Source organism: Pseudarthrobacter sp. CC4, assembly GCF_048957775.1.
Taxonomy (GTDB): Bacteria; Actinomycetota; Actinomycetes; order Actinomycetales; family Micrococcaceae; genus Arthrobacter.
In genome coordinates, this window is record NZ_JARCCZ010000014.1 from 56211 (window position 1) to 110852 (window position 54642).

A 54642-nucleotide genomic window follows, 5' to 3' on the forward strand; every position below is an offset into this window, starting at 1 on the left:
CTACGACGACGGTGTGCCCGGCGTTGTTGCCGCCGTTTGGCTTGACGACGTAGTCAACACGGCCGCCCAGGAGATCGGTGGCCTTGCCTTTTCCTTCGTCGCCCCACTGGGCTCCTACGATCACAATTGCTGGCATGGGATCCTCCCCCATTCGTTCGGGCTGCCCGGTTGGCCACTGAGTGGCGGTCCTGCGCAGCGCCGTTCATGAGAATGCCCCGAACGTACCGGCCTTCGCTGGTCCGCGGGGCGGTGCAGCGACGCAAGAGTTCCGGGGCTCTTACCACCCAAGTTTAGCCGATGAGGGACTTTGTCCACTCGTTGGCCGCCGCGGTCCTTCCTGCAGGGTCAAAGGCTCCTGCGTAAGGACCGCGGCGGACTGTCAGCGTGGGCTGCTACTCGTCGTCTGCTTCCTCTCCCGGGCGGGAGGCCTGAGTGGCGAGGCTGTCCCAGAAGGAGGTGTCGGCGTCGGCAATTGAACCGTCAGCAATGGCGGCGGCGGTGGCGGTCAGCGTGGTCACGGTCTGCTTGATCAGGTAGCCGTTGCTCCGGAGCCCCAGGGCGTAGCCGTCCAGGTAGTGGTCGGACATGCCGCGCATCTCGAACAGGAGCGTTGCGATCCCGTATTCCACTGCGATGCCGTTGCGGCTGATGGTTTCAGCGCTGCCGCCCACGTACTTGCCCAGGTGGCCCCAGCCGGTGGAATCAACGTTGTGGAACACCACGGCGCCCAGCTGCTTGGACTTTTCCACCACGGCCGGATCAGCGTTGGGGGTGGTGGGGTACAGGATGGACCCCGACACCAGTTCACCGTCCCGCTGGCTGCGGGTGCCCTGGTGGTGCAGGTCGATCATGTAGTCCACGTTGTACTTGCGCATCACGTTGTTGTGCAGCGCCTGGGTCTCAGGCTGGACCTTGGCCACGTGGTCCCGGTTGAGGTCAACCTCCTCCGCGTTGTAACGGGTCATGTTCCGGTCGCCCTTGGCCAGGTAGTCGTCCAGCGGGAAGTTCACATCGCCCATGGCGCCGTCCGCGTTCAGCATGGGCACGATGAGGATGTTCACTCCGTCCAGGACATCCTGCGATTTGCCGGTGCCAAGGTGCTTGACGAACTCCAGCGCACCTTCGGTGGTGAGCTGCTCGTTGCCGTGCTGCTGCGTCAGGTAGAGGATGGTGGGCTTGGCCGGGTCCGAAATGTACTTGACCAGGTGGATGTCCCGGCCTTTCACCGTTTGGCCGATGACTTCCAGCTCCATGGCGGACTGGCGGGCATCCTGGTCTTTGAGGAACGAGACCATCTGGTCGTAGGTGGCAAGCTTCGATGTGGTGATCTGGCCGTTGCCGTCATAGTTGGGGCCCTCTCCGACGGCGAGCGCGGGTGCGGGCGCAGCTAGTGCCGCCAGGGCCAGGGCTCCCGATACTGCCAGGGTCCTGAAAGTTGCCAGGGTATTTCTCACGGTGCGGTACCTCTTCCGGTGCAGGTGGAGTGCGACCAGCCCGCCATGTCCCCCATCACGGGCTGTGACAAAAGACAACCAACCTGGATGAATCCTGTCAATGGATGTGACTGGATCCTGCAGGCAGTTATTACGTTCCGAAAAGAACGGCGTCCGGAGCCATCCCGGGCGGCTTTGGCCAACTGCCAATGAGTATTGGCTCGAAGCGACCGGCGTTTCGTTTGCCTGGGCTTGCTAAACTGGTAAAGGCCGACCAGGAATCGGCCCACCCCAATTAACCGCCGTTGATGAGCTGTGCCACCGTGCGCCCATTTTCGCCGGCGGAAGCACCATCAATCCCCGCAGGAGATCAAGCACTTCATGACAGCCCTGGCACCCGAATCCTTCCATGAGCAACTCCTGAGCCGCCGCTACGAACCCAACGTTGCTGCCGTCAACGAACTGTGCGATTCCCTGCAGGATGCCAAGCCCGGCACCGTGGTGCCCTACGTCGATCCCATGCACGATGTGGACGAGTGCCGCATCATCAGCCTGTACTCGAACATCGGCGAGGCAGACAAGTCCGGTTTCATCACCCCCGGGGACGAGGACGCCGCCACCCGGATGCTGGGTATCCAGTGGAAGCTGGGCCTGCGTCCCGAGTTCGTGATGCCGTGGAACGTCCACCCGTGGCACATCCCGGGCGAGGCAAACGGCAAATTCACCCCGGACCAGATCTCGGCAGGCCTTAAGCCGCTGCTGAAGTTCCTGGCGGTGGTTCCCCGCGCGTCGGTCATCGTTGCCCACGGCACGGAAGCCAACCGCCTGGCCAACCTGCTCCTGAAAACCGAAGTCCCACTGCTCTGGCGCCGCGGCCTGAAGACGTACAAGGTGCGCTCCCTCAGCGGCCGCGCCTTCGCCGGTTCACCTGCCCGCCAGGAGGAGTACCTCGAGGACATGCGGGTCGCCTACGCGGACGCGATGGCGCGGACAGGGCTGCAAAAGGCAAGCTAATCCGGCTCCGGACCCTTAAGCCGAACGACGGCGGGCGGCCACTTTTCTCGAAAAGGTGACCGCCCGCCGTCGCGCTTTAATAAACGCGGGTTACTTGCCTTCGATGGCCGCCTTGGCCTCCGGGTCGGAATCGTTGAGGAACTTCTCGATCCGTTCCGGCTCCTCCGCTTCGCCAATCGCAGCCGAGGCGCGGCCGAGCGAGTACAGTGCCCGCAGGAAACCCCGGTTGGGTTCGTGCTCCCAGGGAATGGGACCGACGCCCCGCCAGCCGTTGCGGCGCAGCGAGTCCAGGCCGCGGTGGTAGCCCACGCGCGAGTAGGCGTAGGAATCGATGGTCCGTCCTTCTGCCCAGGCCTCTTCCGCCAGCACTGCCCACAACAGCGAGGATGTGGGGTGCTTGGCCACCAGGTCCAGGGCTTCCTGGCCCGCTTCGAGCTGCTGGTAGACCTCAGTCTCGGCAGGCAGGAGCGTGGGCTCGGGGCCCATCAGGTTCCTACGGAACTCATCGGACATTCCTAGAAGGTCTTTCCGGCGGAACCGAGCTGCTTGGTGGCTTCCACAACGCGGGCCGCCAGTCCTGCTTCGGCGGCTGCGCCCCAGACGCGGGGATCGTAGGTCTTCTTGTTGCCCACTTCGCCGTCAACCTTCAGGACGCCGTCGTAGTTCTTGAACATGTGGTGTGCCACGGGACGCGTGTAGGCGTACTGGGTGTCGGTGTCGATGTTCATCTTGATGGTGCCGTAGGAGACGGCGTCCGCGATTTCCTGGTCCGAGGAGCCGGAACCGCCGTGGAAGACGAGGTCGAACGGGTTGTCCTTGCCGATCTTGGCGCCCACCTGGGCCTGGATGTCCTTGAGGATCTCCGGGCGGAGCTTGACGCCGCCGGGCTTGTAGACGCCGTGGACGTTGCCGAAGGTCAGTGCGGTGATGTAGCGGCCGTTCTCGCCGGCGCCCAATGCCTCAACGGTGGCCAGGGCGTCCTCGACGGTGGTGTAGAGCTTTTCGTTGATCTCGTTCTCAACACCGTCCTCTTCGCCGCCCACGGTGCCGATCTCCACCTCGAGGATCATCTTGGCGGCAGCAGTGCGCTCCAGCAGTTCCCGTGCGATGCGCAGGTTCTCCTGCAGGGTCTCGGCGGAGCCGTCCCACATGTGCGAGTTGAACAGCGGGTTACGGCCGGCCTTGACCTCAGCCTCGGAAGCGGCCAGCAGGGGCAGGACAAAGCCGTCCAGCTTGTCCTTCGGGCAGTGGTCGGTGTGCAGCGCGATGTTCACGCCGTAGTTCTTCGCCACTTCGCGGGCGAACGCCGCGAAGCCCAGCGAACCGGCAACCATGTCCTTGGTGGACGCGCCGGACCAGTAAGCCGCACCGCCGGTGGAAACCTGGACGATGCCGTCGGACTCAGCTTCGGCGAAGCCGCGGAGGGCGGCGTTCAGCGTCTGCGAGGACGTCACGTTCACGGCCGGGAATGCGAAGCCGCCCGCCTTTGCGCGGTCGATCATCTCGGAGTAGATCTCTGGGGTTGCAATGGGCATGCTGACTCCTATGCTGAGGTTCGTCTTTGGGTTGGTAACCCTGGAGTACCGCTTACGGCTAGCACCATCCTAGTCATTTCCGTGCGGCCTGTGCTCCCGGTTACGCCCGCATCCCAAACCCGCAAGCCCGGCGCAAGCTACACGTGCTGGTTGAACACGTGCCGGCGCACCCAGGCGTGCATGGCGATGGCCGCGGCAGAGGCTGCGTTGATGGACCGGGTGGAGCCGAACTGCTCGATGGACAGGGTGGCCACGGCAGCCTCGTGGACCTCCGGCGTCAGCCCGGGTCCTTCCTGGCCGAACACCAGGACGCAGTCCCTGGGCAATTCATACGTCTCCAGCGGCACGGAGTCCGGGAAAATGTCGATCCCGATAATCGCCAGCCCCTCCCCCTGCGCCCAGGCCACGAAGTCCGCCACAGTGGGGTGGTGCCGGACGTGCTGGTAGCGGTCGGTGACCATGGCGCCCCGCCGGTTCCACCGGCGTCGTCCGATGATGTGCACTTCCTTGGCGAGGAACGCGTTGGCCGTCCGCACCACGGTGCCGATGTTGAGGTCGTGCTGCCAGTTCTCGATGGCGACGTGGAAGTTGTGGCGCCTGGAGTCCAACTCCGCCACAATCGCCTCGTGCTTCCAGTAGCGGTACTTGTCCAGGACGTTGCGGCGGTCGCCGTCGGCGAGGAGATCGGGGTCCCAGTGGTCGCCTTCGGGCAGTTCGCCTTCCCAGGGCCCGACGCCGACCTCCGCCTTTTCAGGGGCAGCCTCCTCAGGTTCGGGCTGCTGGGGGTCGGACGTCATGCCGGGCGTTTGGTTCACCCCTCAACACTAGACTGGACCTTTCGGGCTTTCATCACAGGCATCACACGCGGAGGTAGGCATGGCAGACGAGGACAAGGTCAAGGGATCACCGGCGGTATACCGCAGCGGCCAGGAGATTGAATGCTGGCTGACGGACATGGACGGCGTGCTGGTCCACGAGAACCAGCCGATCCCCGGCGCCGCTGAGCTTATCCAGCGCTGGGTGGACACCTCCAAGCGCTTCCTGGTGCTGACCAATAACTCCATCTTCACCCCGCGCGACCTTGCTGCGCGCCTGCGCTCCTCCGGCCTCGAAATCCCCGAGGAGAACATCTGGACCTCCGCCCTGGCCACCGCGCAGTTCCTCAAGGACCAGGTGCGGGGCTCGGAATCCGGAAACCGCGCCTACACCATCGGCGAGGCAGGACTGACGACGGCGCTGCACGAGGCAGGCTTTATCCTCACGGACCAGAACCCGGACTTCGTGGTGCTCGGCGAGACGCGCACGTACTCTTTTGAAGCCATCACCATGGCCATCCGCCTGATCCTCGCGGGCGCCCGGTTCATCGCCACCAACCCGGACGCAACCGGCCCTTCCAAAGACGGACCCATGCCTGCCACCGGAGCCATCGCGGCCCTGATCACCAAGGCCACCGGACGTGAGCCGTACATCGTGGGCAAGCCGAACCCCATGATGTTCCGTTCGGCGATGAACCAGATCGACGCCCACTCCGAGACCACCGCCATGATCGGGGACCGGATGGACACGGACATCATCGCGGGCATGGAGGCGGGGCTCCACACCGTCCTGGTCCTCAGCGGCATCACCCACAAGGACGACATCGCTGCCTACCCCTTCCGGCCGAACCAGATCCTGAACTCCGTGGCGGACCTGAAGAACCAGATCTAGAACACCGTCACCCGGGAGCCGCCGCGCGGCAGCGGGAAGTGCTCATCCAGCAGTTCTTCCAGGATGGGCCGGTAGACGCCGGGGTTCCAGCCCGGGCTCGCATGGGCCGGCCTGGCGCCCTCTGTCTGCAGGGAGCTTGACACCATGTTCGCCTTGAAAGCTACGGCCCAGGCCTCCACGGCCGTCTGGTACCGGACGGTGCGGTCGCTGGGGTTGCCGATGTAGGCCATCTTGGCGCCGCCCAGTTTGTCCGCGAACCGGCTGCCCTCGAAGTGGTAGATGTACGCCGACTCGGACTGGATGAGCACGCTGGACGGGGCGATCGGCGACAGCTGCTCCAGGGTCTGGTCAAGGATCTGGCGCCAGCTCCGTTCGTCCTTATGGATGACCCGCTCCCCCAGCTCGTAGCCGCCGCGGAGGGTGGACGGGAACCGGAAACCGCGCTCATAAAGGAACACGACGCCGTCGAACCAGCTCTGGTCCAGGACGTCATGCTTGCTGTAGGGGCTGGAATCGAGAACGATGAACTGCACCTCCACGCCATGGATCTCCCGCAGGCGCGCGGCCACCTGGGTGGCCACCATCCCGCCGAAGCTGTGGCCGTAGAAGAACAACTTGGTGAGCTTCTGCGCCCGGACATGTTCGATGACCGCAATCACGATCTCGTCAATGTCCAGGCCCTGGTTGGAATACCCGACGGCGGCAAGCCGTGCGCGCTTGTTCAGCGCGCCGCGGAGGGAGTTGAGGATCCACTGGGCTTCTTCCCAGCTCGTCTTATAGCCGGGAAAAAGGAACCAACTGGCATCGCGGTAGTAGAGATCGCCGAAGCCGTCATCAACGGGCAGGATCCTATTGGTCCGGCGCTGTGACTGCACCTGGCGGGTCAGCAGCATGTCCGCAGCGAGCAGTCCCGACGCACCGGCTCCCGACAGGAACCCGCGCCGGGAAAACTGTTTGAGGGCAGCACCTTCCGCCAGCAGCCGGGCCCCCGGAACCCCGGGCCGGTCCTGCGGACTTACCTCCCCCTCATACGGCACGCCTCTACCGTAGGCACACCTGAAGTTACCGCCGCAAGACGGCGCCCGTAACCATTGAGTGACGCCATGCAGCCAGCGGCGCTCAGCTGGCCGCCTGCCCCTCCGAGGCTGGAAGTGCTGCGCCGGAATCCTCCTGGCGTCGCCGCAGCTCTTCTCCAATGTCGTTGTAGCGGCCCAGCAGGTCCGAACCCGGGAACGCTTTCGGGCTGTCCAGCAGGGCAAAGATGGAGTCACTCGCGGTCAGCAGTTCCGCTTCCGAATACTCTTCCAAGGGCCGGCCGCACAACTCTTCCAGGCGGCCGACGGGCACCAGCGGAAACTCCTCGGCAAGGTCCTCGGCGTCCCCGCACCCGTCGGCCAGCCCTTCGATGAGTGCAAGCTCGGGTCCATCTGGATCGTTGCACCCGGCCCGATCCCCGCTGCCACGGGAGACATCCAGGGAAACGCCGTCGCCATAGATTCCAGGCAGCGTACCGGTGTCAATGGCATTCAGGTCGCTCCGCAGGCCGGCGAGGGCGGCGGACTCCACCAGCTCAGCCCCGGAAAGGTCAACGTGGATGTGGGAGCGGATGCCCATCCGCCTGATCCGTCGAATAATGTGGGCAAGTTCGGGCCGGGAGCCTTGATTCAGGCTTCCCCGGACACCGATCCGGACAATGTCGCCGGGGACATCGAGGTTAATAAAGGCATTTAGGGCGCGGTCCATAGGTACTCCAAAAGAGGTGTCTATGGCCGACGGCTCAACCTCGGTAAGCGTAACCTCCCCCGAAGCCCCGCACAACCCGTCAGTAACAAGGAAGGGAGCCTGCTATGCGCTCTGGTCCGCCTGGACTTTCCCCGGTTCCTGGAAGTGGGTCCGGGTGCCAGCACCGCCAATCGAATCAACCAAGGACCTGGCAATGTCCCTCAGCTTGGTGTTCGTGTTGCTGGACGCCTCTGTCAGGATGGCGACTGCAGCCTCCTGGCTGCACCTGTTCTGGGCCATCACAATGCCGATCGCGATGTCGATGATGGTGCGGGACTCCAGGGTGGCCCGGAGGTTTGCCGCGCTGTCGGTGTGAAGCGAGAAGCGTACGGCCAGCCGCAGCGCCTGGGAGATCTCCCGGGTGAATTCACGCGCCCTGGCAGTGGCACGCTCATCGAACTTGTGCGGGGCATCGGAGTACAGGTTCAGGGCCGCCTTCGCTTCCCCCTGCAGGTTGAAAGGCAGGGACAGCACGGACCGGAGGCCGTGGGAGGCCACGGCTGTTGCGTAGTCAGGGCCCCAGCGGTTCTCCTCGAACAGGTCCGGAACGTGGACTTCGCGCTCCTCCTGGGCGGCGGTGAGGCACGGTCCCTGCGAGAGCGAATACTGGATCTGGTCCACTTCCCGGGCCGAATCGCTGCTCCAGCCGATGGTGGCAGCCTTGCGGTCGCGGAGCAGCGTGATGCCGCAGAGCGCGTCGTCGCCGTCGCCGGCCATTTGGTGCGCGGAAAAGCGGGCGAGCTCGTTGAGGAAGTCCTCGAAGTCGGCACTCTCCAGGATCAGGTTCTGGACCTGGTCGGTGGTGCTCAAAGGCTGTTCAGGGGGGAGCATGGTGCACGTTCTCCGTACGGGATAGAGGGTTACCGCAAATGATAGAGCAGCCCCACGGCCCGGTCCACACCGCGGGCGGCCCAAGGCCGGCCCGCGAGGCGAACGTAACGGGAAAGGCTAGGAAAGCCCCAGCTCATCCTTGCCGAAGGCGAACAGGTAAGGCACACCGGTTTCCGCTTCGATCTTTTCCTTGGCGCCCGTATCACGGTCCACGATGACGGCCACAGCCACCACGTTGCCGCCAGCCTTCCGGACGCCCTCCACGGCCGTCAGGGCCGAGCCGCCGGTAGTGGATGTGTCCTCCAGGACCAGCACTTTCCGCCCTTCAACCGACGGGCCCTCCACCTGCCGGCCCATGCCATAGGACTTCTGCGCCTTGCGGACCACAAACGCGTCGACGGTCCGACCTGCGTCCGCTGCAGCGTGCATGACCGCGGTACCCACCGGGTCCGCGCCCATGGTGAGTCCGCCGGCGCACTCAAAGTCGATCCCGGCGTCGTCCGCCAGGGCCAGCATCACCTGGCCAACCAGCTTGGAGGCCTCGTGGTGCAGCGTGATGCGGCGCAGGTCGATGTAGTAGTCAGCCTCGGCTCCGCTGGAGAGGATCACCTTGCCGCGGACCACGGCGAGTTCCTTGATCAGTTCCAGCAGTCGGGCGCGGGCGGCTGCAGTATCCACTGCAGTGTCACTGGGGGAAGTCATGGACTCCAGTTTAGTGGGGGCGGCCCGGTGTGGATGCTTGAGCGTTGTTGACACTGCTGGCTAGGCTGGTCCCCATGCGCGAACTCCAGGCCAGCATCATCAAAGAAATGGGCGTACAGCCCCGGATCGATCCTGCCGGGGAGGTACGCAAGCGCGTCACGTTCCTGAAGCATTACCTGAAGGCCACCCATACCAAGGGCTTCGTTCTGGGCATTTCCGGGGGGCTGGACTCTTCCCTGGCGGGCAAGCTGGCCCAGCTGGCAGTCGAGGAGCTAGAGGCCGAGGGGGTGGAAGCCAACTTCGTGGCGGTTCGCCTGCCCTACGGCGTCCAGCATGACGAGGAAGACGCCCAGGCTGCCCTCGACTTCATCAAGCCCAAGACGGAGTGGACGTTCAACATCTCCGCGGCGGTTGACGGTTTCGAGGATGAGTTCGAAAAAACCGTTGGAACGGAAATTTCCGACTTCCACAAGGGCAACACCAAGGCGCGGACCCGCATGATCGCCCAGTACGCCCTGGCCGGAGAACACAATTACCTGGTCATTGGCACGGACCACGGCGCCGAGTCCGTAACGGGCTTCTTCACCAAGTACGGCGACGGCGGCGCGGACATCCTGCCGCTGTTCGGCCTGAACAAGCGGCAGAACCGTGCCCTGCTGGCCGAGCTCGGCGCCCCGGCCCGAGTATGGGAAAAGGTGCCCACCGCGGACCTGCTGGACGACAGGCCGGGCCGCACCGATGAGGACGAGCTGGGCCTGAGCTATGACCAGATCGACGACTACCTGGAAGGCCGGGATGTTCCCGAGTCCGTGGCCAAGTCGATTGAAGAAAAGTACCTGCGCACCCGGCACAAGCGCACGGTCCCCGTGACCATCTTTGACACCTGGTGGAAGAGCGAGGGTCCGGAGGAGCCGCGGGCCGGGCTGTAGCCCGCCGCAGCCTCCCCCACCATCAGGGGAGGCACGACGGCGCGCCGCACCGAGAGGGTCGGTGCGGCGTCGTGCTTTGCCCTGGAAGGCAGGAGAGACTCAGCGGGGCAGGCGGGCCTTCTCGCCGCCCAACTGCTGCGTGATCCGGTGGGCCTCCGCCATCAGCAGGCCGCCCAGTTCTTCCTGCCGGTCGGGCTTGAACCGCGGCTCGATTCCGGTGAGTGAGAGGGCCCAGGCGGGCCGGCCGGCCTGATCGAACACCGCCGCGCCCATGCCCCAGCTGCCTTCCAGGACCAGCCCGGGATTCACCGAGTAGCCCTCCAGCCGGGTCCGGGCAAGGTTGGCCCGGACCAGTTCCTCCGTGTGGGCGGCGGCGAAACTGCCGGCGTGTTCCACCCAGTGGCTGAACAGCTCCTCCTGCTCGGCCTCGGGCAGGAAGGCCATGATTGCTGTGCCCGCGGAGGCCACGCCGAGGGGGAACCGCACGCCCTCGTGCAGCACGAAGGACCGGACCGGAAAGCTGCCTTCCTCACGCAGCAGGCACACCGTTTCGGAACCACGCCGGATGGAGAAGAACGCACTCTCGCCGGTGGCTTCGGCAAGCCGGCGGAGGCTGGGCCTGGCGATGTCCTCCAGCGGAAACCTAGCCGACGCCACTGATCCCATCAGGAGGATCTCGGGCCCTAAGACCCAGTTGCCGCTTCCGGCATCGTGGTCGAGCAGCCCCTCGGAAGCCAGGGAGGAGAGGAGCCGGTGGACCGTGGGCCTCGTGAGGCCTGATTCCTGCACCAGCGCGGCCAGGGACATCCCCTCCGCGCTGCGACCGACCAGCCGCAGCAATCCGGCGATGCGGCTTACCACTTGGGCTCCCTGCACGGGAATTTGGCTCATTTCACTCCTTCGATGTCCATAATGTGGATTGTGATTAGCGTACCGTCCACACTGTAGAACGGGCTAGTTTCGGCATCCTGCGACCACCTTGACACCCCCAAAGACTCCCCGTACTGTCCCTTTCCAGACCTACTGTCCACAAAGTGGATGACTGCAGGACACTCAATGAGGAGACGCCATGACCAAACTCCAGCCAACTGCCGCCGCCGCACTGGAAGGGGGCCTGCGGGACGGCATAACCCTGGCTGTGGGCGGATTCGGCCTCAGCGGCATACCCGCAGACCTGATTGAAGCGGTGCGCGATTCCGGGGTGAAGGACCTGACGGTGGTCTCGAACAACATGGGTGTGGACGGCAAGGGCCTGGGCATCCTGATCGAGGCCGGCCAGGTCCGCAAGGTCATCGCAAGCTATGTGGGCGAAAACAAGCTCTTTGCGGAGCAGTACCTGGCCGGACGGCTTGAGGTTGAGTTCACGCCGCAGGGAACCCTGGCCGAGCGCCTGCGGGCAGGCGGCGCCGGCATCCCTGCTTTCTACACCAGGACCGGCGTGGGAACCCTGGTTGCCGAAGGCAAGCCGCACGAGGTGTTCGACGGCGAAACGTACGTCCAGGAGCGGGCCATCCGGGCCGACGTCGCGCTTGTCCACGCGCACACCGCGGACACGGACGGTAACCTCACGTACCGCTACACTGCCCGCAACTTCAACCCCGTCATTGCAACGGCAGGGCTGCTGACCATCGCGGAGGCGGAAGTCATCGTCGAACCAGGGGCACTGGACCCCAACCACATCGTCACGCCCGGCGTGTACGTCCAGCGGCTTGTCCAGGCCAGCAGCAGGATCAAGGACATCGAGCAGCGGACCGTCCGGCCGCGCGTCATGTCCGTAGCTGCCGAACCACTGGCCGTCTGAAAACCGAACCCACCGAGGAGTACATCATCATGGCTTGGACCAGGGATGAAATGGCTGCCATCGCAGCCGAAGAACTGAACGACGGCGACTACGTCAACCTGGGCATCGGCATCCCCACGCTGGTGGCCAACAACCTGCCCGAGGGCGTGCGGGTGGTGCTGCAGAGCGAAAACGGGCTGCTGGGCATGGGACCGTTCCCGTACGAGGGCGAAGAGGACGCCGACCTCATCAATGCGGGCAAGCAGACTGTCACCGTATTGCCGGGCGGAAGCATTTTCGATTCCGCCACCTCCTTCGGCATGATCCGCGGCGGCCACGTGAAGGTCGCCATCCTCGGCGCCATGCAGGTTTCCGGCAGCGGCGACCTCGCCAACTGGACCATCCCCGGCAAGATGGTCAAGGGCATGGGCGGGGCCATGGACCTGGTGGCCGGTACGCCGCGGGTGGTGGTCCTCACCGAACACAACGCCAAAGACGGTTCGGCCAAGATCGTGCGGGAGTGCACGCTTCCACTGACCGGCCTCGGCGTGGTGGACCGGATCATCAGCGACCTCGCAGTGTTTGACCTTGTGAAGAACGGGCAGGCACCAGGAGGCGGCCGGCAGCTCACGCTGACCCGCCTCGCGCCGGGGGTCACCGTGGAGGAGATCCGCGAAAAGACGGAAGCGGAGTTCGCTGTCGCATTGGAAGAAACAGCCCTGGAAGGAGCTTCAGCATGAGCCTCAAGGAACAGTTCGGCAAGGATGTCCTGCTCACGGGCTGGGGCCACAGCCGATTCGGCAAACTGACGGACGAGACCCTGGAATCCCTGATCGTCCAGGTGTCCGCCGAAGCCATCAGCAATGCCGGCATCGAGCCCGGCCAGATCGACGAGATTTACCTCGGGCAGTTCAACTCCGGCATGATGCCGCTGGCGTTCCCGTCGTCGCTGGCGCTGCAGGTCTCCCCCGACCTGGCGAACGTCCCCGCCACGCGCGTGGAGAACGCCTGCGCCTCTGGTTCCGCTGCCTTCCAGCAGGGCACCAAGTCGCTGCTGGCGGGCACGGCCAAGACCGTGCTGGTGATCGGCGCGGAGAAGATGACCCACGCGGGCGCCGAAGTTGTGGGGGCGGGTCTGCTGGGCGCCGACTATGACATGGCCGGCAAGGCGTCCACCACTGGATTCACCGGGCTCTTCGCCGAGGTGGCCAAGCACTACGGGAAGCGGTACGGCGACGGGAAACTGGGCGACGTCCTGGGCAGTATCGCCGCCAAGAACCACCGCAACGGCGTGGACAATCCCTATGCCCAGCTCCGCAAGGACCTCGGCGAGGACTTCTGCCGCACCGTCTCGGACAAGAACCCCATGGTGGCCGATCCCCTGCGCCGCACGGACTGTTCCCCCGTCTCGGACGGTGCCGCCGCCGTCGTGCTGTCAACCTCCGCAACCGGCGGTGCCACTGCGCCCGTGCGGCTCGCAGGCTTTGGCCACGCGAACGATTTCTTCCCCGCGGCCCGCCGTGACCCCGTGGCCTTCGAGGCCACCCGCGCCTCGTGGCAGCGCGCGCTGGCGATGGCCGGCGTCGGGCTGGCGGACCTGGACTTCGCCGAAGTCCATGACTGCTTCACCATCGCCGAACTGCTGATGTACGAGGCCATGGGCCTGACGGAGCCCGGCCAGGGCGCCCGGGCCATCGAAGAAGGCTGGGTGTACAGGGACGGCAAGCTGCCCGTCAACGTCTCTGGCGGCCTCAAGGCGAAGGGCCACCCCGTGGGCGCAACCGGAGTCTCCCAGCACGTCATCGCCGCCATGCAGCTCACGGGGACCGCGGGCGACATGCAGCTCGCCGCCCCCCGCCGGGCTGCCGTCCAGAACATGGGCGGCGTGGGCATCGCCAACTACGTCAGCGTGCTCGAGGCCGCCTGAACTCCTAGCCGCGGTGACGGAGCAGGTTGGCGATCTCCGTAAAGCCCAGGCGTTCGGCATTCTGGAGGGCGGTCCTGCCCTCCGGATCGCGGATTTCCGGGTCGGCGCCGGCTGCAAGGAGAAGCCTGACCACCTCCTGCTGGCGGGGACCGCCGCTGTTCAGCAGGATGGCCTCCTGCATGGCGGTCCAGCCCAGGTTGTTGACGTGGTTGACAGGCACGCCGGCGTCGATCAGGATCCGGACAGTGTCCACGTGGCCGTGCTCGCTGGCCGGGATCAGTGCGGTGCCGCCGTAACGGTTGGTGCTGGCGACGTCGGCTCCGGCCGCCAGCGTCAATCCGAGCACCTCGTTGAATCCTTCGGCGCCCGCGTACAGGAAAGCCGAGTCCTGGAGTGCGTCCTTGGCGTTGACGTTCCCGCCGCGGCGAATCAGCTCCCTGACCAACGGGACGTCGTTGGCCTTGGCAGCAGTGACGAGGTCCTGGTCGAGTTGCGCCTGTTCCCCGGCGGACAGGGCCGGCGGGGGAGGCGCGGCAGGCGCCGTTGCAGGAGGCCCCCCTTTCGTGCTTCCAGGGGACGACGGCGGAGCAGCCTGCGGCGGGCGGGCCTCCTTCGGCCCCGCCTGGCACGCCGTCATGGACAAGGCCAGGGAAAGGACCAGGCCAAGCGCCCCGGACCTCAAAACCGGCATCATTCCGCGCCGCCCAGCCTACTGGCCGGCAGCAGCGGCAGCGATGGCATCAGCGCCGGCTGCAGCACAGGCTTCATCCAGGGCACCGTCCGGAGCGCCGCCGACGCCGATGCCGGCCACCGAAACACCATTGACCTTCAGCGGGAGGCCGCCGGCCAGGAACAGCGTGCCCGGAAGGTCCGCGATGCTGGGGCCCGTTCCGTTGATCCGCTTGGCGAGCTCGCTGGTGGGGGTCCCGAAGGCTGCCGCCGTGTAGGCCTTCTCCCGGGCGGCCTCAATCGTGTGTTCGGCCGCATTGTCGCCCCGCAGGAGTGCCTGTACGGTCCCGAAGCGGTCCACCACCGCCACAGTCACGAACGGCAGGTTGTCCGCCTGGCACTTAGCCAGCGCGGCCTGGACAGCCTTGGCCGAGGCGCCCACCGAAATGCGGTTCTGCTGCACCACGTTGGCGGGCACAGGCTGGATGTCAACGGCGGGGACGGCCGACGGGGCAGGCCCGGCGCCCGCATTCGCGGCAGCCGTCACCCCGGCGGTCAGGGCAAGGGCGCCGGCGGCTGCCGCGGCGACTACTTTTGTGGACTTTTTCATGGTGTTTCCTTTGGTCGGCCATCGCTTGAAGCGGGTACGTTTTCCATCCTTCCGCCCCGGATGCCTCCTGCCATCGGGCCTTCGGCTGCTTACCGCTGCTCCATAAAGCCAGCCGTATCAGCCAAAAGGCGGAGAGACGCCGCAGGGACCCGGGCAATAACATGGTGGATACCGTTCCTTCCATCCCGAACCGGAATCCCCATGCCCACCCGAGCGTCCGTTCCATCCCCGGCCGAGGCCTCCGCAGAGAGCCAACCACCCTCCCTGGTCCGGTCCAGCACCCCGTCCGCTGTACCGTCCGCAGGCGGCCTGCCGGGCCGGGCGTCCCTGGCCGGCATCGGCTTGGCCGTTCATCTTGGCTTCGCGCTGCTGCTGGTGGCGTCGCTGGTCCGCTACGTGATGCGGCACAGCCCGGCGGACAACCTGATGGTCCTCGGACTGGCCGCCGTCGCCTGCCTGTTGTACGCCGTCGTGGCCGTGCTGGCCCGGCGCGGGCACCCCGGGGCTCCATGGATGTTCGCCCTGGTGGCAGTCTGGGCAGTCCTGGTGGTTGCAGCTCCGAGCTTTGCCTGGTGCTCGTTTGCGCTCTTCTTCCTTAGCCGCTACGCCCTGGCCGGCGCCGCGGCGTACGCCGCGGCTGGAATCACGGCCGCTGCCACCGCTGCCGGCCTGTTCCGGATGAGCGGCGGCACGGACCTGGCCATGCTCCTCGGCCCGCTGGCCGTGGGCGCCATGCTGACGCTCATCTATGACCGGATCCAGCACGACGCCGAAGAGCAGCGCCGCCTGCACGCCGAGGTTTCACTGGCCCAGGAACAGCTGGCGGCGAGCGAGCGGCGCGCGGGCACCATTGCCGAGCGGGAACGGGTCTCCCGGGAAATCCACGACACCGTTACCCAGGGGTTGGCCAGCAGCCTGCTCCTGCTCGAGGCCGCAGGGCGGGCCTGGCCAAGTGACGCGGCGCGGCGGGATCTCCGCGAAGCCACTGTGCTGCTGCGGGGCAACCTGTCCGAGACCCGCAGCCTGGTGCACGAGCTCGCGTCCCCGGGCCTGGACGCGTCCCCGCTGCCCGAAGCCCTGCTCCTCGCGGCACGGCAATATGTTCCGGAGGCCAGGCTCCTCGTCACCGGGGAGCCACGTCCTGTGTCCCCGGAGGTCCGCCACGCGCTGCTGCGGGTAGTGCAGAGCGCCGCCTCCAACATCCGGCTGCACGCCTCCGCGGGCGCAGCCGCCGTGACCCTCGGCTTCCTTCCGGAGGCGGTCACCCTGGACATTTACGACGACGGCGCAGGCTTCGACCCGGCGGCGGCAGCACCGCCGTCGGACGCCGGCGGTTATGGGCTGCGGGCCATGCGGCAACGGGTGGAGCAGCTGGGCGGCGTTCTTTCGGTGCAAAGCGCGCCCGGGGAAGTGACCATCGTGGCCGCCCAGTTGCCTTTGCCCCCCGCCGGACAGGGCACTGCGGACACTGCAGGGGCACCGGCATGAGCGCGATCACCGTCCTGCTGGTGGACGACCACCTGGTGGTGAGGAGCGGGCTGCGGGCCCTCCTGGGGACGCAGCCCGACCTGCAGGTGATCGGAGAGGCAGCATCCGGGGAAGAAGCGGTGGAGCGGGTGCAGCAGCACTCCCCGGCCGTGGTGGTCATGGACCTCGCCATGGGTTCCGGCATGGACGGGATCGAGGCCATCAGGAAGATCCGCAAACGCAACAGTGGCCAGGCGATCCTCGTGTTCACCACGTACGACTCCGACGCGGATATTGTGCGGGCAGTCGATGCCGGCGCCATGGGATACCTGCTGAAGGATGCAGCTCCGGAGGAAATCTTCGCTGCCATCCGGGGAGCGGTCCAGGGCAAGAGCGTCATGAGCCCGCCCGTGGCGTCGCGGCTGTTCCAGCAACTGCGCAATCCGGAGGAAATCCTCACTCCCCGGGAGGCCGAACTGCTGAGCCTCCTCACGGAGGGACTGAGCAACCGCGAACTCGGCCGGCGCCTTTTTATCTCGGAAGCCACGGTGAAGACGCACCTGGCCCACATCTACGCCAAGCTCGGGGTGGACACCAGAGCGGCCGCAATTGCCACCGCCATCCGACGCGAAGGCATGCGTTGACCTCGCCAAATGTTGCCCAACCCTTGCAAGCGCGGCTTCCGCCCCGTACGTTGGGGACTGCGGGGGACGTTCTCCGCGCACTTCGGGCTTATTGCCCGGGGAGAGAATCAGAGTCACACGAAGGAATGCAGCCATGGCAACAGGCACAGTTAAATGGTTCAACGCCGAAAAGGGTTTTGGCTTCATTGCCCCCGATGACGGGTCCGCTGACGTTTTCGCCCACTACTCGGCAATCGCCAGCAGCGGATACCGTTCACTCGATGAGAACCAGAAGGTTGAATTCGATGTGACCCAGGGCCCCAAGGGCCCGCAGGCAGAGAACATCCGCCCGCTCTAAGGCTTAGGTGACCTCCGGCTCTGCCGGGGAAACCCTGTACCAGGCAGCGGCCCCTTCAGCATCATGCTGGAGGGGCCGCTGTTTTGCTCCCCCACGTCAGCCCCGTCGCTTCTCCCCCGATTCCGGTTGGGGTTTGGGACAATTGGAGGGTGATGGGACAGGACCAGGGCCAGGATCCCTGGGAGGAGTTCGACAGGCTGGGGCCGGCGGTGCCTGACCGCGTTCCCGGGCACCCCGGCGGGGAACCCCTCGGCTTCGGTTTCCGTACCGGCGTGCGCAGCGCACGCGTCGCCATCGGATTTGCCGTCTACACCCTCGCGCTGGGGACCATCCTGGCCCTGACCGGATGCATCTTTTTCGCCGCCCGCGGGCAATGGCTGCTCGTGGGACTGATGCTCGCCATCGAGGCAGTCTTCATTTTCGCGTTCAGGAGGCTTGTGGCGCAGGCCCGGAACCGGTCAGCCCGGCACCGTCCGCGCGGCCATGGTTTTCCCGAACAACCTGCTTGACCTTGACGCAGCGTCAACCCCTACGCTCGAAGCATGGATGCAGCGGAAGGTAAGGCCGGCCCGGACTGGGCCATCCAGGACATCGCCAGGATGGCCGGAACCACCAGCCGTACGCTGCGCCATTACGGCGACATTGGGCTGCTGAAGCCCAGCCGCGTGGGCAGCAACGGCTACCGGTACTACGACGCCGCCGCCCTCCTGCAACTGCAGCGGATCCTCCTCCTGCGGGAGCTTGGGCTGGGCCTGCCGGCCATTGCCGAAGTCTTCCGCCGGCAGACAGACGCGGTCGAAGCGCTCAGCCACCACCTGGAGTGGCTGGGCCAGGAACAGGATCGGCTTTCGCGGCAGATGGCGTCCGTCCGGCAAACAATCGAAACAATGAAAAGAGGAGGCGGGATGGTGGCGGAAAAGATGTTCGACGGCTTTGACCACACACAGTACAAGGACGAGGTGGAGGAGCGCTGGGGCAAGGATGCCTACGCAAAGAGCGATGCCTGGTGGCGGGGCATGGATGCAGCAGGGAAACAGGAGTGGAAGTCCGCTGCTGAAAAGCTCGGCAGGGACTGGATCGCCGCGGCTGGTTCAGGGGCCGCCCCGGATGGCGCTGAGGCCCAGGACTTGGCCCGGCGGCAGGTCGAATGGCTGTCAGCCATTCCCGGGACACCCGCAGCCGGGCAAGGCGGGGACCTCAAGGGGTACGTGAGCGGACTGGCGGAAATGTACGTGGCCGATGCCAGGTTCGCCGCCAATTACGGGGGTGAAGAAGGGGCGGCGTTTGTTCGTGACGCACTGCTGGTGTACGCCGACAGGAACCTCCAGGACCCGGCCCCGCCAACAGGAGGGCCCCGCTAGACGAAGGCCGACTTCCCGGTGACGGCACGCCCCACAATGAGGGAATTGATCTCGTAGCTGCCCTCGTAGGTGTAGAGGATTTCAGCGTCACCGAAGAGCTTGCCCATCTCATAGTCGGCACTGATTCCGTTGCCGCCCAGCAAGGACCGTCCCATGGCCACCGATGCCCGGGCAAGCCTGGTGGTGGTGGCCTTCGCCATGGCGGCCTGCGCCATCTCCAGCTTCCCCTCCTCCTGGACGCGGGCCAACTGCACCATGAGTGCCAGCGAGGCGGTGGCATTGCCCAGGATGTCAGCGAGCTGTTGCTGGACCAGCTGGAACCGCGCCAGTTCCCGGCCGAACTGCCGGCGGCTCAGCGAGTAGGCCCGCGCAACGTCGAACGCGGCAAGCTGGATGCCGGCGGCCTGCCAGCCCACCCAGGCGCGGGAGTCCCGGAGCAGGTCGTTCGCCTTGGCGAAGTCGGTGGCCCCGGGCAGCAGGTTGGAAGCCGGGATGCGGACGTCGCGCAGGGTGATGTCTGCGTTCTGCATGATCCGCAGGCCTATCTTGTTGCAGATCTTGGTGGCTGCATAGCCAGGCCGGTCCGTCTCCACAATGAAGGCCTTGACCTGCTGGTCTGCCATGTCCCGGGCCCACACCAGGGCAAAGTCGGCGATGGTTCCTGCACCGATCCAGCGCTTGGCGCCGTTCAGGATCCATCCATCGCCGTCCAGCCTGGCGGACGTCTCCAGCCCTCCGGAGATGTCGGAACCATGGCCAGGTTCCGTCAGGGCAAAGGCCCCCAGGCTGGTAAAGGCTTCCAGTCCCGGCAGCCAGCGGTGCTTCTGCTCCTGGGAGCCCAACTCGTTGAGGGTGCCCACGATCAGTTCGTTGTGGATCCCGGCCAGCGCCGAGAGGGACACATCCGCCCGGGCCATTTCCACGTACATGAGGCCCTTGAAAAGAACCGAACTGCCGTCCACCTGAAGCGCGCCAAGGCCATGCCTGCCCAGTTCCGCCAGCAGGCCGAAGGGGAACTCTTCCCGGTTCCAATACTGGATGGACTGTTGGCGCACCCGTGCCTGCAGGAATTCGCGGACGCTGAGGAACCTCTCGCGTTCGTGGTGCGGCAGGAGATCCGCCACGTACATCAGGTCCGCGTCAGGAAAGGGCAGTGCGCCGGCGGGACCTTGCGGCTGCACTGGCATAAGTCCCCTCCGCTCACGTAACCGTTGGATGTCCTAGTATATTCACAAGGCCAGGAAAAAGTGAGCCGCATCACCCCGAGGAAAGGTGTTCCATGCCTGCCCCGCTCTCCCGCGATCCCATTGCCGAAGCCCAGCGAAACTGGGAAGAACACGGCTGGGGGGATGTGGCCGCTCCGATGGCGGCCATAACGGCCATCATGCGCACCCAGCAGATCCTGCTGGCCAGGATCGAGTCCATCCTCAAACCGTTCGGCCTCACGTTTGCCCGCTATGAACTCCTGGCGCTGCTGAGCTTCGCCAGGAAGGGTTCGCTTCCCATGAACAAGGCGAGCGCCCTGTTGCAGGTCCATCCCACGTCCATCACGAATGCAGTGGACAGGCTGGAACGCGCCGGCCTGGTGGCCCGCTTCCCGCACCCCACGGACGGCCGGACCACGCTGATCGAACTCACCACCGAGGGGCGCACCCTGGCCAAGCGTTCGACGGCGGCCCTCAACGCCGAGGTGTTCAGCGCCCCCGGCTTTGATCCCGGCGACGTGGAGCACTTGATCCGGATCCTCCGGGCCTTCCGCCGGAACGCCGGCGATTTTGAGGATTGAGGATCATGCGGGTCTAGGGGAAATTCTGGTCAGCGTCGATACTTTTCCCGCTTGAACCGCCGGACCACGAGGGCGGCCACGGCAATCGCCAGGGCAGCGTAGACCGCGTAGTTCAGGAACTTGGAGTACTGCTCGATGAGCTGGTACTGGGTGCCCAGGAGGTACCCCAGGCCAATCAGTGCCCCGTTCCACAGACCGCTGCCGGCCAGGGTGAACAGGCTGAAGGTGCCCATGGGCATGCGCGATGCCCCTGCCGGGAGCGAGATCAGGCTGCGGATGCCGGGGAGCAGCCTGCCGAAAAAGATCGATGACCTGCCGTGGCGGCGGAACCAGCCTGCCGCGTGTTCAAAATCCTCCCGGTCCACCAACGGAAGCCTGGACAACCCCCGGATGGAGCGCTCCAGGCCCAGCCTGGCGCCAAGCCAATAGAGGAACAAGGCACCGAGGTAGGCCCCAAGCGTGCTTGCCACGAACACCATTACCAGGTTCAGGGACCCCTGCTTGGCAAGGTAGCCGGCCAGAGGCAGGATCACCTCACTGGGGATGGGCGGCACCACAGTTTCGGCGAGGGTAAAAGCACCTACGCCCCACTCGCCAAGCTGCTCTATGGCGCGGGCGGCGACGCCTACCAGGCCGGTGAGGTTATCCGTCGAGCCGCCTGCATCCCCCGCCAATGCCCACATGCCACTCCCCCATCCGGTTCAAGGTTGCCCTGCCTTGTTTACCTTACGCACCTGTGAACAGGCTGGGACCTATCCTTACCGGTGCCTGAACTCCGGCTGGCGCTTCTCGCTGAATGCCGCCATGCCTTCCTTCTGGTCCTCTGTGGCGAAGAGGGAGTGGAACAGCCTGCGCTCGAACAGGACACCCTGGGCCAGCCCGGTTTCGAAGGCGGCGTTCACGGCTTCCTTCGCCACCATGGCCGCGGGCTTGGACTTTGACGCGATCACATCAGCGGCCTTGAGGGCCTCCTCCACGACATCCTCGGCAGGCACCACCCGGGACACCAGGCCGCAGCGGTCCGCCTCCTCCGCTCCAATGAACCGTCCCGTAAGGATCAGGTCCATTGCCTTGGCCTTGCCCACCGCACGGGTCAGCCGCTGCGAACCGCCCATGCCCGGCAGGACGCCCAGGTTGATCTCCGGCTGGCCGAACTTGGCGTTGTCCCCGGCGATGATGAGGTCGCACATCATGGCCAGCTCGCATCCGCCCCCCAGTGCGAATCCAGAGACCGCGGCAATGGTGGGAATGCGGAGCCTGGTGAAATCCTCCCAGCCGCGGAACCAGTCGGCTGCATACATATCGATGTAGCTTTGGTCCGCCATCTCCTTGATGTCCGCCCCGGCAGCAAAGGCCTTGCCGGAACCCGTGATGACCACGGCTCCCACGCCCGGATCTGCGTCCATGATCCTCACGGCGGACACGAGTTCCTCCATGGTGTCCTTGTTGAGGGCATTAAGCGCGTGCGGCCGGTTCAGCGTCACCAGCCCTACCCGGCCCCGCTGTTCCACGAGGATGTTCGTGTATTCCGTCACTCCGGGCTCCCGTCGTCCTGCGCGGCACTGCGTGCTGCGCTTGGTGGTGCACCGCCTGACGCGTCCTGCAGTGCACTGGTTCTTGAGTTGTCTGGTTCCGCGCCGTCCGGGCGCCCGGACATGTTGCGGATGTCCGTGATGATGCCCGAGAAGTCCCTGCCGGCGCCCTCCCCCGCGGCAAACGTATCGTAGATTTCTGCTGCAAGCGGGCCCATCCGCGCCGCCACCCCGGTGCTTTTGAGCGCGTTGAGGGCGAGGTTGAGGTCCTTTGCCATGAGGGCTCCGGCAAAACCGGGCTGGTAGTCGCGGTTGGCAGGGCTCGTGGGAACGGGGCCGGGGACCGGGCAGTTGGTGGTGAGCGCCCAGCACTGCCCGGACGCTGCAGACGCCACATCAAACAGCGCCTGGTGGCTCAGGCCCAGCTTCTCCCCCAGGACGAAAGCTTCGCTGACGGCGATCATGGAAACACCGAGGATCAGGTTGTTGCAGATCTTGGCAGCCTGGCCCGCGCCGTGCCCCCCGCAGTGCACCGCGCGCTTGCCCATGACGTCGAGCAGCGGACGGACGTGCTCGACGCCCTCGTCCTCCCCGCCGACCATGAAGGTCAGGGTACCGGCTTCCGCGCCCACCACGCCGCCCGAGACCGGAGCGTCCACTGACCGGTGGCCGGCGCCCACAGCGAGGGCTGCCGCTTCGCGGGCCTCGTCGACGTTGATGGTGGAGCAGTCCAGGAACATGGTTCCGGGCTTCGCCGCCGCCAGCAGCCCCCGTTCTCCGGCGTTGCCGCGGTAGGCATCCAATACATGCCGGCCGCTGGGGAACATCGTGAGGACCACATCCGCGCCGGATACTGCTTCCTCCGCGCTCGCCGCAGTGGGGACGCCGGCGGCCTGGGCGGCTTCAAGGGCTGCCGGCACAACGTCGAAGCCGGTCACGGGGTAGCCGGCCCTGACCAGGTTCACGGCCATGGGGCCGCCCATATGGCCGAGGCCCAGGAACGCCACAGTGTACTTTTCAGGCATGGTCAGGCTCCTTTAGCTGCAGGTCCACGCTGTTAAGGTCCAATTCCCTGCTGCCCAGCGGCTCGAAAAAGCGGGCCACCAGGCCCGGTTCCACCTCGGCCAGGGTGGGCGGCTTCCAGCGGGGGTTCCGGTCCTTGTCCACCACCTGCGCCCGGATGCCCTCCCGGAAGTCCGGCGCAGACAGGAACCGGAGGCCCACGCGGTATTCCTGGGCCAGCGCCTCATCCAGTGTCCGGCCCCTAATCCTGCGCAGGGAGGCCAGCGTGACCTTGACCGACGTGGGCGACTTCGCCTCGATGGTATCGGCGGCCTGCAGGGCTTCGGCGCTCTTGCCCCCTTGGTAGCCGCGCAGGCGCCGCACAATCTCCTCGGCGTCGTCCGAGGCATAGCAGCTGTCGATCCAGTCCCGCTGCCCCTCCAGCACGGAGGGCGGGGCTTCCACCCGGTAACGCCCGACGGCGGCGTCCGCCGTCTCGTCCTCCAGCGCCGCCACCAGGGCAGGCAGCTTTTCGGACGGGACAAAGTGGCTGGCCAGGCCAAGGAACAGGGCGTCCGCTGCGGTCAGATGCGCGCCCGTCAGGGCGGCATGGGTTCCGGCTTCCCCGGGGGCGCGGGACAGGAGGAAGGTCCCGCCCACGTCGGGGGCAAAGCCGATGGTTGTTTCCGGCATCCCCGTCCGGGTGCGCTCGGTAACCACCCGGACGGACCCGTGCGCGGAAATGCCAACGCCCCCGCCCAACACCAGCCCGTCCATCAATGCCACATAGGGCTTGGGATACCGGGCAATGAGGGAATTGACCTGATACTCCGTCTCCCAGAAATGCGCCGTCCTGCCACCGCCCGCCAGCATGTCTTCGTAGATTGCCACGATGTCGCCGCCGGCACAGAGGCCACGGCTGCCGGCGCCCTGCACCAGGACCGTGGCAACGCCGTCGTCGTCCGCCCACAGGGTGAGCTGCTCCAAAAGCGCGCCAACCATCCCCGCCGTAAGCGCATTCACCGCCTTGGGCCGGTTGAGGGTCACCACCCCCAGCCGGCCGCGGCGCTCGAACAGCACCTCGGCGTTGCTGCCTGCAGCTCCGGAGGGGCTCCCGGCACCGTCTGCTGCGCTGTTTGCCATGCTGGCCGCCATCAGCTTCCTTCCGGCATCACGAAGCTGGCTCCGTTGCGTATTCCTGACGGCCACCGCGTGGTCACCGTCTTGGTCTTGGTGTAGAAGCGGAACGCGTCCGCGCCGTGTTGGTTGAGGTCGCCGAATCCTGACGCCTTCCAGCCACCGAACGTGTAATACGCGATGGGCACGGGGATGGGCACATTGACGCCCACCATGCCCACGTCCACCCGGGTGGCGAAATCCCTGGCGGCGTCACCGTCGCGGGTGAAAATCGCGACGCCGTTGCCGAACTCGTTGTCAGTGCACAGCCGCAGGGCTTCATCATAATCAGCCGCCCTGACAACGCTGAGGACGGGACCGAAGATCTCATTGCGGTAGATCGCCATGTCCTTGCTGACGTGGTCGAAAAGGGTGGGCCCTATCCAGAAGCCGTCTTCATGTCCCTGCACGCTGAAGCCCCGGCCGTCGGCCAGCAGCGTGGCGCCTTCATCCACCCCTGCCTGGATGTAGCCCTCGATGCGCTCCTTGGCGGCAGCCGTGACCACCGGGCCAAAGTCCGTGTCCTTGTCCAGGCTTGGGCCCACCCTGAGCGCCTTGATCCGTTCCTGGAGCCTGGCCACCAACCGGTTGGCTGTCTCCTCCCCTACCGGCACGGCCACCGAAACAGCCATGCAGCGCTCGCCGGCTGAGCCGTATCCCGCTCCGATGAGGGCGTCGGCCGCCTGGTCCAGGTCCGCATCAGGCATGACCACCATGTGGTTCTTGGCACCGCCAAAGCACTGCGCCCGCTTGCCGTGGGCCGCAGCCGTGGCGTAGATGTACTGGGCCACGGGGGTGGAGCCCACGAACCCCACGGCTTTTACCCGGGGATCCTCGAGCAGGGCGTCCACTGCTTCCTTGTCTCCGTTCACCACATTGAACACCCCGTCCGGAACGCCCGCCTCGGCGTACAGCTCGGCCAGGCGGAGGGGCACGGAGGGATCGCGTTCGGAGGGTTTCAGGATGAAGGCGTTGCCGGCCGCCAGGGCGGGGCCGGACTTCCACAGCGGAATCATCGCGGGAAAGTTGAACGGCGTGATGCCCGCCACCACGCCAAGGGGCTGGCGCAGTGAGTGGATGTCAATCCCCGGGCCCGCATCGGTGGAGAACTCGCCCTTGAGCAAGTGCGGCGCGCCGGCAGCGAACTCCACCACTTCCAGGCCGCGCTGGATGTCGCCTTTCGAATCGGCGAGGGTCTTCCCATGTTCGGAGGAGAGCAGCCGGGCGAGCCCATCGATGTCCTGGTTGACCAGGTCCACGAACCGCAGCATGATCCTGCCGCGCCGCTGCGGGTTCATGGCCGCCCACTCCACCTGCGCCTTTTCCGCGACAGCTACTGCGTTCTGCACCTCGTCCCGGCCGGCGAGCGGCACCCGGGCCTGGACCTCGCCGGTGCATGGATCAAAGACGTCGCCAAATCGGCCTGACAGGCCGGCAGCATGGTGGCCGCCGACAAAATGGGAGAGTTCGCGGACCATGACTGCAGGCTCCTTCGCATGTGATCCAGGTCATTCCTGTTTGCGAATATACTCGGACTTCCTACTAATTTCCATACGCGCTGCCCTGGCCCCGTGGCAGGGTGGCGGTCTGCGCCGTCGTGCGGCACAGTGGTCCCCGATTCCGGCGGATTGGACCCACCGCGCGGGCGTGTCCGCGCCGTTGTGCCCCGTTTCGGAGCCCTGCCCCGGTCCGCATCTCCGGCGCTCAAGGTAGGTTAGGAACTGTGAAGATTGCTACCTGGAACGTGAACTCCCTCCGTGCCCGCGCCGACCGCGTCGAAGCCTGGCTTCAGCGCAGCGACTGCGATGTCCTGGCCATCCAGGAGACCAAGTGCAAGGATGAAAACTTTCCGTGGGAACTCTTTGAGCGGATGGGCTACGAGGTTGCCCACTTCGGCGTCAACCAGTGGAACGGGGTGGCCATCGCTTCCCGCGTGGGGCTGGACGACGTGGAGCGCACCTTCCTGGACCAGCCCTCGTTCGGCAAGGCCGGCAAGGACCCCGTGCAGGAGGCCCGGGCCATGGCCGCCACCTGCGCCGGTATCCGCATCTGGAGCCTCTACGTCCCCAATGGCCGTTCCCTGGACGACGAACATATGCCGTACAAGCTCAAGTGGCTGGAGAGCCTGAAGACGCACGCCCAGGAACTGGTCACGCAGAACCCCGAAGCCCAGGTGGCCCTGATGGGCGATTGGAACATCGCCCCGTTCGACGAGGACGTCTGGGACATCGACCTCTTCGTCAACAACCGGTACACCCACGTCAGCCCGCCCGAGCGAGCCGCCTTCCACGCCTTCGAGTCGGCAGGCTTCACCGACGTAGTGCGCCCCTACACCCCGGGCCCGGGCGTATACACGTACTGGGACTACACCCAGCTGCGCTTTCCCAAAAAAGAGGGCATGCGGATCGACTTCGTGCTGGCCAGCCCGGCCCTGGCGGCGCGCGTGACCGGCGCTGCGATCGACCGCGAGGAGCGCAAGGGCAAGGGCGCCTCGGACCACGCCCCCGTGCTGGTGGAACTGGCGGACTGATGTCAGCATCCTGGACCCACGTTGGGAGGCCGAGATGACCGGAAACCTCTACCGGGGCCAGGCCGGCCTGCCATTCTCGTCCACCCTGCGTGTCTACGAGCCGCTGGAAGCCTTCCCCGAGGAGCAGCGCCAGGCAATCCAGGCGGAGGGCGCGCGCTCGGCCTCCCGCGCCGCCGTCGAAAATGCGGAACTCCTGGCCTCGCTGGGACGCATCACGCGCTCCGGCGGCGACCCCTTCCCCACGGGACGCACGGACCTGGTCCGTGTCACCACTGCCCCGGCATCATCCGCGGGAACCCCCGGCGAAACATCCGACGACGACAATGCTGACGCGGAGCCGGTGCTGCTGTACTGCCCCAGCCAGTTGGTGCTCAGGGCCGGCCTGGCGGCCAACGCCCTGATGCAGGGCATCCACGGTCCGCTGGCCGAACTGCTGATCCCCGAGGAGCAGCGGGACAAGCATCAGGAACGGATAGACCAGGTCAAAGCGCGCGACGGATCCGTCCGGGTGCACACCCGTGCATCCACTTGGGGGATCCCCTTCAGCTGGTTCTCCCTGTTCATGGAATCGGACCACAAGGACGTGGTGGAGGCCGGCGGCCGGATCGTCACCGTCCGGGTGTGGGCGCCCATTACCGACGCCTTGGAGCGGGCGCGCTACGCCGTGGCGAACCTTGCCCTGGCCGCACCGGACCTGGACATGCTGGACGACCTCGCCCAGCTCACCGAATGGCTGGAACTGTTCCACGTCAATTCGATGGTGGAGCTTGACTATGGGGCTGTTGCCGACAAGGTGTACCCGGACGATTCGCCCATGGATATCCGGCTGGGCATTGAGTGCCTCGCCGAGGGGGACATGACCGGCGCCGCTGCAGCCTACCGGCGCCTGGCGTCCCGCTGGATCCCCATCCGCCAGCTGGCGCGCGCTTCCTGACGCCATCCGCGCGGGCCAGTCGTTCAGGACTGGGGCGGCGCCGTGGTCCTTCGGACAATCAGTTCATGGGGCGCGACGGCGGACCGCACGGAGCCGATCTGCCCGTCCAGTTCATCCAGCAGCATCTTGGTGGCCAGCTCTGCCTGCTCATCGGGCCGCTGGCCAACGGTGGTCAGTCCCATGGCGTCGGCGAAATCGTGGTTATCGATGCCCACCACGGAGAGTTCCTCCGGGACCCGCACGCCGATGCGGGCCGCTTCAAAAATGACGCCCATGGCCATCTCGTCCGAGGCGCAGAAGATGGCAGTCGGCTTTTTCCCCGGCTTGGACCAGAGCCGGCGCAAGGCTTCCTGGCCGCTGCGGACCGTGAAGTCACCCCATTCATCCCACTCGCGGCGGGTGGGGAGGCCGGCGGCCGTCATGACGTCCTTGAACGCAAGGATACGGACCCGGGGAACATCAAAGTTCAGGTCTGTCTCGTCGTCCCCGTGCAGCAGGGCAATATCCCGGTGGCCCAGGTCGATCAGGTGGCGGACGGCAGCAGATGCAGCGGCATAGTCGTCAATGCCGATATAGGCGCACTCTTCGACGTGGCCGCCCACCACCACCAGCGGAATGTCGATCTTCTGCAGATGGTCCAGCTCTTCGTGGGTCAGCGCCATACACAACACCAGCAGGGCATCGATCTGCTTATAGACCATGGTCTTGCTGAAAAGCCGCTCCCGGTTGCTCCCGTGTCCACCGAGGTTGAACAGCGAAAGGTTGTAGTTGCGGGCGTGCAGTTCGCGGTCCGCGCCCTCGATGGCCTTGGAAAAGAACCAGCGGCTCACGAACGGGGCAAGCACCCCGATGGTCCTGGTGCGTCCCGTGGCCAGGCCGGACGCGGAGGAGGAGGCAACGTAGCCCAGGTCTCCTGCGACGTCGAGGATCTTTTGCCGCGTTGCCGGGGACACCCGGGGCAGTCCCCGGACCGCCCGGGACACGGTGGCGGTGGACACTCCTGCGGCGGCCGCTACGTCTTCAATGCTGACCCCGCTGTGGCCTCCCCGTTGAGACCTTTCAGTTGTGCGTGCCACGGTGTCCCCTCATGTACTCCCTGCAGGTGTCCGCCCTGCTTAATGCGATACCGCCGTGCCAATCGTATTTTGGACACAGTCGTGCATCGCAGTGTTACCGCGCCGGGTGGACGCCGGCAGCGGATCCAGCTGTATCATCTCCGTTCCGGCAGGCGCCGCCGCAGCCGCACCATTCCGTACAGCGCCAAAAGCGTTGCCAGCAGGCCCAGTGCCCAGCCAAGGGCGGGCTGCGCAGTCACCTCCATCCAGACGGTGACCACAAGAAGGACCAGTGCCCAGAAGCCGAGGAACCCGATGATGATGTCAAAATCCTCGCCGGACCTCAGGAGCCGGCGGCCACCCCCCGCCCCCGGGGTGCGGGGGCGGGAAGCGTCGCGTGTCACTTGACCGCACCAGCCGTCAGGCCGGCAACGATCTTGCGCTGGAAGACAAGCACCAGGATCACCAGAGGAATGGTGACAATGGTGCCCGCGGCCATGATGGCGGTGTAGGGGATCTGGTTGGGCTGCGCGCCGGCGAAGCTGGCGATGGCAACCGTGACGGGCTTCGTTGCCTCATTCGACAACTGGCTGGCGATGAGGAATTCATTCCAGGAGGAGATGAAGGCCAGGATCGCCGTGGTGAAGATGGCCGGGGCGGCCAGCGGCATGATCACTTTCCGGAACGCCTGGCCCTGCGTGCAGCCGTCAACGCGGGCTGATTCCTCAAGCTCCCACGGCATCTCGCGGAAGAAGGAGGTCAGTGTGTAGACGGTGAGCGGCAGGACGAAGGAGATGTTCGGGATGATCAGGGCCTGGTAGGTGCCCATCCAGCCGATGTTGGTGAAAAGCTGGAACAGCGGGGTGATCAGGGCAACACCGGGGAACATGGAGGCGCCCAGGATGAACCCCAGCACGAGGTACTTGAACCGGAAGTTCAGGCGTGCCAGTGCATAGGCGGCGAAGACGCCGATCACCAGCGAGATCACCGTGACCGTCACACCGATAATGATGCTGTTGCCAAGGGCCCGGCCGAACTGGTTGCCGAAGGACGTATCGAACGCAGTGGTGAAGTTGTCCATGGTCACGTGCGTCGGCCAAGGCGTTGTGTCGTAGGTGAAGCCGACCTCGCGGAACGCCGTCACCACCATCCAGTAAGCCGGTGCAAGGCACCAGATCAGGATCACGACGGCGCTGATGTACGTACGGGCGCTCGCCCACTTTTCCCGGGTCTGGGCGGCCTTGCGGCCCTTGTCCTGCTGCGCCCGCAATGCCGTGGAGGCAGTTGTGGTTGTCATTTCTTCCCCTTACCGGTGGCTCCGCTTTGTTCCACGACGTTCGCACCGAGGAAGCGGACGAAGATGAATGCGACCAGGAAAATGATGATGAACGTAATGGTGGACAAGGCAGCTGCCGAGTTGAACCCTTGCCTGATCTGGTTGATCACCAGGATGGACAGTGTGGTGGTGTTATTGGCACCGCCGGTCAGGATGTAGGGAAGGTCGAACATACGCAGGGCATCCAGGGTGCGGAACAGGATGGCCACCATCAGCGCGGGCTTCACCAGCGGAAGCGTGATGAGGCGGAAGCGCTGCCAGGCACTTGCGCCATCGACCTTTGCGGCCTCGTAGACCTCTGCCGGGATCATCTGCAGGCCGGCCAGGATCAGCAGCGCCATGAACGGCGTGGTTTTCCAGGTGTCTGCGATGATCACTGCCCACTTGGCCGGCCACTCGCTGCCTGTCCACAGGATGGAAACGTTGAACAGCTTGTTGATGATGCCGTTGAAGTCGAACATGAAGAGCCACAGCTGGGCCGTGACAGCGGTGGGGATGGCCCACGGAACGAGGACGGCTGCGCGGACCAGGCCGCGGCCCTTGAACGTCCGCGCCATGATCATGGCCATCCAGAAGCCAAGCACTGTCTCAAAGGCCACGGTGATGACCGTAAAGAGGAAGGTGGTTCCGGTGGCGGTCCAGAACTGGCCGCCAAGGGTGCCCGGCGGGCAAGCGACGGTACCACCGTTCGGGGCGGCACACTGCTGCCCCAGCCAGTTGACGTAGTTTTGGATACCCGCTGGGCCCCCGGCCGTGAACAGCCCGGTGACCGGGTCCAGCCCCGCATCCTTCTGGAAGGACATCACAATGGCGCTGATGATGGGGTAAACAATGACGATGCCCAGGGCAATGATCGTGGGAGCCAACAGCCAGGAGGCCCATTTGCCCTGGCTGAGGATCGCGTTGTCTTCGCCTACACCTTTGGGACCGTGGTGTACATCGGGGGCGCCCGACGCCGGCTTTACCGGCGTCGGGCCCAATTCGGTTGCCATGGCTAAACTACGATCCTGCGCCAGCGGACTCGATGGACTTCTGCATGTCAGACAGCGCGTCCTTGGCCGGCTTCTCACCCTTCAGTGCAGCGTAGGCGTTTTCCTGGATCGCCTGCGTAACAGCCGGGTAGAACGGGGTTACCGGACGGGGAACAGCGTTCTCGATGGAGGTCTTCAGCACCGGCAGGTACGGAAGCTTGGCAACCAGTTCCTTGTCTTCATACAGTGCACCGAAGACCGGAGCCAGCGAACCCTTCGTGGCGAAGAACTTCTGCTGCTCTTCCGCGATCAGGAACTTCACGAAGTCCAGGGAAGTTGCCTTGTGGTCCGAGTAGACGCTGATGGCTGCGCTGTGGCCGCCGAGGGAGGAGGCACCGGGGCCGTCCTTGCCCGGCAGGGCAGCCATGCCCAGCACGTCCTTCACCTTGGAGGAACCTTCAGTGGTGGCCAGGTTGTAGACGTAGGGCCAGTTGCGGAGGAAGAGCAGCTTGCCTTCCTGGAAAGCGCGGCGGCTTTCCTCTTCCTGGTAGGTGATGGCCTCGGCCGGGATGTTCCCGTTCTTGAAGGCCTCAACCAGGTTGTTCAGGCCCTTTTCTGCCTCAGGGGTGTTCAGGTTCGGCTTGCCCTGGTCATTAAGGACGGATCCGCCGGCCGAGTTGATGGCCTCGGAAGCATTGACCGTGAGGCCTTCATACTGCTTGAACTGTCCCGAGTAGCAGCCCATGTTGTTCTGCTTTGCGATGGAGCACATCCCCATCATCTCGTCCCACGTCTTGGGTGCTTCCGGCACAAGGTCCTTGCGGTAGTACAGGATGCCGCCATCGGAAGACACCGGGGCTGCGTACAGAGTGCCCTTGTACGAACCGGCTTCGACCGTGGGTTCAAGCATTCCCTTGGTTTCTACGGCCATCTTGTCCTTGAGGGGCTGCAGCCACCCCTTGGCTGCGAACTCGGCGGTCCACACGACATCCACGCTTGCCACATCGTAGTCAGCGTTCTTGGCCTGGAAGTTCTGTACCAGGTCGTCATGCTGCTGGTCGGCCTGGTCCGTCTGCTCCTTGAACGTGACCTTCTCGTCCGGGTGGGCAGCATTCCACTTTTCGATCAGGGGACGCACCACATTGCTGTTGTCTTTGCCTTGGACGTACGTAATGGGACCCCGGCTGTCTAGGTTCTTTTCGGCGTCGGTACCGCCGCCGCCAGTGGTCCCGCCGCCGCCTCCGCCGCCGCAAGCGGTCAGGGACAGGGCCAGGACACCGGCGGTTGCAGCCGGCAGTAGGAATCTAGGGGTTTTCATTGGCTTGAAGCTCCTCGCTGAGTGACAAGTAAGTCGGCAGTGCGCTTGCTAGGTGAGGTTGATGTGGTGACCATCACACTAGTAAGGTTGCTCGTGGTTATGCAAGCGTTTACATCAAAAAGTTATCTGAGAGGAACCAAATGTCCAACCCGGCCGTTCCTGCCTCCGACGCTTCCCATGAATGGTGGACTGACGCCGTCGTCTACCAGATCTACCCCCGGTCTTTCGCGGACGGCAACGGCGACGGCATGGGCGATTTGCGCGGGGTGATGGACCGCTTGCCCTACCTGGAACGGCTGGGCGTGGATGCAATCTGGCTGTCCCCCTTCTACAAGTCGCCGCAGGCCGACGGCGGCTATGACGTGGCCGATTACCGCCAGGTTGACCCCCTGTTCGGGTCCCTGGCGGACTTCGATGCGATGTTGCATGAAACTCACCGGCGGGGCATGAAGGTCATCGTTGACCTGGTCCCCAACCACACCTCTGACGAACACGCGTGGTTCCGGGAGGCCCTCGCTGCGCCGCCGGGATCCCCTGAACGCGACCGTTACATCTTTCGCCCCGGGAAGGACGAAGTACCCGGATCCGGCGACGGCAACCGGGCACCGAACAACTGGAAATCGATTTTCGGAGGACCGGCCTGGACCCGGATCACCGAAGCGGACGGCTCCCCGGGCGAGTGGTACCTCCACCTGTTCGACACGAAGCAGCCGGACCTGAACTGGGACAACCAGGAAGTGCAGGAGGAGATGCGCTCCGTACTCCGCTTCTGGCTGGACCGCGGAGCGGACGGTTTCCGGGTGGACGTTGCGCACGGCATGGTCAAGGAGGCCGGCCTGCCCGACTGGGACGGGGTGGCGGCAATGGTTGAAGGCACCTCGGCTGAGGGCAAAGTGGAGGTGCACAGGGAACCGTCGCTGCCAGGCGATGCGCCCGGCGCACATACCAATGCCGAAGAACCCCACCGCGCCGTATCTCCCGTTTATCCGCCGTCGCCCTTCTTCGACCAGGACGGCGTGCACGCGATTTACCGTGACTGGCACCGCGTCCTGTCGGAGTACGGCAGCGACCGGATGATGGTGGCCGAAGCCTGGGTGGAACCAGCAGAGCGGCTGGCGCTTTACGTCCGGCCGGACGAAATGCAGCAGGCCTTCAACTTCGACTTCCTGATGGCCGGGTGGGATGCAGAACGGATGTCAGAGGCGATCGACGCATCCCTGAAGGCCGCCGCAGCCGTGGGGGCACCGTGCACCTGGGTGCTGAGCAACCACGACACCGTCCGCCATTCCACCCGGTTCGGCCTCAAGGATCCCACCACCTTTCCCAAGGGCATCGCAGCGGACGATGAGCAGCCGGATGCCGCCCTTGGACTGGCCCGGGCCCGGGCGGCCACCCTGGTGGAGCTGGCGCTGCCGGGTTCCGCCTACCTGTACCAGGGCGAGGAACTGGGGCTCCCTGAGCACACCACGCTTCCCCCGGAGGCCCGCCAGGACCCTACCTTTTTCCGGACGCAGGGGGCAGAAACCGGCCGCGACGGCTGCCGGGTCCCGCTGCCTTGGGCGGCGGGACTACCTGGCTATGGCTTCTCACAGTCCTTCCAGGGCGAAGCGGCCCCGCCCTGGCTTCCGCAGCCCGAAAGCTTCGGTCCGCTCGCAGCGGACCAGCAGGAAATCGAGGAAGGCTCCACGCTGGAGCTGTACCGGGCTGCACTGGCGTTCCGGTCCGCCCGGAACCTGGGCAAGGGTTCCCTTGAATGGGCCGAGGTCCACGCTCCGGAAAGCGGCCTGCTGGGCTTCCACAACGGAGATGTGCTGGTCCTGGCCAACATGGGCTTTGCCTCCGCGCCCATCCCTGAGGGCTACTCCGTGGAGCTGTCCAGCGGCACGGAGCCAGCCTCGGAATGGGGCCAAATGGATGAGGTGCCCGTGGACTGCGCCGTCTACCTCACCCGGAACTAGTCGTTCAGCGGACGCGCTCGGCCCTGCCGAAGCGCGTCCGCGCCCCGGCGCCGATGTGGATGAGGACAGGAATCTTCCTGCCCACCACGGCTTCAAGGGAATCCAGCAGTTCCGCCACCTCAGCTGCGAGCAGGTGCGGTGCCACGCCCTGCCGGGGCAGGAGCCGCACTTTCAAGGCCGGGGACCCCTTGACGTCATAGGTGACCACAGTGGAACCGGCCAGGTCCGGCCGGCCGGCGAGGGCCTGCTTGAGGGCTTGCTCAGCCACTCCCCCGCTGATCCGGACGTCCCCGGGAACGTCGCCGGGATCGTACTCGGCAGCCAGCAGGTTGGAACGGCCCTTGCCCTGCTGCGCGATCCAGGCAACCATGAGGCCGATCAGCAGGAGGAGGGCCAAGGCCACCACAATCCACAGCCAGCTCTCCGAACGGCCAGGGAAACGGGTGGCGTTGAAGGCGCTGTTGGCTGTGTCCCAAAGGCCCGCGGACCAGGAGTGCCACCACGGCCCGACCGCCGGCACCGCTGCCAGCAGCATCAACAGCACTCCTATGGACAGCAACTTAAGGCCCAGGACAGTGAGCAGGATCCTGTTGAGGAGGCTCGGGGTGCTGTTCATGCCCCGATCACCCCGGACGGCGCCACGTTAATGCGGACTCCGGGTGCGGGATCGAGCCCCATTTCATCGAGCTCATCCTGGACCGCGGCGAGCACGCTTTCCTCCCGGACGGGCACGCCGGACGTTGGCCGGACATTCACCACAACCTGCCGCCGGGAGACCACCACCATCACCTGCTCGGGTGTCACGTTGGCGGCCAGGCGGGCCCGCCGGGCCAACGAGGAGGCGATGACCTCATCATCCACCACCACAGCCGGTCCGGCCCCGGCACGTCCGCCGGGCACCAGAAGGTGCCTGGCACGCCGTCCGGGCAGTACTCCGTTGAGGAAGAAGACCAGGCCAACCATCGCCAGCACGGCACCGATCGCGCCCAGCAGCAGCGGGGAAATCCCTGCGGGCAGGGCAACGATGCGCTGTGCCGCCGCTTGGGGATCGATGAGCCACGGAGGCTCGCCGATGACGTGCACGGCAGCTTCCAGGAGTCCGTACGCGGCCAGCACCATGACGACGACGGCGGCGATAGTTGCCATCGCTGCCCGTGATGAATGGGTTTCCCGCCGCAAAATCCGGTCCATGTCCGGCCCGTTTGCCCTGCGGACGCGTGACTGCGGGTCCGAAGCTTCAGCGCTGCTCCCCTGCCGGGTTCGGTTCACTGGACCCGCCCCCCTTGGCTGATCCTGACGCCGCTGATCCTGATATCCACCCGGCTCAGCTGTGCGCCGCTGAGCTCGGCCACGGTAGCAAGGATGTGGGCTTTGGCGCTGACGCCACGGTCCCAGATGGAGCCTCCGAAAGCCTCCACCCGACTGGGGTCGAGGGCTGCCGCCCGCAGCGGCGGTGCGCTGATCGGCGCGACGAGGGACAGTGCCAGCAGGCCGTCGTCGTCAGCCCAGTCCGCCCTGACGTCCTGGGCGTCGACGCCCAGGGCCTGGGCGGCGGCCGCCTTCGCGAGGCTTGTCAGGGCTTGCGTACTGATCCGGTTGTGGCCGTTGAGCACCTGCGCCCGCACGGCCGGCGCGGGCGAACTCATGAGGATGAGCGCCGGCCGATGATGGCATCCAGCACGCCGCGCAGGTCCAGTTTGCCCTCCGCGGCACGGCCCAGCAGCGCCCCGACCGCCATGAAGAGCAGGGATATAAGGAAGCCCCACAGGCCGAACTGCAGGGACATGAAGGCGACGAACGCGCCCATCGCCATACCGGCTACGGTGAGGTTCACAGCAGTGCCTCCCTTTCGGTAGGGCCGGGGGTAGTTGGCTTTACGGGCGGCGGCACGTAGACGTCAGTGACCTCCACGTTGACCTCGATGACCTGGAGTCCCACCAGTTCCTCCACCGCGCGGTAGACGGCGGCCCGGACCTGGTCTGCGAGGGAGTGGAGGGGAGTCCCGTAGCTTGCCACCAGGCTGATGTCCACGGCCACCTGGGTTTCGCCGACTTCCGCATGCACCCCGGCAGCATGGTCCGAACTGCCGACGGCGTCCCGGATGGCGCCCAGTGCGCGTGACGGTCCGGACCCCAGGGAATAGACCCCGGGGACGGCACGGGCGGCGATCCCCGCCACCTTGGCCACTGCTGTTTCGGAGATCACGGTGCGGCCCAGCGCCGACGCCGGGACCGGCACGGCGCGGCCCTGGACGGCCGCCTCGGGTTGTGGGTTCTGGTATTCCATCAGGCACTCCCCCTTCTGTTGCTCCCAACCCTATCCCTTGCCCGGGGCTTACGGCAGAAGGCAGGCCCCGCGGGGGCCCGCGGACGGGGCCGGGAACATCAGGTCAAGGGTGGAACATCGCGGCAAGCGTTAAGGGCAGCCGTTAAGCAGAAAAGCACCAGTTCCGAAGAACTGATGCTTCCCAGTGGTGGCTCCGACCGGCGTCGATCCGGTGACCTTTCGATTTTCAGTCGAACGCTCTACCAACTGAGCTACAGAGCCTAGGTGACTAGTCACCATGAGAGCCGGAATTGCTTCCAACAATCAGAGCGACCCTGACGGGACTTGAACCCGCGACCTCCGCCGTGACAGGGCGGCGCGCTAACCAACTGCGCTACAGGGCCTTGCGTTTCTTGCTTCCGCAGTATCTCTACCGCCTTTTTCAAGGCTTCCAGCCTACCAGACATTTTCTGCCTGCCTGACCAGTTCCTTGCGTACCCCCAACGGGATTCGAACCCGTGCCGCCGCCGTGAAAGGGCGGTGTCCTAGGCCGCTAGACGATGGGGGCCAGAACCCGTTCGGAACAAAATAAAAGGCGTCAAGCGAGGCTTTCCGTCTTTGTCCTTTGCGTTTCTCCGAACTGGACTCTAAAACTATAGGGCCTAGGCAGGAATTATCCAAAATCGGCCAAAACACCGCCGCCGGGAGGGCTGGACGGGCCAAGATGGACGGATGGATCCCGTAGCAGCGCTCAACGAGATTGCCTTCTGGCTGGAGCGCGGACGCGCCGCCACCTTCAAGGTCCAGGCGTTCCGCAAGGCGGCAGCGGCCATCAGCCCGGTGCCGCCGGAGGAAGTGGCCGACCGTGCGCGCAACGGCCGGCTGAAGTCGATGAAGGGCATCGGCGACCGGACGTACCAGGTGATCCGGCAGGCGGTAGAGGGAGAGGTCCCGGACTATCTCGCCGACCTCCGCGAGAAGGGCGCCCGGCCGCTGGCTTCCGCCGGGGCCTCCATCCGGGACGCCCTGCGGGGCGACCTGCACAGCCACAGTGAATGGTCCGACGGCGGCTCCCCCATCGAGCTGATGGTGGCGGCCGCCGGGGTGCTGGGCAGGGAATACCTTGCCCTGACGGACCACTCCCCCAACCTCACTATCGCGAACGGGCTCTCGGCGGAGCGCCTCCTGCAGCAACTGGACGTGGTGGACGCGATCAACGACGGCATCCGCACCGCGGTCGATGACGCCCGGGCGGCGGACCCAGTGCAGTTGCTGGCCGGCATCGAGGTGGACATCCTGGAGTCCGGGGACCTGGACCAGGAACCGGAGTTGCTGGACCGCCTGGACATTGTGGTGGCCAGCGTCCATTCAAAGCTCCGCGCGGACAGCAGAACCATGACCCGGCGGATGCTCGGCGGCATCCAGGACCCTCACACCAACATCCTTGGCCACTGCACGGGGCGCCTCGTCGAGGGGTCCCGGGGGACGCGGCCGCCGTCGGACTTCGATGCCAAGGAGGTGTTCGCCGCCTGCGCTGAACACAACGTGGCAGTCGAGATCAACTCACGGCCGGAACGGCAGGATCCGCCGGACGCGCTGATCCAGCTGGCGCTCGAGGCCGGCTGCTTGTTCTCGATCGACAGCGATGCCCACGCGCCGGGCCAGCTGGATTTCCTGCAGTACGGAGCGGAGCGTGCCGAGCGGAACGGGGTCCCCGCTGACCGCATCATCACCACCTGGCCGGTGGAACGCCTGCTGGAATGGGCGGGCGCCCGGTAGGCCTGGCCGAACGGGTCCCGAACGGGTCCTACTTGACGGCGTCGGCGAGCTTCTGCCGGAAATCGGCCTTGGTGGTGAGCGTGAGCTTTTCGCCGTCCAGGAAAAAGGTGGGCGTTCCAGTCACGCCGAGCGCCTTGCCGTCCGCAACGTCGGCCAGGATGCGCTCCTCCGTCCCGGGGTCGGCGACGGCGGCATCGAAGCGGGAAAGGTCCAGCCCCAACTGCTCGGCGTAGGTGCGTAAGAGGGGGGCCTGGGATGCCTGGTTCCCGGCCCACTGGGACTGGGTTTCGAACAGCCTGTCGGCCATCTGCTGGTACTGCCCCTGCTGGCCGGCGGCCTCGGCAGCAAGGGCCGCCTGCCCCGAATTCGGGTGGGCCGACAGGGGGAAGTGCCGGTGGACGAACGTGATCCTGTCGCCGAACTCCGCCTTGAATTCCTCCACCACCGGATGGATGGAGCCACAGGACGGGCATTCGAAATCAAGGAATTCCACGAGCTGCGCCTTCTCCACCGCCGGGCTGGTCAACCGGTGGCTGTCCGTCCGGACCAGCTGTTGGGAGCCGCCTGGCTGGGAGGCGGATTCCGGTGACTTCCCCAGCGTCAGTACCGAGTACCAGGCAGCACAGCCCGCCACGATCAGCGCGAGGACGATCCAGGGCACCCTCCTGGCAAGGCGTGCAGAATCGCGGGGTGGAGCCGGGCTTGAGACCATAAACCGCATCCTAGCCGAGGCGCCGTGTCGCGGGGCTGCGCGGCTGCCCGCCTTTTTGGCAGGAAGTTGCCCAGACATGGCCGATTTCCGCCAGCCAGTGCTGCCTGCCCGCGGCTAGATTTGCTTCATGCCTTCAACCAGCCCCGCCAGCCCTACCGCCACTGCACCTCCCCAAGCCGCCGCCGCCCGGGTGAAGGCTCTCGGAGTGGCCGCCATGGTGGTGACCGTAGTCCTTTGGGCATCGGCCTTTGTGGGTATCCGGGCGATAGGCCCACACTTTTCCCCCGGCTCCCTAACGCTCGGCCGGCTGGTGATTGCCGCCGTCGTACTGGCCCTGCTGGTCCTCCCCCAACTGCTGAAGAGCAGGCTGCTGCCCCGGGGACGGGAATGGTGGCCCATCCTCGCCTACGGAGTGATGTGGTTCGGTGGGTACAACGTGGCGCTGAACGCCGCAGAGCACGTGCTTGACGCCGGCACCAGCGCCCTGCTGATCAATGTCAACCCCATCCTTGTGGCCATCATGGCCGGCATTTTCCTCAAGGAGGGCTTCCCGCGGTGGCTGATCATCGGGAGCCTGGTTGCCTTCGCCGGGGTGGCGTTGATCGCCTTCGGGTCCGGCCAGGCTTCCGCGCCAGGGGAACGCACGACGGCGGACGTGGCAGGCGTGCTGCTATGCCTCCTTGCCGCCGTGCTCGCCGCAGTCAGCGTCATCATCCAGAAGCCGGTGCTGCGGAAGTTTCCTGCAGCACAAGCCACCTGGTTCGGGATCCTTGTGGGCGCGGTGTGTTGCCTGCCCTTTACCGGCCAGCTCATAGCCGAGGTCCAGGCCGCGCCGCCGCAGGCAACCTGGGGCCTCGCCTACCTTGGCGTCTTTCCAACAGCGATCGCCTTCACCACCTGGGCGTACGCGCTCTCACTGGTGGATGCGGGGAAGCTGGCCGCCACCACGTACCTGGTGCCCGGAACCACCATCCTGATTTCCTGGCTGCTGCTCGGTGAAATTCCCGGCGTCCTGGGCCTGGTTGGCGGACTGGTCTGCCTGGTCGGCGTGGGTCTGACCCGGCGCAGGAGCAAGGCTGCACGCGGGGCCGGGCCGTCCGCCTCCCGCTAGAATCCAGGTATGCCAGCCAGCCTGCCGCCGGGACTGCCGACCGTTCCTGAAGGCCCCAGCGAGCCCCTTCGCTTCACCATGCCCGAGGACGAGTTCGAGGCCGCCGTCCAGGACGCCCTGGACAGCATCCCGGAGAAGCTGGCGGCCGCCATGGACAACGTGGCGGTCTTCATCGAGGACGACTACGTGCCAAAACCCGGAGAGGACCCGGACACGGTCCTGCTGGGGCTCTACGAAGGCGTGCCGCTGACCGAACGTGATTCCTGGTGGGACGCCGGCTCGCTTCCGGACAGGATCACCATCTACCGCGAACCCATCCTGGAGATCTGCTCCTCACGGGAGGACGTCATCCACGAAGTTGCGGTGACAGTGGTGCACGAAATCGCCCACCACTTCGGGATAGACGACCACCGGCTGCACGAGCTCGGCTGGGGCTAGCCTTGTAGGCATGGGACACGACCACAGCCACACCCACGGAATCACCGCGACCGGCCGGCACCGGAAACGGCTGGTGGCTGTCCTGGTGATCACGCTCGCCGTGGTCCTGGTCCAGGTGGTGGGCGCCGTCCTTTCCGGATCATTGTCCCTGCTGGCCGATGCGGGCCATATGCTCTCTGACGCGGCGGGCGTGACAATCGCCCTGCTGGCCGCCTGGATAGCGGGACGGCCTGCCAGCGACCAGAGAACCTATGGCTACCAGCGAGCAGAGGTGCTTGCCGCACTGGCCAACGCATTGATCCTGGTGGTGATCTCCGTTGTCATCTTCACCGAAGCGGTGCGCCGGATCGGCGCGGCGCCGGAAGTGCAGACCAACATCATGCTTTTCGCCGCCATCCTCGGCGCGGCAGCGAACGTGGCCTCCCTCCTGATCCTGCACGGCGCCCACCAGGAGAGCCTCAACGTGCGCGGCGCCTACCTGGAAGTGCTCGGTGACCTGCTGGGATCCTTCGCTGTCATTGCTGCCGCCGTGGTGATCATGGTGACCGGCTTCCAGGCCGCGGACACCATCGCTTCCGTGGTGATCGCCCTGCTGATCCTGCCTCGGGCCTGGTCCCTGCTCCGCGACGTGGTGGATGTGCTTCTGGAGGCCAGCCCCAAGGGGGTGGAAGTACAGATGATCCGTGAGCACATCCTTTCCGTCGAAGGCGTCACGGACGTGCACGACATCCACATCTGGACCATCACATCCGGCGTTCCGGTCTTTTCCGCGCATGTGGTGGTGGAGGACGGGGTGCTCAACGCACGCGGCGCGGACCAGCTTCTGGACAAGCTGGTCACCTGCCTGGGCTCGCACTTCGACACGGACCACTGCACCTTCCAGCTGGAACCCGCCACGCATTCCGAGCACGAGGCCCATCAGCACGCCTAGCCAAGCCATGCCGCCGGGTTAACCGGAACGTCCGACGCGACACGCCGTTCCGCGGGTCCGGTCAAATGACACTGATGTGTTTTATGTTAGTGATGTGACTATTGTTGCCAAAGTGCAAGGGGTCGCGTAACCTCGGACTGCTGGCGGGCATCAGAGGGGCACTGTTGTGCCTCCACCAGGACCTCCAGCCCTACCGCTTCGAGGTTCCTGCAGATGGTTTCAAACAATTCCTTTCGCAAGTCGCTGCGCACTACCCTGGGCAAGTCCGCCGTGGTGTGTGCCGCCGTCGTGATGGTGGGGACTGCGGCAGCGCCCGCAGGCGCGCTGCCCGCCCCGCAACGGCCCTCTTTTTCCATCCCGGCCTCGCCGGAAGTCCCCTCGGCGGAAGACATCGCCGCAGCGAAATCAAACGAGGCCGCCGCCGCGGACCAGGTGGCAGTGATCGAACGGATCCTTGGCTCCGCCTCTGAGTCCCGGCAGGCCGCTTTTGCCGTGGCAATGCAGGCAAACAACGCTTACAGCGAAGCCCTTGTGGAGCTGCAGCAGCGCAGCTCCGCAGCGGCAGCGGCGTCAGCCAGGGCTGCGACAGCGCAGGAGCAGCAGGACAAAACCCGCAGGCAGGTGGGGCAGCTGGCCGGCGACCTCTACCGCAACGGCGGCCTGAACCCCACGCTTGGCACGCTGGCCAGCGGCGGCGGAGAAACCCTTCAGCAGGCAGCCACCCTCCAGGCGCTCTCGGCCGGCCGGAGCCGGGCCTTTGAGGCTGCAGACGCCGCCGCCGAAGCAACACGTTCCCTGACCGCGGCAGCAGAAGAAGCCACGAAGGCCGCGGACGAGGCAGCCCGAACAGCCGAAACCCGGAAGTCCCAGGCTGACGAAGCCAACGCAGCCTCCGCCAAGGCAGTGGCGGACGCCAAGGCACAGCGCACTGTCCTGGTGGACCAGCTGGCCCAACTCCGGAACACCACTGTGGCACTGGAATCGGCCCGGGTGGACGCCCTGGACCGGCAACGGGAAGAGGCCGGGCTGACGGCACTGGCGGCTGCGGCCGAAAAAGCGGCGGCAGAGGCGGCAGCCCCTGAGCAGCGGACCACCGCGGGCGACCGGCCTGCCGCTGCAGCACCGGCGGCACCGGCACTTCCCGCTCCCGCGGCTCCCCCGCCCGCGGCGGCTCCAGCGCCTGTGCCCGTCCCGCCCGCTGCGCCGGCTCCAGCGCCTGCGCCCGCCCCGGCTCCAGCCCCCGCGGTACCCGCCCCCGCCCCGGCACCCGCCCCGTCCCTTGGCGGAGGAACCTATGAGGCGGCCATCTCGGCCGCCCTGGCGAAGGTAGGCGCGCCCTACTATTACCAATGGGGCGGAACCGGCCCCTACGGTTTTGACTGCTCAGGCCTGGTGCAGGCGGCGTTCGCCGCCGCCGGAAAGAACCTCCCGCGCACGGCCGGACAGCAGTACGCATCCGCCTCCACGCACGTTCCCCTCTCCCAGGCACGGCGCGGGGACCTGCTGGTGTGGGGCTCGCCGTCGAACTTCTACCATGTAGCCATTTACCTCGGGAACGGGCAGGTGGTCCACGCGCTGAACCCGCAGGAGGGCATCGGGGTGACCCAGCTCAGCGCCATGGCCGGGATGCAGCTCTACCCGTACGCCGCGCGCTACTAGGCCGGCCGCCACCAAAGGCGCGCAGTTAGCTCAGGACGTCCTTGGTGACGAACCGGCCGTACGCGAGCGCGCCGAACACGGCCACGTATCCCGCCTGCAGCAGTGCGTTGCTGGCGAACGAGTCCCACAGTACGGGCTGGCGGAGCAGGTCCCCGAAGCCCAGCCAGTAGTGGCTGAAGAGCCACGGGTGCAGCCATTCGAGCTGTGGCAGTTGGTCGAGGACCTGGGACACTACGGAGATCACCACCGTGGCGGCCATGGCACCCACCGGAACCACGGTGAGGGTGGACAGGAACAACCCAATCGCGGACAGCCCGGCCAGGGAGACGGCCAGGTATGCGGCGATCAGGAGGAGGCGGAGCGCGGCCTCCGAAGGCTGGATGACGTCCCCTGACAGCAGGGTCACCGGCCCCACGGGGAAAAGCGCTGCCCCGATGGCGGCCCCGGCGAGGGCCACCGTGACCGGCGCAGTCAGGCAGAAGGCCAGCGCGCCGGCGTATTTCACCAGGAGCAGCCGGACACGGCCCGTCGGGGCAACCAGCAGGTACCTGAGCGTTCCCAGGTTTGCCTCGCCTGCGATGGTGTCGCCCGCCACCACCCCGACCGTGAGCGGCAGGAAAAGCGGGACGGACACCAGCATGGCGGTGAACGCCACGAACAGGCCGTTCTGCGTAATGCGGTCCAGGAAGGCCGGACCCCGCCCGGGGGGAACGGCCGAGGAGACCCGGACGGCCACCGCAATCAGGACCGGGAGGGCGGCCAGTGCCAGCAGCAGGGCCCAGGTTCGCCGGCGCCGGAACAGCACCGCGATTTCCGAGCCGAGAAGAGACCAGCCGGCTCCGCGCGGGGGCGCCACGGCCCCGGCGGATGTTTCCTGGTCCTGGTCCGGCACGTCCTGGTCCGGCACGCTACTGGGCAACGTCGAACCCCTCCCCGGTCAAGGCGACAAACCGGTCCTCGAGGCTCTCCCGTTCCACCGCAAAGCCGCGGACCCGGACGCCCGCCTGCACCAGCGCAGCCACCAGCTCCTCCGGGGCAGGGTGTGCCGCTCCGATGCCGTTGCGGGCAAGGTCGGCCGTGAGCACCTGCCCGTCCGGCTGGGGCGGTCCTTCCTCCGGGGCCAGCCCCAGCCGGACCAGGACGGTGGATGCCTGGCCCGCGTCCGGGGTCACCAGGCGCATGCGCGAACTGCCTGACCGGCGCAGGTCCGAAAGGGGACCCTGGGCAACGAGCCTGCCCGCACTCATGACGGCGGCATGGGTGCAGATCTGTTCCACCTCGGCCAGCAGGTGGCTGGAGACGAAAACGGTGGTTCCGTCAGCTGCCAAGGACCGTACCAGGTTCCGCACTTCCCGTGTGCCCTGTGGGTCCAGGCCGTTGGTGGGCTCATCCAGCACCAGCAGTTCGCGGGGCGACAGCAGGGCGTTGGCGATCCCCAGCCGTTGTTTCATGCCCAGCGAATAGGCATGGACACGCTTGCCGGCGGCATGGCTGAGCCCTACCCGTTCCAGCGCCGTGCCCACCCTTGCCTTTCGCGTTGCGGGGTCGGCGTGCCGGCCTGCGGCATCGAGCCGGTGCAGGTTCGCCGTTCCGGACAGGAACGGGTAGAAGGCCGGCCCCTCCACGAGCACCCCAACGCGCGGCAGGACATCCTGGAAACTGCCCGGCATCTCCTTTCCGAGCAGTTTGACCGTGCCGGCGGAAGCGGCCGCGAGGCCCAGCAGCATCCGTATGGTGGTTGTCTTTCCGGAGCCATTGGGCCCCAGGAAGCCAAAGACGGCACCAGCCGGCACGGCAAGATCCAGGCTGTCCACGGCTACCTGCTGGCCGAAATGCTTTGTCAATCCCCGTGTTTCGATGGTCAGGCCGTACGCCCAGGGTCCACGAAGCCCTGATGCGCCCGTCACGGGGCCGAGGATGCGGCTTGCAGTGTGCCCGCCGGAACCATGCCCGCATAGATGCGGCCGTCGTCGGTGAGCAGGACGGTGAACAGTGCAGTGGAGAGCACCCGCCCGCCAGGAACAACGACGGCGGCCTGGGCCAGCACCGGATTCTGCGCCAGCACCTGGCTAAGGGTTGTTCCGGCTTCGGTTCCTGCCGGAAGTTTCACCACGGTCTCCCAGCCCGACCCTGTCAGGTAGGGCCGGGCCTTGCCCTGGACATCGGCGGCGAGCTGGTCCGGGGTGAGGCGCATTCCGGGGTTGCCGGGCAACCCGGAGCTGAGTGGCCAGCGCGTGGGATGCGGGGGCTGCAGTTCCTTCACCGTGCTGCCCGGCGGCGGGACGAAGCTGAAGAGGGCGTCATCAGGGGCTTCCAGGGAGAGGCTGGTGAATCCGGCGCTGAACGCCGGCGCCTCCGCGCCGCGCGCGGTGACCTTCACGGAGAGCGGCATGCCGTTCTCCCCGTCGACGGCGATGGCTACCTTGCCAACAAGTGTTCCCTCCGTGCGCGGCTCGAGGACGAGGTTGTATGCGCGCCGGCCTGCAACGTTGAGGTCAGGGCCGATTGTCACGGCAGTTGAGCTGTCCGCCGCGGCAAGGAATTTCTCTGCCAGTTCATGGGGTGTTTTCGGAACGGGCATCCCGTCCGGGACATGATCAGTGGGGGAAGTGCCAGGAAGCTGATGGCCAGGGTCCATCATCGGCAGGTCGCTGGCATGGGCCGGCAGTGCCAGGTGCGCCGCAGAATTGTCCTTGGACGAGTAGAACCAGACGTCACTGCCGCGCCGGATGATGTCCCGTTCCGCGAGCCGGTCCACTACCTGGACGCGTGCTTTGTCCTTGCCGTCCACGAAGACCCGTGCAGTGTGGCGGCCGGTAAGGAACTCGATCGCGGACGCTGCCGCGCCGGCCGAGGCGGGCCCGGATGCGGGACCGGTTGCCGGCAACTCCGGCAGCCCCAGGTCCGAGGACTGTTCCAGTGTGCCCGAAAAAGTGTGCGCGGTGTGGGAACCGAGCAGGGCGATCACTTCGGCCGGAGTCTTCTCAGGAAGGGGATCGCCGGCCCGTGCCGGGAAGGATCCCACCAGCACCCCAGCCGCGATCACTGCAGGAACGGCCGCGGCAGGAACCCATCGCAGAAAGGACCGGTTCATGCCGCGTCCCGCGACCTGGCCGCGTCCGGGTAGCGCATACCGGCCGCTCATTGTCCGGCCGTCTCCGTCCTTGGAGCCCATAATCCAAGGGTACGCCTCAGGAACGCTCCCTACACGTGCCGGGCGGCCCGCAGGGGGCTAGGCGGGCACGACGGTTCCAGCGCCGCCGTCGACCGTTATTCTTTGTCCGGTGGCAAGCCGCGAGGTGGCCTCCGCAACCCCCACCACGGCGGGAATGCCGTACTCCCGGGCCACCACGGCACCGTGCGAGTTGGGCCCGCCCATTTCCATCACCAGGCCGCCGGCAGTCAGGAACAAGGGGGTCCATCCGGGGTCGGTGGACGGCGCCACCAGGATCTCCCCGGGTTCAAGGCGGGCACCCATGGGATCCAGAATTACCCGGGCGGGACCGGTGGCCGAGCCCGCTGATGCGGGGCTGCCGGACAGCGCGCCGTTCCCGGCCCCGGCGGCCGCTCCGGCAGCCGCAGCATGGAGCACTTCGGGCTCGGTTCCGTCCGAAAGCAGGACCCTGGGGACGTGCCGCCGGCCAAGTTCGCCGGCGTAGGCGGCGCGCCGTTCCAGGACGAGTCCGGGCAGCTTTCGCGGCTGGCTGGCTGCATTCGCGTCCCCGCTGTCCAGGGCACGCCGGACTTCCTCGAAATCGAGGAAGAAGACATCGTCCGGGTGCTCCAACTGGCCGGCGGATGCCAGCACAGCTCCCACGTGGGCCACCTGCCTGCGTACTTCGGCGAGGCCCAGGACCAGCTGGTACTTGGGCAGTTCCCGCAGCCCGGCGAAGAGCCTGGTGCGGCGCAGTGCGGCAGCAACCAGCAGCGCGCGCACCCTGCCGCGGCTCCGGGCCTCGGCAACCAGGCGCTCCACCTGGGCCTCTGCCTCGGCGCTCGCCCTGCTGAACTGCACGTCCGGCGCCATGCCGGGATCAGTGAGGCGCAGGTAGTTGGCAAGGACACCCAGGATGTGCGTGGGATCATCCGACCACCGGGGCATGCCCACATCGATTTCGGCCACGGCCCGCTGCCCGTAGCGGTCGAGGAACCGCACCAGGCCCGCGTGCAGGACGACAGGGAGGTTGCCCGCCCTGAACTCCGCCGCCAGTTCGGATGGCTGCCCTTCCACCAAGGCCGTGCGTGACTCGCGGTCGTCCCTGATTGCTGATGCAAGCCGCCACAGGTCCAGGTCCATCTCCGTGGTCACGTTCCGCGGCAGGCCCCGAAGCACCTTCTCCAGGTCCTTCCAGCGGTCCCAGCCGCCGAGGAGCTTTCCGGCCAGCCACAGCATGGCGAATCCCAACGCGGCCAAGGGCAGGATGGCGGGAACCACCGCAAAGAGCCGGCCGCCCAGGAGCCGCTCCGCATGGTCGAGCCGCTGAAGGGGTCCCGCCCCGGCCTCCAATTCGAGATCCTCGGCGAATTGCCGGGTGAAGCGGTCCAGCCGGCGCAGCGCCGCCTTGGGCCGGAACAGTCCCCGGAGCACGGCCTCGGGGACGCGGGCCCGCACCGCTGCCGGCAGGACATGGCGCAGGAGTCCGAGCGGGGTCTTGCGGGTTACCGAAAACCGGGGGTCCGCAAAGACCTGTCGCAGCACCATGGCGGACCTGGCTTCCATGACGTCGAAGACCCGTGGAAGGAGCCGCCGCCCCACGCTGCTCCTGACCGGCGTTGTGAGATCGAAGTAGAGTCGCTGGGCTGCCTCCGCATACGGTGGTGGACCGCGCCGGGGGTCCGGGACTGCGAACCCTGCGGCTTTGGCCACGGAAGAGGCAACGAGCCGCAGTGAAGCCAGGCCCATGGGAGTGAGGGGGCGGGTGAGGCCCTGGGCGAGGCTGAAGCACAAGTACACCCTGGTTCCTCCACCTCCGGACTGGCGTTCCGGCACCGGGAAAAGTGTGGTGATGGGCCTCGACTGCGTCAGCCAGAGCGCCCCGCCGGTGTCGATGGCCCATTCGGTGTCCTGCGGCGAACCGAAGTGCCTTTCAGCCTGCATGCCCAGGGCTGCAAGCCCAATGGCCTGTTCGTCGGTAAGGCTGGCTGCGTCCGCTTGGCCCGGCATGTCCCGTACCTCGGTTCCGCCGCCGGGAAGGGGCCGGGCGATGAGGCGTTTATCCCCCAGTTTCCGCTCGAGGACCCGGGACATTTCGGTGTCCACAACATAGTGGTCCGGATTGACCGCTCCGGAAACCACCGCTTCGCCGAGCCCCGGGGCAGCATCGATGACAGCTTCCCGGCGCCTGCCGGTCAGTGGATTGGCCGTGAACATCACTCCGGCGGCCCGGGCGTCAACCATCCGCTGGACCACGACGGCGAGGGCTACTTCGTGCGGCTTGATCCCCAGCGCGGCCCGGTAGGCCACTGCCCGGTCTGTCCAGAGGGATGCCCAACAGTCCCGCACGGCCTCAAGGACGGCGCCGATGCCTATGACATTCAGGTAGGTGTCCTGCTGGCCGGCGAAGCTCGCGAACGGAAGGTCCTCTGCCGTGGCGGAGGACCTTACCGCCACCGGAACCGCTTTTCCCAGCGCCTCATATGCCTGCTCGACGGCGGCAACGATCCGCGGCGGAACCGGGGTGGCGCGGATGGACTCGCGTGCTTTGCCGGCCATCCCGGCAAGTTCCGTGGTCCCGCCGGGCGTTCCCGGGGGAAGGACAGCCTGGAGCCTGCCCAGCTCTGCGAGCGCGCCGTCCTGCACGGTCCTGGTGGCCTCCCGGTAGGCCGCTGTGGTCAGGCAGAACCCGTCCGGCACGGGCAACCCGGCTGCTATCAGCTCACCGAGGTTGGCTGCCTTGCCTCCGACCTGTGGAAGCATGCTCCCGTCCACCTGGCTGAGGCGAAGGATCAAGGCAGGGGCGGTGTCCCCGGACTGTTGGCCGGGTCCCTGCCCGGCCGTTCCTGATGGGTCGGCAGCCATCGCGAAGCTCCTGGCAGCAGGATCTCGTCAGGATGAGCCGAGAACCGGTCCGAACTTGGCACGGTCCGCCAGGCGGCGGTCCTCTCGGTCCGGCACCACCATGACGGGGCCCTTGGCATGGTGGAGTATGCCGTCGGACGTTGAGCCCAGGAGCATCCCCGTGAAGCCGCCCCGGCCGCGGGTACCCACAACCACAAGTTCCACATGCCGGCTCTCCTCGACGAGGACGTCAACCGGCGAGCCGTCCTTCAGCTCTGATTCGGCATGGAGATTGGGGAAGTGGCTGCGCAGCCAGGCCATGCCGGCGTCCAGGGTCACCTGGATGTCGGCAAAGAGGGCCTTGCGGTCCATGGGGGCCGGCACCCATGCCAGCGAGCCGCTGTACTGCGGGACGGCGCAGACGACGCGCAGCGTGGCGCCCATGCGTTCTGCCTCCTCTGCCGCCTCCAGGACGGCCACCCGTGCCTGCTCCGAGCCGTCAACACCCACCACCACCACGTTCTCCACGCGCTGGTGCCCGGCTTTGGCCTGCTCGGCTTTGATGCGCCTGTCCTCGGTGGTCTCGCCCAGCCGGTCCGCGCAGATCAGCGGGACCGTCACGGTGGGGCATTTGGCGTGGGCGGGCAGGGCGCTGCTCACCGAGCCGAGGAGCCTGCCCACGAATCCGCCCCGTCCGCGGGTGCCAAACACCAGGAGCTCGGCAGTCCTGGACATCTCCAGCAGCACGCCGGAGGCATCGCCGTTCTCCACGGACGCGGTGACATCGATGTCGTAGGTGGAGATCTTGTCCAGGGCCTGCTTGGCCACCGCCTCGGCGCCCTCGCGGATCACGGAATCGTCCACGGTTGCATAGCCGCCGTCGAGGCCCGACGCGGCGAAGATCGGTACGGAGTACGCGGTGACGATATGCAGCGGACGGCGCCGGCGCCGGGCCTCGCGCGCGGCCCATACAAGCGCGCACTGGCCGTGGTCCGACCCGTCCACGCCAACAACGATTCCCTCGGGAGCAGCAGTGCTGCCGCCGTCCTGAGGGTCCGGATGCAACTCTGGTGCGCCCATGGGGCCGCCTCCTCGCGATACTGCCTGATGTTGCGGCTATTCTGCCAGAAACCGGACCGTTCCCCGCGCACCCTTACCCCGGCCTGAGCTGGGAAGAAAGGCCTGCTTCCGCTTCCCACTATTCTCCGTCGCCCCTGCCATAGCAAGCCTGTCCATGGCCCGGAAGGTCCGGTTATCCACAGGAACTCCAGGGCGTCCGGGAAAGCGCCTTCAACCGGCAGGAAAGTGTTTTCGGCTTGGGCTATCCACCGCAGGAAATGTTCTGTAGTCTTCAGGACATTGTTGGTCCGGGACGCCTACTGCCTCTTTCCGTCAGGGTGCCCGCCAACGTACTGCGGCCGGACTTTGGGGGTAACGGGACGCGCGCGGGCGAGGACGCCTGCACCTGCCGAAACTTCGAAGGAGGGAACCTGTAGTGTCAAGCATGCCTGGGAATGCCGGGACCGAGCAGACCACCACTGTGATCATTGGCACGGGCCTGTCCGGCCTTGCCGTGGCCGCCGAGCTGTGCCGCCGCGGGGTGGACTCGATAGTGGTGGACGGACTGGACATCCTTGGCGCCGCACAGCCGGCCAACACAGCTTCGCTTCAACGCTGCGACGCGGCGGACTCCGTCACCCTTCGTGAACGGAACGAGATCCTGCGGCACCTGCGCAATTACGCCGCCAGCCACGCCGTGGACGTGCGGCACACTACCCGCGCCGTCCAGTTGACCATGCTGGCCGGGACTGCGACGGGAACCGCCGCTCCGCGGTGGGAAGTCCACACCCCTTCGGGCATCCTGGTGGCGGACCATATTGTCCTGACCCGCTGCGCGCACAGCCAGTTGCGGCGCATGATCAACGATTTCGGGATCGCCGTGGGCCGCAACCTCACCGCTGCCATGCGGGCAATCGGCATTTATCTGGTGGGCGTGGGCGAGCTCATCACGCCGTCGCCCAAAGAGGTCCTGCGCCAGGCCAAGACCGTGGGCCAGGCGATTTCCGCCAAAGTGCATCCGGACCGCGTTGCCTTTCCGGGCACCGGGAGCTTCGCGGCCCTGCCCTGCTAGCGCCCGCCAAGGCCCCCGCCGGCGCCCGTCAGCCCTCCTCGTCCGTGCCCGCCGTGAGCCTGCGCCGGGCGAGGACGGCAAGGGTGGCCAGCAGCCCCGCCGCGACGGCGGCGAAAATGACGATGCTCCACTGGAACGGCTCCCCCGCGTCCGCCGGGTCCGCTGGTTCGGCGGTGGTTCCGGGCCGGGCGGTCCCCATGGCGGGGGCGTTGCCAACGGCCGGAGCGGTGGCAGGAACTGTACCGGCCGCCGTCGGACTTGCCGCCGGTGACGTGCCCGGCGCGGCGGAAGCGGCCGTAAAAACAAACGTCCCCTCGATGGGGTGCGAGTCCGAACTGACCACGCGCCAGGCAACGGTGTACTGCCCGGCCGCGGCTCCCGCCCTGACCTTCCGGGACGCCACGTTGTCCACGATCTCCACGGGACCTTCTGCCCACTCGGCGCCGGCGGCGTCCTTGACGGAGATGGACGCGCCAATCCCAAGCGGGTTCTTGTTGAACGTGACCGAAACCTGTTCCGGGGGCGCGGTGACCGAGGCGCCCTGGGCGGGGCTGGTGGACTCGGCTGCATCATGCGCGGCGGCGGGACCGGCAACGCCCAGCACGGCGGCGGCGGAAACGAGGAATCCGAGCCCAAAGGTCAGGATTCGGCGGCGGACGGGACGCATGCTGGGGGGCTCCTTGTGTTGGCTTCCTTACAGACTAGGCGAAATTGCCTGCCGCCCGGCCGCCGCCCCCATAGGATTCAGGTATCCCCACAGACTCCCCCGGAGGACAAATGCTTAAGCAAGGCTCTGCCCTGGACCGGTACTTCATGGTCACCGAACGCGGTTCCAACCTTTCCCGCGAGATCCGCGGCGGCTTCGCCACATTCTTCGCCATGAGCTACATCGTGGTGCTGAACCCCCTGATCCTCTCCGGCCCGGACTCCAGCGGCACCACGTTGGGGTTCACCGCAGTCGCCGCCGTGACGGCCTTCGTGGCGGGCCTCCTCACCATCCTGATGGGCGCCTGGGCAAAGCACCCCTTCGCGCTGGCCACGGGCCTGGGCGTCAACGCCTTCGTCGCCGTCACCGTTGCCACCAATCCGGGACTGACCTGGCCGGACATGATGGGCCTGGTGGTCCTGTCCGGCGTGACCATGCTCATCCTGGTCCTCACCGGGTTCCGCACCGCCGTCTTCAAGGCAGTACCGGACGGACTCAAGACGGCCATCGTGGTGGGCATCGGGCTGTTCATCGCGCTCATCGGGCTGGTCAATGCGGGCTTCGTCCGCCGCATCCCCGACGTGGCCGGCACCACCGTGCCCGTTGGACTTGGCTTCGACGGCAAGCTCCTGGGCTGGCCCACTGCAGTGTTCGTGTTCGGCCTGGTCCTGACCATCGCCCTGGTGGTCCGCAAGGTCAAGGGCGCCATCCTGATCGGCATTATCACCTCCACCGTCATCTCCGTGCTCCTGGAGATGACCCTGCACATCGGACCAAGCTTCGACGGCAAGACCTTCAACCCGCAGGGCTGGTCCCTGGTGGCGCCCAAATTCACGGGATGGGCCGCCCCGGACCTGTCCCTGATTGGCAAGGCGAACCCCTTGGGAGCCTTTGAGCACCTCGGCTTCGTGGCAGCCACGCTGCTGGCGTTCGTGATCCTGCTCAGCATCTTCTTCGACGCCATGGGAACCATGGTGGGCCTGGCCAACGAGGCAGGCACCGTGGATGAACACGGCAACATCCCCGACGTGGACCGCGTCCTCCAGGTGGACGCCCTCGGCGCTATCGTGGGCGGCGGCGCCTCGGTGTCCTCCAACCAGATCTACGTGGAAGCCGGCGCCGGCATTGGCGAAGGCGCGCGGACGGGCATTGCCTCGATCGTTACCGGACTCCTGTTCCTGGTGGCGATGTTCTTCACCCCGCTGATCAACCTGGTGCCCTTCGAGGCCGTGGCGCCGGCTCTGGTGGTGGTGGGCTTCATGATGGTGTCCCAGGTGGGGAAGATCGACTGGCAGGACTGGGGCATTGCGATCCCGGCGTTCCTGACCTTCACGCTGATGCCGTTCACCTACTCCATCGCCAACGGCCTGGGCGCCGGGTTTATCGCCTTCGTGCTGATCCGCACCGTGCAGGGACGCGTCAAGGAGATCCACCCGCTGATGTGGGCCGTGGCGGCTGCCTTCCTGCTGTTCTTCGCCGTCGGCCCCATCGAGGCCGCCCTGGGGATGTAGCGCGGCTGCCCGGGCAGGAACCCACACCCCCCGCACGGCGCTGCGCCGACCTACACGGGGGTGTTGGGGGCCAGCCCCTCATCACCGGACACTGCGCGGGCCTTCTTCTCGCGGAGCCTGTCCAGCCTGTTCATCAGCGGTGAGGTGGTGGCGCCGTGGACCACGATCGACAGCGCCACCACCAGCCCCACGAACGCCCAGAGCCATTCCGCCTGGTCAGCGAACTTTCCTTTGCCCAGCGCATAGGACAGGTAGTACAGCGAGCCGATCCCCCGGATCCCGAAGAAGGAGAGCGCAATCCGCTCCCGCGGGCCGGTCTTGCCGCCCAGCAGCCCCACCCAGCCCGCCAGGGGGCGGATCACCAGCAGGAATGCCAGTGCCACCAGCACCTCTGCCCAGCCGATCCCTTCCAGCAGGCCGCGGGCGATCGCACCGCCCAGCAGGACCAGGATCACCACCGTCAGGAGCCGCTCCAGTTGCTCCACGTAGGAGTGCAGCACCCGGTGGTAGCCGTGGGTATGCTCGGCGGCCCGGATGGTCACAGCGCAGACAAAGACCGCGATGAAGCCATAGCCCTCCACCATCTCCGTGGCACCGTAGGTCAGGAACGTGGCGGCGAGGGCCACGAAGCCCTCGGAATGGTTGGACAGCCGCAGGCTGTCTGCGCGGGCAGAAAAGAAAATCCGTGCCAGCAACTTTCCGGTCAGGAAGCCCAGCAGCAGTCCGACAGCCAGCCGCCACAGGACGTCCACGCCGAACCACTCCGGGAACCACGCCAACGGGGATGACCCAACGATGCTGATGGCGATTGCCAGGTAGACAAAGGGAAAGGCCAGCCCGTCGTTGAGTCCTGCTTCCGAGGTGAGGCCAAAGCGCACCTCGTCCTCTTTGTCGGTTCCGTCGTCGTGGTCCGCGGGCTCACCCACCTGCACTTCGGAGGCGAGGACGGGGTCCGTGGGTGCAAGGCTTGAGGCCACCAGCAGTGCTGCACCAAGGCCCAGGCCCAGGAACCACAGCCCCAGCAGCGTGAGCCCAATGATGCAAAGAGGCATAGCGATTCCCAGCAGCCGCCAGG

At 66.4% G+C, this 54642-nt stretch carries 58 protein-coding genes and 3 tRNA genes (2 of these 61 running past the window's edge); 22 read left to right on the plus strand and 39 right to left on the minus strand.

Annotated elements, in window-relative coordinates; translation table 11 throughout:
- Together PV768_RS10835 and PV768_RS10840 are read right to left on the minus strand one after the other, a co-directional pair.
- Window positions 1-136, minus strand: partial view of an adenylosuccinate synthase gene (locus PV768_RS10835; RefSeq protein ID WP_157239378.1) — the start only. 1154 nt of this gene lie to the left of the window's left edge; 136 of the gene's 1290 nt are visible here — the first part of the coding sequence; its start codon is at window positions 134-136; its stop codon lies off the left edge, out of view.
- A 256-nt stretch (window positions 137-392) separates the two neighbouring features.
- Window positions 393-1454, minus strand: coding sequence for a M14 family zinc carboxypeptidase (locus tag PV768_RS10840; RefSeq protein ID WP_321215239.1), 1062 nt, complete (start codon window positions 1452-1454; stop codon window positions 393-395).
- A gap of 360 nt (window positions 1455-1814) precedes the next feature.
- On the opposite strand from PV768_RS10840, the gene PV768_RS10845 reads away from it, so the two are divergent.
- Window positions 1815-2447 (plus strand): uracil-DNA glycosylase, encoded by a 633-nt coding sequence (locus tag PV768_RS10845; RefSeq protein WP_157239380.1) that lies wholly within the window; start codon window positions 1815-1817, stop codon window positions 2445-2447.
- 90 nt (window positions 2448-2537) lie between these two features.
- On the opposite strand, the gene PV768_RS10850 is transcribed toward PV768_RS10845, so the two are convergent.
- The 3 genes from PV768_RS10850 to PV768_RS10860 form a co-directional block, all read right to left on the minus strand.
- On the minus strand, window positions 2538-2960 hold the full coding sequence (locus tag PV768_RS10850; protein ID WP_421093012.1) for a DUF3151 domain-containing protein: 423 nt from the start codon (window positions 2958-2960) through the stop codon (window positions 2538-2540).
- 2 nt (window positions 2961-2962) lie between these two features.
- On the minus strand, window positions 2963-3982 hold the full coding sequence (gene fbaA, locus PV768_RS10855; protein ID WP_321215237.1) for a class II fructose-bisphosphate aldolase: 1020 nt from the start codon (window positions 3980-3982) through the stop codon (window positions 2963-2965).
- A 137-nt stretch (window positions 3983-4119) separates the two neighbouring features.
- Entirely contained in the window at window positions 4120-4779 is a 660-nt protein-coding gene (locus tag PV768_RS10860) for a TrmH family RNA methyltransferase (RefSeq protein WP_157242735.1), read from the minus strand.
- 79 nt (window positions 4780-4858) lie between these two features.
- Here PV768_RS10860 and PV768_RS10865 point away from each other — a divergent pair, with 79 nt between their 5' ends.
- Window positions 4859-5689 carry an HAD-IIA family hydrolase gene (locus PV768_RS10865; RefSeq protein ID WP_157239385.1) on the plus strand — a complete coding sequence of 277 codons (831 nt, stop codon included), beginning with the start codon at window positions 4859-4861 and terminating at the stop codon, window positions 5687-5689.
- On the opposite strand, the gene PV768_RS10870 is transcribed toward PV768_RS10865, so the two are convergent.
- The 4 genes from PV768_RS10870 to pyrE form a co-directional block, all read right to left on the minus strand.
- The gene (locus PV768_RS10870) at window positions 5686-6726 is read right to left on the minus strand and encodes an alpha/beta fold hydrolase (protein WP_421093013.1); all 1041 of its coding nucleotides are present in this window, start codon (window positions 6724-6726) and stop codon (window positions 5686-5688) included. The genes PV768_RS10865 and PV768_RS10870 overlap by 4 nt on opposite strands.
- Before the next feature lie 82 nt (window positions 6727-6808).
- Window positions 6809-7432, minus strand: a complete 624-nt coding sequence (locus PV768_RS10875; RefSeq protein ID WP_421093014.1) for a hypothetical protein — start codon at window positions 7430-7432, stop codon at window positions 6809-6811.
- Between the two features lie 102 nt (window positions 7433-7534).
- Window positions 7535-8302 carry a GAF and ANTAR domain-containing protein gene (locus PV768_RS10880; protein ID WP_421093015.1) on the minus strand — a complete coding sequence of 256 codons (768 nt, stop codon included), beginning with the start codon at window positions 8300-8302 and terminating at the stop codon, window positions 7535-7537.
- 117 nt (window positions 8303-8419) lie between these two features.
- On the minus strand, window positions 8420-9004 hold the full coding sequence (gene pyrE, locus PV768_RS10885) for an orotate phosphoribosyltransferase (RefSeq protein ID WP_157239391.1): 585 nt from the start codon (window positions 9002-9004) through the stop codon (window positions 8420-8422).
- A gap of 74 nt (window positions 9005-9078) precedes the next feature.
- On the opposite strand from pyrE, the gene nadE reads away from it, so the two are divergent.
- Complete coding sequence (gene nadE / locus PV768_RS10890; RefSeq protein WP_157239392.1) at window positions 9079-9933, plus strand: ammonia-dependent NAD(+) synthetase; 855 nt, start codon at window positions 9079-9081, stop codon at window positions 9931-9933.
- A gap of 99 nt (window positions 9934-10032) precedes the next feature.
- Here the strand turns inward: nadE and PV768_RS10895 are convergent, their stop codons facing one another.
- On the minus strand, window positions 10033-10824 hold the full coding sequence (locus PV768_RS10895) for an IclR family transcriptional regulator (RefSeq protein ID WP_157239394.1): 792 nt from the start codon (window positions 10822-10824) through the stop codon (window positions 10033-10035).
- A gap of 178 nt (window positions 10825-11002) precedes the next feature.
- Between PV768_RS10895 and PV768_RS10900 the strand changes: the two genes are divergently transcribed.
- Genes PV768_RS10900 through PV768_RS10910 form a run of 3 tightly spaced genes read left to right on the plus strand, consistent with a single transcriptional unit; the run spans window position 11003 to window position 13640 of the window.
- Window positions 11003-11734: a CoA transferase subunit A gene (locus PV768_RS10900; RefSeq protein WP_421093016.1), complete on the plus strand. Its 732-nt coding sequence runs from the start codon at window positions 11003-11005 to the stop codon at window positions 11732-11734.
- A gap of 29 nt (window positions 11735-11763) precedes the next feature.
- Window positions 11764-12453: a CoA transferase subunit B gene (locus tag PV768_RS10905; protein ID WP_321215231.1), complete on the plus strand. Its 690-nt coding sequence runs from the start codon at window positions 11764-11766 to the stop codon at window positions 12451-12453.
- Window positions 12450-13640 carry an acetyl-CoA acetyltransferase gene (locus PV768_RS10910; protein ID WP_321215230.1) on the plus strand — a complete coding sequence of 397 codons (1191 nt, stop codon included), beginning with the start codon at window positions 12450-12452 and terminating at the stop codon, window positions 13638-13640. The genes PV768_RS10905 and PV768_RS10910 overlap by 4 nt, the downstream gene beginning before the upstream one ends.
- A 4-nt stretch (window positions 13641-13644) precedes the next feature.
- Here PV768_RS10910 and PV768_RS10915 read toward each other — a convergent pair whose 3' ends face one another.
- A complete protein-coding gene (locus PV768_RS10915; RefSeq protein WP_321215229.1) occupies window positions 13645-14334 on the minus strand; it encodes an ankyrin repeat domain-containing protein in 690 nt (229 codons plus the stop codon).
- Between the two features lie 15 nt (window positions 14335-14349).
- Window positions 14350-14919 (minus strand): heme-binding protein, encoded by a 570-nt coding sequence (locus PV768_RS10920; protein WP_323057741.1) that lies wholly within the window; start codon window positions 14917-14919, stop codon window positions 14350-14352.
- A 201-nt stretch (window positions 14920-15120) separates the two neighbouring features.
- Here PV768_RS10920 and PV768_RS10925 point away from each other — a divergent pair, with 201 nt between their 5' ends.
- The 5 genes from PV768_RS10925 (at window position 15121) to PV768_RS10945 (ending at window position 18728) form a co-directional block, all read left to right on the plus strand.
- Window positions 15121-16407, plus strand: a complete 1287-nt coding sequence (locus tag PV768_RS10925) for a sensor histidine kinase (RefSeq protein WP_421093017.1) — start codon at window positions 15121-15123, stop codon at window positions 16405-16407.
- Window positions 16404-17030, plus strand: a complete 627-nt coding sequence (locus PV768_RS10930; protein ID WP_421093018.1) for a response regulator — start codon at window positions 16404-16406, stop codon at window positions 17028-17030. The genes PV768_RS10925 and PV768_RS10930 overlap by 4 nt, the downstream gene beginning before the upstream one ends.
- 133 nt (window positions 17031-17163) lie before the next feature.
- Entirely contained in the window at window positions 17164-17367 is a 204-nt protein-coding gene (locus tag PV768_RS10935; RefSeq protein WP_013599688.1) for a cold-shock protein, read from the plus strand.
- 152 nt (window positions 17368-17519) lie between these two features.
- Window positions 17520-17876 (plus strand): hypothetical protein, encoded by a 357-nt coding sequence (locus tag PV768_RS10940; protein ID WP_421093019.1) that lies wholly within the window; start codon window positions 17520-17522, stop codon window positions 17874-17876.
- 33 nt (window positions 17877-17909) lie between these two features.
- Window positions 17910-18728 (plus strand): MerR family transcriptional regulator, encoded by an 819-nt coding sequence (locus PV768_RS10945; RefSeq protein WP_421093020.1) that lies wholly within the window; start codon window positions 17910-17912, stop codon window positions 18726-18728.
- Here PV768_RS10945 and PV768_RS10950 read toward each other — a convergent pair.
- Window positions 18725-19915, minus strand: a complete 1191-nt coding sequence (locus PV768_RS10950; RefSeq protein ID WP_421093021.1) for an acyl-CoA dehydrogenase family protein — start codon at window positions 19913-19915, stop codon at window positions 18725-18727. The genes PV768_RS10945 and PV768_RS10950 overlap by 4 nt on opposite strands.
- 92 nt (window positions 19916-20007) lie before the next feature.
- Between PV768_RS10950 and PV768_RS10955 the strand changes: the two genes are divergently transcribed.
- Entirely contained in the window at window positions 20008-20514 is a 507-nt protein-coding gene (locus PV768_RS10955) for a MarR family transcriptional regulator (RefSeq protein ID WP_321215222.1), read from the plus strand.
- 29 nt (window positions 20515-20543) lie between these two features.
- On the opposite strand, the gene PV768_RS10960 is transcribed toward PV768_RS10955, so the two are convergent.
- From PV768_RS10960 to PV768_RS10980, 5 genes are all read right to left on the minus strand, one after another.
- Entirely contained in the window at window positions 20544-21197 is a 654-nt protein-coding gene (locus tag PV768_RS10960) for a DedA family protein (RefSeq protein ID WP_323057747.1), read from the minus strand.
- Window positions 21198-21272: 75 nt separating this feature from the next.
- Window positions 21273-22049, minus strand: coding sequence for an enoyl-CoA hydratase (locus PV768_RS10965; RefSeq protein ID WP_321215221.1), 777 nt, complete (start codon window positions 22047-22049; stop codon window positions 21273-21275).
- Complete coding sequence (gene mmsB / locus PV768_RS10970; protein WP_321215220.1) at window positions 22046-23071, minus strand: 3-hydroxyisobutyrate dehydrogenase; 1026 nt, start codon at window positions 23069-23071, stop codon at window positions 22046-22048. Before mmsB ends, PV768_RS10965 begins: the two co-directional genes overlap by 4 nt.
- The gene (locus PV768_RS10975; RefSeq protein WP_421093022.1) at window positions 23064-24191 is read right to left on the minus strand and encodes an enoyl-CoA hydratase/isomerase family protein; all 1128 of its coding nucleotides are present in this window, start codon (window positions 24189-24191) and stop codon (window positions 23064-23066) included. The genes mmsB and PV768_RS10975 overlap by 8 nt, the downstream gene beginning before the upstream one ends.
- A gap of 11 nt (window positions 24192-24202) precedes the next feature.
- Window positions 24203-25702, minus strand: a complete 1500-nt coding sequence (locus tag PV768_RS10980; RefSeq protein WP_421093023.1) for a CoA-acylating methylmalonate-semialdehyde dehydrogenase — start codon at window positions 25700-25702, stop codon at window positions 24203-24205.
- A gap of 245 nt (window positions 25703-25947) precedes the next feature.
- On the opposite strand from PV768_RS10980, the gene PV768_RS10985 reads away from it, so the two are divergent.
- On the plus strand, window positions 25948-26754 hold the full coding sequence (locus tag PV768_RS10985; RefSeq protein ID WP_421093024.1) for an exodeoxyribonuclease III: 807 nt from the start codon (window positions 25948-25950) through the stop codon (window positions 26752-26754).
- A 34-nt stretch (window positions 26755-26788) separates the two neighbouring features.
- On the plus strand, window positions 26789-27688 hold the full coding sequence (locus PV768_RS10990; RefSeq protein WP_321215216.1) for a hypothetical protein: 900 nt from the start codon (window positions 26789-26791) through the stop codon (window positions 27686-27688).
- A gap of 23 nt (window positions 27689-27711) precedes the next feature.
- On the opposite strand, the gene PV768_RS10995 is transcribed toward PV768_RS10990, so the two are convergent.
- The 5 genes from PV768_RS10995 to PV768_RS11015 form a co-directional block, all read right to left on the minus strand.
- The gene (locus tag PV768_RS10995) at window positions 27712-28764 is read right to left on the minus strand and encodes a LacI family DNA-binding transcriptional regulator (protein WP_321215215.1); all 1053 of its coding nucleotides are present in this window, start codon (window positions 28762-28764) and stop codon (window positions 27712-27714) included.
- Window positions 28765-28898: 134 nt separating this feature from the next.
- Entirely contained in the window at window positions 28899-29147 is a 249-nt protein-coding gene (locus tag PV768_RS11000; RefSeq protein WP_321215214.1) for a hypothetical protein, read from the minus strand.
- A complete protein-coding gene (locus PV768_RS11005) occupies window positions 29144-30040 on the minus strand; it encodes a carbohydrate ABC transporter permease (protein ID WP_157239419.1) in 897 nt (298 codons plus the stop codon). The genes PV768_RS11000 and PV768_RS11005 overlap by 4 nt, the downstream gene beginning before the upstream one ends.
- Window positions 30037-31071 (minus strand): carbohydrate ABC transporter permease, encoded by a 1035-nt coding sequence (locus PV768_RS11010; RefSeq protein ID WP_157239420.1) that lies wholly within the window; start codon window positions 31069-31071, stop codon window positions 30037-30039. The genes PV768_RS11005 and PV768_RS11010 overlap by 4 nt, the downstream gene beginning before the upstream one ends.
- Before the next feature lie 7 nt (window positions 31072-31078).
- Window positions 31079-32368: an ABC transporter substrate-binding protein gene (locus PV768_RS11015; RefSeq protein ID WP_157239421.1), complete on the minus strand. Its 1290-nt coding sequence runs from the start codon at window positions 32366-32368 to the stop codon at window positions 31079-31081.
- 140 nt (window positions 32369-32508) lie between these two features.
- Here PV768_RS11015 and PV768_RS11020 point away from each other — a divergent pair, with 140 nt between their 5' ends.
- The gene (locus PV768_RS11020; protein ID WP_421093025.1) at window positions 32509-34326 is read left to right on the plus strand and encodes a glycoside hydrolase family 13 protein; all 1818 of its coding nucleotides are present in this window, start codon (window positions 32509-32511) and stop codon (window positions 34324-34326) included.
- Window positions 34327-34330: 4 nt separating this feature from the next.
- Here the strand turns inward: PV768_RS11020 and PV768_RS11025 are convergent, their stop codons facing one another.
- The 8 genes from PV768_RS11025 to PV768_RS11060 form a co-directional block, all read right to left on the minus strand.
- On the minus strand, window positions 34331-34942 hold the full coding sequence (locus PV768_RS11025; protein WP_421093026.1) for a hypothetical protein: 612 nt from the start codon (window positions 34940-34942) through the stop codon (window positions 34331-34333).
- Window positions 34939-35517 carry a hypothetical protein gene (locus PV768_RS11030; protein ID WP_421093059.1) on the minus strand — a complete coding sequence of 193 codons (579 nt, stop codon included), beginning with the start codon at window positions 35515-35517 and terminating at the stop codon, window positions 34939-34941. The genes PV768_RS11025 and PV768_RS11030 overlap by 4 nt, the downstream gene beginning before the upstream one ends.
- 74 nt (window positions 35518-35591) lie before the next feature.
- Window positions 35592-35972 (minus strand): hypothetical protein, encoded by a 381-nt coding sequence (locus PV768_RS11035; RefSeq protein ID WP_421093027.1) that lies wholly within the window; start codon window positions 35970-35972, stop codon window positions 35592-35594.
- On the minus strand, window positions 35969-36160 hold the full coding sequence (locus PV768_RS11040) for a hypothetical protein (protein WP_104996645.1): 192 nt from the start codon (window positions 36158-36160) through the stop codon (window positions 35969-35971). The genes PV768_RS11035 and PV768_RS11040 overlap by 4 nt, the downstream gene beginning before the upstream one ends.
- Window positions 36157-36612, minus strand: coding sequence for an Asp23/Gls24 family envelope stress response protein (locus PV768_RS11045; RefSeq protein WP_421093028.1), 456 nt, complete (start codon window positions 36610-36612; stop codon window positions 36157-36159). Before PV768_RS11045 ends, PV768_RS11040 begins: the two co-directional genes overlap by 4 nt.
- Before the next feature lie 185 nt (window positions 36613-36797).
- Window positions 36798-36873, minus strand: a tRNA-Phe gene (locus PV768_RS11050).
- Window positions 36874-36921: 48 nt separating this feature from the next.
- Window positions 36922-36995 (minus strand) — tRNA-Asp (locus tag PV768_RS11055).
- Between the two features lie 91 nt (window positions 36996-37086).
- A tRNA-Glu gene (locus PV768_RS11060) sits at window positions 37087-37159 on the minus strand.
- 164 nt (window positions 37160-37323) lie between these two features.
- Between PV768_RS11060 and PV768_RS11065 the strand changes: the two genes are divergently transcribed.
- The gene (locus PV768_RS11065) at window positions 37324-38370 is read left to right on the plus strand and encodes a PHP domain-containing protein (RefSeq protein ID WP_421093029.1); all 1047 of its coding nucleotides are present in this window, start codon (window positions 37324-37326) and stop codon (window positions 38368-38370) included.
- Between the two features lie 28 nt (window positions 38371-38398).
- Here PV768_RS11065 and PV768_RS11070 read toward each other — a convergent pair whose 3' ends face one another.
- Window positions 38399-39082, minus strand: a complete 684-nt coding sequence (locus PV768_RS11070; RefSeq protein WP_421093030.1) for a DsbA family protein — start codon at window positions 39080-39082, stop codon at window positions 38399-38401.
- Window positions 39083-39209: 127 nt separating this feature from the next.
- Between PV768_RS11070 and PV768_RS11075 the strand changes: the two genes are divergently transcribed.
- From PV768_RS11075 to PV768_RS11090, 4 genes are all read left to right on the plus strand, one after another.
- Window positions 39210-40193, plus strand: a complete 984-nt coding sequence (locus PV768_RS11075; protein WP_421093031.1) for a DMT family transporter — start codon at window positions 39210-39212, stop codon at window positions 40191-40193.
- Between the two features lie 9 nt (window positions 40194-40202).
- Complete coding sequence (locus PV768_RS11080) at window positions 40203-40631, plus strand: metallopeptidase family protein (protein WP_157239432.1); 429 nt, start codon at window positions 40203-40205, stop codon at window positions 40629-40631.
- 10 nt (window positions 40632-40641) lie between these two features.
- Window positions 40642-41562, plus strand: a complete 921-nt coding sequence (locus PV768_RS11085) for a cation diffusion facilitator family transporter (protein WP_157239434.1) — start codon at window positions 40642-40644, stop codon at window positions 41560-41562.
- A gap of 213 nt (window positions 41563-41775) precedes the next feature.
- The gene (locus PV768_RS11090) at window positions 41776-43221 is read left to right on the plus strand and encodes a C40 family peptidase (RefSeq protein WP_421093032.1); all 1446 of its coding nucleotides are present in this window, start codon (window positions 41776-41778) and stop codon (window positions 43219-43221) included.
- Between the two features lie 25 nt (window positions 43222-43246).
- On the opposite strand, the gene PV768_RS11095 is transcribed toward PV768_RS11090, so the two are convergent.
- The 5 genes from PV768_RS11095 to PV768_RS11115 form a co-directional block, all read right to left on the minus strand.
- On the minus strand, window positions 43247-44140 hold the full coding sequence (locus PV768_RS11095) for an ABC transporter permease (protein ID WP_421093033.1): 894 nt from the start codon (window positions 44138-44140) through the stop codon (window positions 43247-43249).
- Window positions 44130-45065 (minus strand): ABC transporter ATP-binding protein, encoded by a 936-nt coding sequence (locus tag PV768_RS11100; protein ID WP_421093034.1) that lies wholly within the window; start codon window positions 45063-45065, stop codon window positions 44130-44132. The genes PV768_RS11095 and PV768_RS11100 overlap by 11 nt, the downstream gene beginning before the upstream one ends.
- 59 nt (window positions 45066-45124) lie before the next feature.
- On the minus strand, window positions 45125-46315 hold the full coding sequence (locus PV768_RS11105) for a LolA family protein (protein WP_421093035.1): 1191 nt from the start codon (window positions 46313-46315) through the stop codon (window positions 45125-45127).
- Between the two features lie 138 nt (window positions 46316-46453).
- On the minus strand, window positions 46454-49240 hold the full coding sequence (locus PV768_RS11110) for a PEP/pyruvate-binding domain-containing protein (protein ID WP_421093036.1): 2787 nt from the start codon (window positions 49238-49240) through the stop codon (window positions 46454-46456).
- Between the two features lie 27 nt (window positions 49241-49267).
- Window positions 49268-50299: a universal stress protein gene (locus tag PV768_RS11115; protein WP_157239440.1), complete on the minus strand. Its 1032-nt coding sequence runs from the start codon at window positions 50297-50299 to the stop codon at window positions 49268-49270.
- A gap of 424 nt (window positions 50300-50723) precedes the next feature.
- Here PV768_RS11115 and PV768_RS11120 point away from each other — a divergent pair, with 424 nt between their 5' ends.
- Window positions 50724-51350 (plus strand): FAD-dependent monooxygenase, encoded by a 627-nt coding sequence (locus tag PV768_RS11120; RefSeq protein WP_321216333.1) that lies wholly within the window; start codon window positions 50724-50726, stop codon window positions 51348-51350.
- Between the two features lie 28 nt (window positions 51351-51378).
- On the opposite strand, the gene PV768_RS11125 is transcribed toward PV768_RS11120, so the two are convergent.
- Window positions 51379-52017, minus strand: coding sequence for a copper resistance protein CopC (locus tag PV768_RS11125; protein ID WP_421093037.1), 639 nt, complete (start codon window positions 52015-52017; stop codon window positions 51379-51381).
- A gap of 110 nt (window positions 52018-52127) precedes the next feature.
- On the opposite strand from PV768_RS11125, the gene PV768_RS11130 reads away from it, so the two are divergent.
- A complete protein-coding gene (locus PV768_RS11130) occupies window positions 52128-53567 on the plus strand; it encodes an NCS2 family permease (RefSeq protein WP_157239444.1) in 1440 nt (479 codons plus the stop codon).
- 50 nt (window positions 53568-53617) lie between these two features.
- Here PV768_RS11130 and PV768_RS11135 read toward each other — a convergent pair whose 3' ends face one another.
- On the minus strand, window positions 53618-54642 hold the 3' portion of the coding sequence (locus PV768_RS11135; RefSeq protein ID WP_157239446.1) for a cation:proton antiporter. 280 nt of this gene lie beyond the right edge of the window; the window shows 1025 of its 1305 coding nt (coding positions 281-1305); the start codon falls outside the window, past its right edge; its stop codon occupies window positions 53618-53620.

Excerpts from the sequence above, each read along its gene's own strand:
- PV768_RS10955 (WP_321215222.1), top strand. The coding sequence starts at position 20,008 with ATGCCTGCCCCGCTCTCCCGCGATCCCATTGCCGAAGCCCAGCGAAAC.
- PV768_RS11020 (WP_421093025.1), top strand. The coding sequence starts at position 32,509 with ATGTCCAACCCGGCCGTTCCTGCCTCCGACGCTTCCCATGAATGGTGG.
- PV768_RS11080 (WP_157239432.1), top strand. The coding sequence starts at position 40,203 with ATGCCAGCCAGCCTGCCGCCGGGACTGCCGACCGTTCCTGAAGGCCCC.
- PV768_RS10865 (WP_157239385.1), top strand. The coding sequence starts at position 4,859 with ATGGCAGACGAGGACAAGGTCAAGGGATCACCGGCGGTATACCGCAGC.
- PV768_RS11075 (WP_421093031.1), top strand. The coding sequence starts at position 39,210 with ATGCCTTCAACCAGCCCCGCCAGCCCTACCGCCACTGCACCTCCCCAA.
- PV768_RS11120 (WP_321216333.1), top strand. The coding sequence starts at position 50,724 with ATGCCTGGGAATGCCGGGACCGAGCAGACCACCACTGTGATCATTGGC.
- PV768_RS11070 (WP_421093030.1), bottom strand. The coding sequence starts at position 39,082 with ATGGTCTCAAGCCCGGCTCCACCCCGCGATTCTGCACGCCTTGCCAGG.
- PV768_RS11105 (WP_421093035.1), bottom strand. The coding sequence starts at position 46,315 with ATGAACCGGTCCTTTCTGCGATGGGTTCCTGCCGCGGCCGTTCCTGCA.
- PV768_RS11045 (WP_421093028.1), bottom strand. The coding sequence starts at position 36,612 with ATGGAATACCAGAACCCACAACCCGAGGCGGCCGTCCAGGGCCGCGCC.
- PV768_RS11110 (WP_421093036.1), bottom strand. The coding sequence starts at position 49,240 with ATGGCTGCCGACCCATCAGGAACGGCCGGGCAGGGACCCGGCCAACAG.
- PV768_RS10845 (WP_157239380.1), top strand. The coding sequence starts at position 1,815 with ATGACAGCCCTGGCACCCGAATCCTTCCATGAGCAACTCCTGAGCCGC.
- PV768_RS10990 (WP_321215216.1), top strand. The coding sequence starts at position 26,789 with ATGACCGGAAACCTCTACCGGGGCCAGGCCGGCCTGCCATTCTCGTCC.
- PV768_RS11125 (WP_421093037.1), bottom strand. The coding sequence starts at position 52,017 with ATGCGTCCCGTCCGCCGCCGAATCCTGACCTTTGGGCTCGGATTCCTC.
- PV768_RS10935 (WP_013599688.1), top strand. The coding sequence starts at position 17,164 with ATGGCAACAGGCACAGTTAAATGGTTCAACGCCGAAAAGGGTTTTGGC.
- PV768_RS10925 (WP_421093017.1), top strand. The coding sequence starts at position 15,121 with ATGCCCACCCGAGCGTCCGTTCCATCCCCGGCCGAGGCCTCCGCAGAG.
- PV768_RS11090 (WP_421093032.1), top strand. The coding sequence starts at position 41,776 with ATGGTTTCAAACAATTCCTTTCGCAAGTCGCTGCGCACTACCCTGGGC.
- PV768_RS10960 (WP_323057747.1), bottom strand. The coding sequence starts at position 21,197 with ATGTGGGCATTGGCGGGGGATGCAGGCGGCTCGACGGATAACCTCACC.
- PV768_RS11065 (WP_421093029.1), top strand. The coding sequence starts at position 37,324 with ATGGATCCCGTAGCAGCGCTCAACGAGATTGCCTTCTGGCTGGAGCGC.
- PV768_RS10920 (WP_323057741.1), bottom strand. The coding sequence starts at position 14,919 with ATGAAAAAGTCCACAAAAGTAGTCGCCGCGGCAGCCGCCGGCGCCCTT.
- PV768_RS10975 (WP_421093022.1), bottom strand. The coding sequence starts at position 24,191 with ATGGCAAACAGCGCAGCAGACGGTGCCGGGAGCCCCTCCGGAGCTGCA.
- PV768_RS10980 (WP_421093023.1), bottom strand. The coding sequence starts at position 25,702 with ATGGTCCGCGAACTCTCCCATTTTGTCGGCGGCCACCATGCTGCCGGC.
- PV768_RS10900 (WP_421093016.1), top strand. The coding sequence starts at position 11,003 with ATGACCAAACTCCAGCCAACTGCCGCCGCCGCACTGGAAGGGGGCCTG.
- PV768_RS10910 (WP_321215230.1), top strand. The coding sequence starts at position 12,450 with ATGAGCCTCAAGGAACAGTTCGGCAAGGATGTCCTGCTCACGGGCTGG.
- PV768_RS11130 (WP_157239444.1), top strand. The coding sequence starts at position 52,128 with ATGCTTAAGCAAGGCTCTGCCCTGGACCGGTACTTCATGGTCACCGAA.
- PV768_RS11025 (WP_421093026.1), bottom strand. The coding sequence starts at position 34,942 with ATGAACAGCACCCCGAGCCTCCTCAACAGGATCCTGCTCACTGTCCTG.
- PV768_RS10895 (WP_157239394.1), bottom strand. The coding sequence starts at position 10,824 with ATGAGCCAAATTCCCGTGCAGGGAGCCCAAGTGGTAAGCCGCATCGCC.
- PV768_RS11035 (WP_421093027.1), bottom strand. The coding sequence starts at position 35,972 with ATGAGTTCGCCCGCGCCGGCCGTGCGGGCGCAGGTGCTCAACGGCCAC.
- PV768_RS10930 (WP_421093018.1), top strand. The coding sequence starts at position 16,404 with ATGAGCGCGATCACCGTCCTGCTGGTGGACGACCACCTGGTGGTGAGG.
- PV768_RS10880 (WP_421093015.1), bottom strand. The coding sequence starts at position 8,302 with ATGCTCCCCCCTGAACAGCCTTTGAGCACCACCGACCAGGTCCAGAAC.
- nadE (WP_157239392.1), top strand. The coding sequence starts at position 9,079 with ATGCGCGAACTCCAGGCCAGCATCATCAAAGAAATGGGCGTACAGCCC.
- fbaA (WP_321215237.1), bottom strand. The coding sequence starts at position 3,982 with ATGCCCATTGCAACCCCAGAGATCTACTCCGAGATGATCGACCGCGCA.
- PV768_RS10905 (WP_321215231.1), top strand. The coding sequence starts at position 11,764 with ATGGCTTGGACCAGGGATGAAATGGCTGCCATCGCAGCCGAAGAACTG.
- PV768_RS10875 (WP_421093014.1), bottom strand. The coding sequence starts at position 7,432 with ATGGACCGCGCCCTAAATGCCTTTATTAACCTCGATGTCCCCGGCGAC.
- PV768_RS11085 (WP_157239434.1), top strand. The coding sequence starts at position 40,642 with ATGGGACACGACCACAGCCACACCCACGGAATCACCGCGACCGGCCGG.
- PV768_RS10860 (WP_157242735.1), bottom strand. The coding sequence starts at position 4,779 with ATGACGTCCGACCCCCAGCAGCCCGAACCTGAGGAGGCTGCCCCTGAA.
- PV768_RS11015 (WP_157239421.1), bottom strand. The coding sequence starts at position 32,368 with ATGAAAACCCCTAGATTCCTACTGCCGGCTGCAACCGCCGGTGTCCTG.
- PV768_RS11030 (WP_421093059.1), bottom strand. The coding sequence starts at position 35,517 with ATGGACCGGATTTTGCGGCGGGAAACCCATTCATCACGGGCAGCGATG.
- PV768_RS10940 (WP_421093019.1), top strand. The coding sequence starts at position 17,520 with ATGGGACAGGACCAGGGCCAGGATCCCTGGGAGGAGTTCGACAGGCTG.
- PV768_RS10850 (WP_421093012.1), bottom strand. The coding sequence starts at position 2,960 with ATGTCCGATGAGTTCCGTAGGAACCTGATGGGCCCCGAGCCCACGCTC.
- PV768_RS11115 (WP_157239440.1), bottom strand. The coding sequence starts at position 50,299 with ATGGGCGCACCAGAGTTGCATCCGGACCCTCAGGACGGCGGCAGCACT.
- PV768_RS10915 (WP_321215229.1), bottom strand. The coding sequence starts at position 14,334 with ATGATGCCGGTTTTGAGGTCCGGGGCGCTTGGCCTGGTCCTTTCCCTG.
- PV768_RS10950 (WP_421093021.1), bottom strand. The coding sequence starts at position 19,915 with ATGCCAGTGCAGCCGCAAGGTCCCGCCGGCGCACTGCCCTTTCCTGAC.
- PV768_RS11010 (WP_157239420.1), bottom strand. The coding sequence starts at position 31,071 with ATGGCAACCGAATTGGGCCCGACGCCGGTAAAGCCGGCGTCGGGCGCC.
- PV768_RS11005 (WP_157239419.1), bottom strand. The coding sequence starts at position 30,040 with ATGACAACCACAACTGCCTCCACGGCATTGCGGGCGCAGCAGGACAAG.
- mmsB (WP_321215220.1), bottom strand. The coding sequence starts at position 23,071 with ATGCCTGAAAAGTACACTGTGGCGTTCCTGGGCCTCGGCCATATGGGC.
- PV768_RS10945 (WP_421093020.1), top strand. The coding sequence starts at position 17,910 with ATGGATGCAGCGGAAGGTAAGGCCGGCCCGGACTGGGCCATCCAGGAC.
- pyrE (WP_157239391.1), bottom strand. The coding sequence starts at position 9,004 with ATGACTTCCCCCAGTGACACTGCAGTGGATACTGCAGCCGCCCGCGCC.